At 41.0% G+C, this 57,671-nt stretch carries 45 protein-coding genes (2 of these 45 cut by a window edge); 18 read left to right on the forward strand and 27 right to left on the reverse strand.

Annotated features, from left to right (window positions below; genetic code table 11):
* Both PR834_RS12245 and PR834_RS12250 read left to right on the forward strand, forming a co-directional pair.
* Positions 1-259, forward strand: the 3' portion of a protein-coding gene (locus tag PR834_RS12245; RefSeq protein WP_272536678.1) for a carbon-nitrogen hydrolase family protein. It extends 533 nt beyond the left edge of the window; the window shows 259 of its 792 coding nt (coding positions 534-792); the start codon falls outside the window, past its left edge; the stop codon is at positions 257-259.
* A gap of 160 nt (positions 260-419) precedes the next feature.
* Complete coding sequence (locus PR834_RS12250; protein WP_004906170.1) at positions 420-1,043, forward strand: GntR family transcriptional regulator; 624 nt, start codon at positions 420-422, stop codon at positions 1,041-1,043.
* Positions 1,044-1,120: 77 nt separating this feature from the next.
* Here the strand turns inward: PR834_RS12250 and PR834_RS12255 are convergent, their stop codons facing one another.
* The 3 genes from PR834_RS12255 to PR834_RS12265 form a co-directional block, all read right to left on the reverse strand.
* Positions 1,121-2,377, reverse strand: a complete 1,257-nt coding sequence (locus PR834_RS12255) for a nucleoside permease (RefSeq protein WP_272536679.1) — start codon at positions 2,375-2,377, stop codon at positions 1,121-1,123.
* On the reverse strand, positions 2,374-3,291 hold the full coding sequence (locus PR834_RS12260; protein ID WP_187710682.1) for a DMT family transporter: 918 nt from the start codon (positions 3,289-3,291) through the stop codon (positions 2,374-2,376). Before PR834_RS12260 ends, PR834_RS12255 begins: the two co-directional genes overlap by 4 nt.
* Before the next feature lie 66 nt (positions 3,292-3,357).
* Positions 3,358-4,176: a purine-nucleoside phosphorylase gene (locus tag PR834_RS12265; RefSeq protein ID WP_094962905.1), complete on the reverse strand. Its 819-nt coding sequence runs from the start codon at positions 4,174-4,176 to the stop codon at positions 3,358-3,360.
* A 189-nt stretch (positions 4,177-4,365) separates the two neighbouring features.
* On the opposite strand from PR834_RS12265, the gene PR834_RS12270 reads away from it, so the two are divergent.
* On the forward strand, positions 4,366-5,568 hold the full coding sequence (locus PR834_RS12270; RefSeq protein ID WP_036959170.1) for an ROK family protein: 1,203 nt from the start codon (positions 4,366-4,368) through the stop codon (positions 5,566-5,568).
* Between the two features lie 77 nt (positions 5,569-5,645).
* Complete coding sequence (thiM, locus tag PR834_RS12275; protein WP_004906177.1) at positions 5,646-6,416, forward strand: hydroxyethylthiazole kinase; 771 nt, start codon at positions 5,646-5,648, stop codon at positions 6,414-6,416.
* 67 nt (positions 6,417-6,483) lie between these two features.
* Here the strand turns inward: thiM and PR834_RS12280 are convergent, their stop codons facing one another.
* The 7 genes from PR834_RS12280 to fdhE all read right to left on the reverse strand — a co-directional run bounded on the left by PR834_RS12280 (position 6,484) and on the right by fdhE (position 15,762).
* Positions 6,484-7,188 carry a lipopolysaccharide core heptose(II) kinase RfaY gene (locus PR834_RS12280; RefSeq protein ID WP_272525156.1) on the reverse strand — a complete coding sequence of 235 codons (705 nt, stop codon included), beginning with the start codon at positions 7,186-7,188 and terminating at the stop codon, positions 6,484-6,486.
* A gap of 189 nt (positions 7,189-7,377) precedes the next feature.
* Positions 7,378-8,544 (reverse strand): nucleotide sugar dehydrogenase, encoded by a 1,167-nt coding sequence (locus PR834_RS12285; protein WP_272536680.1) that lies wholly within the window; start codon positions 8,542-8,544, stop codon positions 7,378-7,380.
* A 44-nt stretch (positions 8,545-8,588) separates the two neighbouring features.
* The gene (locus PR834_RS12290) at positions 8,589-9,590 is read right to left on the reverse strand and encodes an NAD-dependent epimerase (RefSeq protein ID WP_036959200.1); all 1,002 of its coding nucleotides are present in this window, start codon (positions 9,588-9,590) and stop codon (positions 8,589-8,591) included.
* Between the two features lie 226 nt (positions 9,591-9,816).
* Positions 9,817-11,478, reverse strand: a complete 1,662-nt coding sequence (locus PR834_RS12295; protein WP_094961963.1) for an LTA synthase family protein — start codon at positions 11,476-11,478, stop codon at positions 9,817-9,819.
* 69 nt (positions 11,479-11,547) lie between these two features.
* Positions 11,548-13,416 carry a selenocysteine-specific translation elongation factor gene (selB, locus tag PR834_RS12300; protein WP_272536681.1) on the reverse strand — a complete coding sequence of 623 codons (1,869 nt, stop codon included), beginning with the start codon at positions 13,414-13,416 and terminating at the stop codon, positions 11,548-11,550.
* The gene (gene selA, locus PR834_RS12305; protein ID WP_196724841.1) at positions 13,413-14,804 is read right to left on the reverse strand and encodes an L-seryl-tRNA(Sec) selenium transferase; all 1,392 of its coding nucleotides are present in this window, start codon (positions 14,802-14,804) and stop codon (positions 13,413-13,415) included. Before selA ends, selB begins: the two co-directional genes overlap by 4 nt.
* A 22-nt stretch (positions 14,805-14,826) precedes the next feature.
* Complete coding sequence (gene fdhE, locus PR834_RS12310; protein WP_112308441.1) at positions 14,827-15,762, reverse strand: formate dehydrogenase accessory protein FdhE; 936 nt, start codon at positions 15,760-15,762, stop codon at positions 14,827-14,829.
* A gap of 750 nt (positions 15,763-16,512) precedes the next feature.
* Here fdhE and PR834_RS12315 point away from each other — a divergent pair.
* The 3 genes from PR834_RS12315 (at position 16,513) to PR834_RS12325 (ending at position 19,157) form a co-directional block, all read left to right on the forward strand.
* Positions 16,513-16,683, forward strand: coding sequence for a helix-turn-helix domain-containing protein (locus PR834_RS12315; RefSeq protein ID WP_112308442.1), 171 nt, complete (start codon positions 16,513-16,515; stop codon positions 16,681-16,683).
* Between the two features lie 14 nt (positions 16,684-16,697).
* Positions 16,698-17,342: a hypothetical protein gene (locus tag PR834_RS12320; RefSeq protein WP_094961968.1), complete on the forward strand. Its 645-nt coding sequence runs from the start codon at positions 16,698-16,700 to the stop codon at positions 17,340-17,342.
* Between the two features lie 210 nt (positions 17,343-17,552).
* A complete protein-coding gene (locus tag PR834_RS12325; protein WP_094961969.1) occupies positions 17,553-19,157 on the forward strand; it encodes a metallophosphoesterase in 1,605 nt (534 codons plus the stop codon).
* A 121-nt stretch (positions 19,158-19,278) separates the two neighbouring features.
* Here the strand turns inward: PR834_RS12325 and uxuA are convergent, their stop codons facing one another.
* A complete protein-coding gene (gene uxuA / locus PR834_RS12330) occupies positions 19,279-20,472 on the reverse strand; it encodes a mannonate dehydratase (protein ID WP_094961970.1) in 1,194 nt (397 codons plus the stop codon).
* Between the two features lie 17 nt (positions 20,473-20,489).
* On the reverse strand, positions 20,490-21,236 hold the full coding sequence (locus PR834_RS12335) for an FCD domain-containing protein (RefSeq protein ID WP_004906196.1): 747 nt from the start codon (positions 21,234-21,236) through the stop codon (positions 20,490-20,492).
* 282 nt (positions 21,237-21,518) lie between these two features.
* Here PR834_RS12335 and manD point away from each other — a divergent pair, with 282 nt between their 5' ends.
* The 4 genes from manD (at position 21,519) to PR834_RS12355 (ending at position 26,720) form a co-directional block, all read left to right on the forward strand.
* Complete coding sequence (gene manD, locus PR834_RS12340; RefSeq protein WP_164456242.1) at positions 21,519-22,733, forward strand: D-mannonate dehydratase ManD; 1,215 nt, start codon at positions 21,519-21,521, stop codon at positions 22,731-22,733.
* Between the two features lie 24 nt (positions 22,734-22,757).
* Positions 22,758-23,780 (forward strand): Zn-dependent oxidoreductase, encoded by a 1,023-nt coding sequence (locus PR834_RS12345; RefSeq protein ID WP_094961972.1) that lies wholly within the window; start codon positions 22,758-22,760, stop codon positions 23,778-23,780.
* A 62-nt stretch (positions 23,781-23,842) separates the two neighbouring features.
* Entirely contained in the window at positions 23,843-25,252 is a 1,410-nt protein-coding gene (locus PR834_RS12350; RefSeq protein ID WP_004906200.1) for an MFS transporter, read from the forward strand.
* Positions 25,233-26,720: a mannitol dehydrogenase family protein gene (locus PR834_RS12355; RefSeq protein WP_272536682.1), complete on the forward strand. Its 1,488-nt coding sequence runs from the start codon at positions 25,233-25,235 to the stop codon at positions 26,718-26,720. The genes PR834_RS12350 and PR834_RS12355 overlap by 20 nt, the downstream gene beginning before the upstream one ends.
* Before the next feature lie 61 nt (positions 26,721-26,781).
* Here the strand turns inward: PR834_RS12355 and PR834_RS12360 are convergent, their stop codons facing one another.
* The 8 genes from PR834_RS12360 to fdnG form a co-directional block, all read right to left on the reverse strand.
* On the reverse strand, positions 26,782-28,515 hold the full coding sequence (locus PR834_RS12360) for a nitrilase-related carbon-nitrogen hydrolase (protein WP_144140284.1): 1,734 nt from the start codon (positions 28,513-28,515) through the stop codon (positions 26,782-26,784).
* Positions 28,516-28,717: 202 nt separating this feature from the next.
* Complete coding sequence (gene frc, locus PR834_RS12365) at positions 28,718-29,974, reverse strand: formyl-CoA transferase (RefSeq protein WP_110592769.1); 1,257 nt, start codon at positions 29,972-29,974, stop codon at positions 28,718-28,720.
* Between the two features lie 75 nt (positions 29,975-30,049).
* Complete coding sequence (yfdV, locus tag PR834_RS12370; protein ID WP_004906833.1) at positions 30,050-30,994, reverse strand: transporter YfdV; 945 nt, start codon at positions 30,992-30,994, stop codon at positions 30,050-30,052.
* 105 nt (positions 30,995-31,099) lie between these two features.
* Positions 31,100-32,803: an oxalyl-CoA decarboxylase gene (oxc, locus tag PR834_RS12375; RefSeq protein ID WP_094961976.1), complete on the reverse strand. Its 1,704-nt coding sequence runs from the start codon at positions 32,801-32,803 to the stop codon at positions 31,100-31,102.
* A gap of 64 nt (positions 32,804-32,867) precedes the next feature.
* Positions 32,868-34,118 carry a formyl-CoA transferase gene (gene frc / locus PR834_RS12380; protein ID WP_004906213.1) on the reverse strand — a complete coding sequence of 417 codons (1,251 nt, stop codon included), beginning with the start codon at positions 34,116-34,118 and terminating at the stop codon, positions 32,868-32,870.
* Positions 34,119-34,774: 656 nt separating this feature from the next.
* Positions 34,775-35,431: a formate dehydrogenase cytochrome b556 subunit gene (gene fdoI / locus PR834_RS12385; RefSeq protein WP_094961977.1), complete on the reverse strand. Its 657-nt coding sequence runs from the start codon at positions 35,429-35,431 to the stop codon at positions 34,775-34,777.
* On the reverse strand, positions 35,428-36,372 hold the full coding sequence (fdxH, locus tag PR834_RS12390) for a formate dehydrogenase subunit beta (protein WP_004906826.1): 945 nt from the start codon (positions 36,370-36,372) through the stop codon (positions 35,428-35,430). Before fdxH ends, fdoI begins: the two co-directional genes overlap by 4 nt.
* A gap of 11 nt (positions 36,373-36,383) precedes the next feature.
* Positions 36,384-39,431 (reverse strand): formate dehydrogenase-N subunit alpha, encoded by a 3,048-nt coding sequence (gene fdnG / locus PR834_RS12395; RefSeq protein WP_094961978.1) that lies wholly within the window; start codon positions 39,429-39,431, stop codon positions 36,384-36,386.
* A gap of 174 nt (positions 39,432-39,605) precedes the next feature.
* Between fdnG and fdhD the strand changes: the two genes are divergently transcribed.
* Complete coding sequence (fdhD, locus tag PR834_RS12400) at positions 39,606-40,436, forward strand: formate dehydrogenase accessory sulfurtransferase FdhD (protein WP_272536683.1); 831 nt, start codon at positions 39,606-39,608, stop codon at positions 40,434-40,436.
* Positions 40,437-40,446: 10 nt separating this feature from the next.
* Here the strand turns inward: fdhD and PR834_RS12405 are convergent, their stop codons facing one another.
* The 7 genes from PR834_RS12405 to rpmH all read right to left on the reverse strand — a co-directional run bounded on the left by PR834_RS12405 (position 40,447) and on the right by rpmH (position 46,211).
* The gene (locus tag PR834_RS12405) at positions 40,447-41,766 is read right to left on the reverse strand and encodes a type II toxin-antitoxin system HipA family toxin (RefSeq protein WP_094961980.1); all 1,320 of its coding nucleotides are present in this window, start codon (positions 41,764-41,766) and stop codon (positions 40,447-40,449) included.
* Entirely contained in the window at positions 41,766-42,023 is a 258-nt protein-coding gene (locus tag PR834_RS12410) for a helix-turn-helix domain-containing protein (protein WP_036959176.1), read from the reverse strand. The genes PR834_RS12405 and PR834_RS12410 overlap by 1 nt, the downstream gene beginning before the upstream one ends.
* 322 nt (positions 42,024-42,345) lie before the next feature.
* Positions 42,346-43,710, reverse strand: a complete 1,365-nt coding sequence (mnmE, locus tag PR834_RS12415; protein WP_004906223.1) for a tRNA uridine-5-carboxymethylaminomethyl(34) synthesis GTPase MnmE — start codon at positions 43,708-43,710, stop codon at positions 42,346-42,348.
* Positions 43,711-43,810: 100 nt separating this feature from the next.
* Positions 43,811-45,460, reverse strand: a complete 1,650-nt coding sequence (gene yidC / locus PR834_RS12420) for a membrane protein insertase YidC (RefSeq protein WP_004906225.1) — start codon at positions 45,458-45,460, stop codon at positions 43,811-43,813.
* Positions 45,461-45,462: 2 nt separating this feature from the next.
* Positions 45,463-45,723, reverse strand: coding sequence for a membrane protein insertion efficiency factor YidD (gene yidD / locus PR834_RS12425; RefSeq protein ID WP_036959180.1), 261 nt, complete (start codon positions 45,721-45,723; stop codon positions 45,463-45,465).
* Entirely contained in the window at positions 45,687-46,046 is a 360-nt protein-coding gene (rnpA, locus tag PR834_RS12430; protein WP_004906229.1) for a ribonuclease P protein component, read from the reverse strand. Before rnpA ends, yidD begins: the two co-directional genes overlap by 37 nt.
* A 21-nt stretch (positions 46,047-46,067) precedes the next feature.
* Positions 46,068-46,211, reverse strand: a complete 144-nt coding sequence (gene rpmH, locus PR834_RS12435; RefSeq protein WP_004906236.1) for a 50S ribosomal protein L34 — start codon at positions 46,209-46,211, stop codon at positions 46,068-46,070.
* 785 nt (positions 46,212-46,996) lie between these two features.
* On the opposite strand from rpmH, the gene dnaA reads away from it, so the two are divergent.
* The 6 genes from dnaA to PR834_RS12465 all read left to right on the forward strand — a co-directional run.
* Positions 46,997-48,388 (forward strand): chromosomal replication initiator protein DnaA, encoded by a 1,392-nt coding sequence (gene dnaA / locus PR834_RS12440; protein WP_004906241.1) that lies wholly within the window; start codon positions 46,997-46,999, stop codon positions 48,386-48,388.
* A gap of 5 nt (positions 48,389-48,393) precedes the next feature.
* On the forward strand, positions 48,394-49,494 hold the full coding sequence (gene dnaN / locus PR834_RS12445; protein WP_004906243.1) for a DNA polymerase III subunit beta: 1,101 nt from the start codon (positions 48,394-48,396) through the stop codon (positions 49,492-49,494).
* 9 nt (positions 49,495-49,503) lie between these two features.
* Positions 49,504-50,598, forward strand: coding sequence for a DNA replication/repair protein RecF (gene recF, locus PR834_RS12450; protein WP_096863652.1), 1,095 nt, complete (start codon positions 49,504-49,506; stop codon positions 50,596-50,598).
* 18 nt (positions 50,599-50,616) lie between these two features.
* Positions 50,617-53,031 (forward strand): DNA topoisomerase (ATP-hydrolyzing) subunit B, encoded by a 2,415-nt coding sequence (gene gyrB, locus PR834_RS12455; protein ID WP_004906247.1) that lies wholly within the window; start codon positions 50,617-50,619, stop codon positions 53,029-53,031.
* A 298-nt stretch (positions 53,032-53,329) separates the two neighbouring features.
* Positions 53,330-56,227: an autotransporter domain-containing protein gene (locus tag PR834_RS12460; RefSeq protein WP_272536684.1), complete on the forward strand. Its 2,898-nt coding sequence runs from the start codon at positions 53,330-53,332 to the stop codon at positions 56,225-56,227.
* A gap of 210 nt (positions 56,228-56,437) precedes the next feature.
* Positions 56,438-57,671, forward strand: partial view of a phosphoethanolamine transferase gene (locus PR834_RS12465; protein ID WP_110592765.1) — the 5' portion only. The gene runs 350 nt beyond the window's last position; 1,234 of the gene's 1,584 nt are visible here — the first part of the coding sequence; its start codon is at positions 56,438-56,440; its stop codon lies off the right edge, out of view.

The raw sequence follows: 57,671 nt of genomic DNA on the forward strand, positions 1-57,671 counted from the left end.
TAGCGGGCCACTAAAAGAGGAGCATTACCAAACATTAGTTAAAGCACGTGCTTTGGAGAACACGATCCCTGTCTGCGCATGTGACCAAACGGGTAATATTTTTATTGGTCGCAGCCTTGTTTGTGATGCACTTGGAGTAACTATCGCATCTGCTGGCTACGATGAAACACTATTTTTTGCTGAAATATCAACACAGCATACCGCAGAGACACGAGAAAAATTACCTTGTATGCAAAACCGACGCCCTGAGCTGTATTAGTCTAGAACTGGCAAGGATGCCGGTTTATTCAACAAGTTAAGTTCAATTACCCACCAAAATTTAACAGCATCCTAAATAATATAAAACTAGTGTATTACTTGTATACCAATCTATTCCTTTCTATACTCACTAAAATTTCTATTGTTAACACAAGATCCTGATGAAAGATAAACCACTAAGCCAACAGGCCTATACTGCAATTAAACATAAAATTCTCAGCAAGCAATTTGGAGAGGAAAGTTACACCTCTGAAAATAGCTTAGTTGAGGAACTCGGTATGAGTCGTACTCCAATTCGTGAAGCCTTATATCAATTACAAAATGAAGGCTTAGTCAAAATTATCCCTCGTAAAGGTGTTTTTATTCAGAAACTATCGTTAAAAGAAACCAGAGATAATTATGATTTACGCTTAGCAATTGAGTCCCATGCAATTAAATTAGTTCGTGAATATTTAACTGATGAACATTTTTCTATCTTAAAGACGATTATTGAGCGGCAAGATGAATTATTGAAGAAAAATGACTATCAAGGTTGGATAAAAGAAGATGAACGCTTCCACCGTTTCTTCTTGGAATTACTGGATAACTCGGTTTTCTTAGATTTAGCGGATAATATTCGCCAGCGAGTCTATTTCCAACCTGACCCTATTTATCGCAATGAATATTATCATGAGTCTACACGCCAACATCAGCAATTAGTTGAACAACTCAAAGCAAAAGAATTTACCCTTGCGGAAGAAACGCTAACTGAGCATATATTGCGCGGCAAGCGTAATTATGTTTAGTGTTAAAACCAACAAAAAAAGAGAAAACCAAATTGATGGTTTTCCCTTAGATTAAATGTTATTTCTAACAACTTATCTTAGCTAGACTTAGCCTCTTTCAGTGCGGCGTCTTTATCGTGATGATAATGGAAGGTAAATTGGAAGATTATTGCTAATACAACAGTATAAGAAGCAAAAACTAACCAGATCATTTGCCAATCTTTAATACCATCCACCGTGTAATAGTCGACAACCAATCCACTTAATATCGCACCAAAATAGGCACCAACACCATTAACCATCGTCATAAATAAGCCCTGAGCACTCGAGCGCATACGCGTATCCACTTCTCTTTCAATAAAAATAGAGCCTGAAATATTGAAGAAGTCGAATGCACAGCCATATACGATCATCGACATTATTAAGAACATCAAGCCAATTGCTGATGGGTCACCAAAGGCAAAGAATCCAAAGCGTAATGTCCACGCAAACATGCTTAATAGCATGACAGTTTTAATGCCATAGCGTTTCAAGAAAAATGGAATTGCTAAGATAAAGCACACTTCTGCCATCTGAGAGATCGATAATAATATCGATGGATACTGAACCACCAAACTATCTTGGTATAACGGATTCAGACCGAAGTCATGCAAGAATGGATTACCAAACGTATTGGTAATTTGTAAAACCGCACCAAGTAACATAGCGAATAAGAAAAATACCGCCATAATAGGTTTTTTAAATAACACCAGAGCATCTAAACCTAGCTTACTGATCCAGCTACTTGAAATCGCTTTTTTATTAACATCAATTTTTGGCAAAGTTAATGAATAAAGCGCTAAAAGTAATGAACAGCCACCTGCAATATAAAGCTGCATACTACTTAGCTCAAATTTCATTAAGCTAATACTCCACATAGCAACAATAAAACCTACCGTACCAAATACACGAATAGGTGGGAAGTTACTCACTGAATCGAGCTGATATTGGCTTAATGATGAATAACTGATGCTATTTGAAAGTGCAATAGTTGGCATAAAGGCCATTGCATTAATTAACATCACCCAGAACATCACTGTTGAACTCGTGACTGTTGCAGCATAAAACAATGCGGCAGCCCCAATCAAATGACAAATCATATATAAACGATTTGCTGGAATATATTTATCTGCAATGATTCCGATAAGCCCGGGCATTAGAATGGCAGCAATACCCTTTGAGCTATACACCATACCGACTTCTGCACCTGAAAAACTCAATGTTTTCATCATGTAGGAACCGAGTGTAACTAACCAACTTCCCCAAACAAAATATTGCAGGAAAAGCATGATTTTCAAGCGGGATTTAATATTCATACAAGGCTCCGTTTGGAGTTATATTTATTTGTTTTTATTTTCAACTCAGCAATGGCGACACCCATAAGGATGACAGCAACGCCAATAAACTGAATGAACTCAAGAGGTAACTGCAATACAGTCACAGATAATAAAATCGTGACGGGCAACTGCATTGAGCTAACAATGGTCGCTAAACTGGTACCGATCAGTGGAGTACCTTTGGCAAACATCCACATACCAAAGAAAGAACCAAAGAAAGCTAGGGGTAAGCCATAAGAGAAAAATAGAGAATGAAACGTTGATGCACTCAATAAGAATGTTGGAGGAACGACAATCGATGTCAAAATTGCGCCCCCTGTTACCATAATTGCAGAACGCATCATAGGATCTGTTTTAACCGCTAATGCACCACTGACATAAACACGAATAGCATTCGATAATGCCGCACATAGTCCTAATAGCACACCAAGCCAGTGAAATACGATCCCTGAACTATTTAACAAACCTGTCGCTAATACTGTCCCAATTAATATCACCACAACCGACACCATGGTCATTATGGGAGGAGCTTGACGGCTGACAACCGCATTAATGGCAACCCCCATCCATGTAAATTGCAAAAATAAGACGACACCAAGCGCCGGAGACAAATATTGCAATGATGCATAATATAAGAGTCCGGTTAGCCCTGTTGTCGTCCCAGTGAGTAACATTAATAGGCCTTGTTGTCGTGTTGGCCATACTAGACGTGCTTTTTTAATTAATGCGCCTGCGGCAACAAAAAACCACAGTAAAATCGCACCTAATACCGTTTGGCTACCGATGACATCATTCAAGGAATATCCTGCGCGGTAGGCCAACACGACGAGTGTTGAAAGAATGCCATAACTGCAAGCGCCTAAAGAAACTAAAATTAGACCTTTAAATTTCATTTCAATATTCACCTTATTTAGCGTTATGAACATCTTTATATTGTTTTGAGAAAAAGAACCTAAAAACTAGAAGCGAGCGATCACACCCGTCACCAATTTCAAGAAGGTGGCTTTAACTTTCTCTGCAGTTTCAATAACTTCGTCATGGCTAAGAGGTTGTTCTAAAATACCGCAAGCCATATTAGTTAAACAGGAGATGCCCACTGTCTTAATTTGTGAATGATGAGCGACCAGAGCTTCTGGTACAGTAGACATACCAACAGCATCAGCGCCTAAGGTTCTGATCATGCGAATTTCGGCAGGTGTTTCATAAGTTGGACCAGTCCACCATGCATAAACACCTTCACGAACAGAAACACCTTGTTCGGCCGCTACATCCTTGATTGTTTGGCGTAATTCTTTGTTATACACCTCACTAACATCCAAGAAACGCACCCCTAATTCAGGGTTATTTGGCCCCATCAATGGGTTATTTGCAGTTAAATTAATATGATCGGTAATAATCATCAGGTCACCTGGGTTGAAATCGGTATTTACTGCACCGCAGGCGTTGGTAATAATCAATTTTTCGACGCCCAATGCTTTCATCAAACGCACAGGGAAAGTGACTTGGTCGAGGGTAAAGCCTTCGTAGTAGTGGAAACGGCCTTTCATCGCAACCACATTTTTACCTGCGATGGTGCCAATCACCAATTCATTGGCATGCCCTACGGCTTCAGATTTGGCAAAATGTGGAATTTCGCTATAAGGAATATGTACTGCATTTTCTAATGTGTCCGCAAACGGGCCTAATCCTGAACCCAGAATAATGCCCACTGTTGGTTTAATATCTGTGCGAGACTGAATAAAGCTTAAGCTTTCTAGAATATCTTTTGTATGATGCATAGTTGTCTCCAAATTGACATCGACTAAAAATTGTTAAAATCGATCATAAAGCAATTTAGAAACAGAACAGCGATCTTAATCTCATTTTAAGAAAAAGAATTTAGATATGATGTGTCACATGAAGCAGAATCTTATGCGTATATTTGCTAATCTTTAGCGCAAGAGTCGGAATGAAAAGGAGTGAGGCGCTTGTTACATACACTATTAAATGAATTTCGCACCTCAAAAAATTCAAAAACACAAAAACTCAAAACGCTTTACCGGTTAATTTTAAACCATGGTCCCATTAGGGCAGAGACGTTGACATCACTGGCTAGCATGAAACCAGCAACTTGTGCTCGGTTACTCGACGAACTGGGGAGAAATCACTTAATTTCGACTTCTGAGCTCGGAGAGTCGACCGGTGGCCGCAAACCTATCCTCTATAATATCAATGCCGCTGATGGCTACCTAGTTGGCATTGAAATGAGTGATATATATTCGACGATAGTTTTACAGAACCTAAAGTTGGATATTTTAGGGATGGTAAAAGTCAAATATGAGCACCTAGAAACCGCAGAAAATATGGTGGATCATCTGCTCAATAAATTAGATATTTTATTAGCTGAACATGGACTTAACGTAAAAAGTTTGTTGGGTATAGGCATCGCCATCGACCATATATTAGAACGCGATAAACTGCCATATCATCAATATAACTCACGAATAAAAGAACTTCACGACTATATATCCAGTAAAGTCCCTTGCTTCGTATTACTCGGAAGTGGGATCAGTTTTGCGGCTTTTGCTGAGTATCGTTTACGCTATACCTCTGATAGCCAAAGGTTTTTATTTACAACCTGTGATACCGATATTCGCAGCTGTACCATCATCAACAATCAATACGCTCCAGCACCCATTAGCACCGCTCAAGCCTTTGGTCATACGACAATTGATATTAATGGTCAACGCTGCGAATGCGGGTCATTTGGCTGTTTAAAGCAATATAGTTCACTGTCTGCGATTAAGTCACGGGTGATCCAGCAACTCAGGTTGGGTAAAAGCTCAATAATCAATGAATTAGTTAATAATGAGTCTGAAATTAGCTACCATACTATTTTCCAAGCTCTCACATTGGACGATGCCCTGTGTCTCGAAGCACTTGGCGAGGCAGCCTATTATTATGGTATTGCCATCGCTAATGCGATTTTAACGACTCAAGCAGATGTGGTGGTGTGCGGCGGAACCCTAACACCTAAAAATCACTTTTTTGAGATGACCAAAAAGTCTATTGAAGAAAAACTCTCTATTTTTCCTCATATTAAGACACGTATTTACCCCGCCAATGATTCATACGAAATTGTTGCTCAAGGCGCTGGTGGAATGGTCATGGAGAAATACCTTGCTGATTAAGCGGTTCTTTCATTAAAACAGATAGAGTGTAGAATAAATCAACGAACCTATGCTCTATCACTATTAATGAGGGGATCATGTTAGAATTTGAACACATCAGCAACACGACAAAATCATTGGTACTACAACAGCTTACTTCTCAATCCCCTCTTGTTCATTGCATGACAAACGATGTTGTTCAGACCTTCACTGCCAATGTCCTGTTAGCGCTCGGCTGCTCTCCCGCCATGGTCATTGAACCCGAAGAAGCAGAGCAGTTTGCCGCTATCGCACATGGCTTGCTGATTAATGTAGGCACATTAACCACTGAGCGCCGACATGCAATGAAATGTGCGGTTAACAGTGCGAATCAGGCGAAAAAGCCTTGGGTACTTGACCCTGTTGCCGCAGGTGCGCTTAGCTTTCGCACCCATTTTTGCCATGAATTGCTGACTCTCAAGCCTGCCGCTATTCGCGGTAATGCCTCTGAAATTATGGCATTGGTAGGAAGCAGTGCTGGCGGCAGAGGCGTTGATTCCCTTAACACCACTGATGACGCTCTTCCCGCAGCACAATTATTAGCGAGACAAGCTAAGACAATTGTTGCGATAAGCGGGGAAGTGGATTACATCACTGATGGAATACGCACCTTTGCAGTTACTGGCGGCCATATTTTAATGACTCGTGTGGTCGGTACGGGATGCGCTCTTTCCGCGGTGGTTGCTGCATGTTGCGCTCTACCTGGTGATAGGCTACAAAATGTTGCCGCTGCTTGCGCTATCATGAAACAAGCTGGAGAAACCGCAACCCAGCGTTGCCATGGGACAGGCAGTTTTATCCCTGAATTTTTAGATGCGCTTTATCAATAGTTTTGTTGTGATCGATAACTTTGTTTTTTTCGGTAGTTTTGTGGTAATGAAAACTTGGCATAGCGAACTAGAGCCGAGTTTTCTTCCCTCTTATCTTTCTTGACCAATGACGAAAGTTATCTCTAAAACGAATAAAGCGATAAACAAAATTTTTGCTATCGGGTTCGATACCGTAAAAACGCTGTAATGCAATTAAATCATTTGCTTTGCAAATAGCAAAATTACCATAGTCTGATAAATCAATAACCTTTAGCCCCTCATTGGTTATAACAAAGTTCCCTGCATGGATATCATTAGAAGATAAACCATACCAATGCAATTGGTTTATAATGGCTTTCATCTCTGCATAGTAAGGTTTGATATCATCAACTTCAGATAAAACAGTTCCTTCCACATACTCCGCAATAATCCATGTTTCTACTGACTCACGACCCACCATTTTTTCTGCGACAAAGTAAATATCATTCGTTACGGTACAACCGTTATTTTGTGCAGTCACTAAACGTTTCAATAAACGTGAATAAAAAGGGCCAGAAATAATACGCATCAGCCGTTTTTCAATACGCTTATCGCGTTCTTTTTCGCATTTAATAATATAACTTTGTCCATTTACATGAATACGAGCAACACTTCTTTCAATATTTCCGCTACTTAAATTCTTACCCGCGATCTTCCCATCAATATAATCATTAACAATTTGCCAAAAATCTATCTCACCTTCTTTTTGAAAGGTGATAAAACCGTCTCTTTGTTTTTTTATTATTTTCTGCATAACAAAATAGCCAATTTTTAATCAATTGACGGATGCTAGCAAATGGCAAACAACATTTCTTAGCGATTGTTGCAGAGTAGCGTTTAAAAATAGGTAACTTGTGCACTATGGCACAAAATAGATAGGGTTATTAGGTCTTAATATACAGAGATAGGTTAGCACGATACCAACCTACCCCATAAACGCGTTTTAATCGTTACCAAATAAATCTCGGGTATAGACTTTCTCTGCCACATCTTCCAGCTCAGGCACCATACGGTTGGCTAGAATAATGTCGCTTTCTGCTTTGAAAGTGTCGAGATCACGGATAACCTTCGAACGGAAAAATTCTTCTTCTTTTAAAACCGGCTCATACACCACCACTTCAATGCCCTTGGCTTTGATGCGTTTCATCACACCTTGTACCGCAGAGGCACGGAAATTATCAGAGCCCGCTTTCATGACTAAGCGATAAACACCGACTTTACGTGGTGCTTTAGCAATAATTGCATCGGAAATAAAGTCTTTACGGGTGCGGTTTGATTCCACAATGGCGTTAATCAGGTTATTTGGCACATCATCGTAGTTAGCTAACAACTGCTTGGTATCTTTCGGTAAACAATAACCGCCGTAACCAAATGATGGGTTGTTATAATGGCTGCCAATACGTGGGTCTAAAGAGACCCCTTCAATAATTTGGCGTGCATTTAAACCGCGGCTTTCTGCGTAGGTATCGAGCTCATTAAAGTACGCCACACGCATGGCTAAATAAGTGTTGGCAAACAGTTTAATGGCTTCGGCTTCTGTTCCATCGGTAAATAGCACGGGCACATCTTTCTTAATTGCGCCTTCCAGTAGCAAATCAGCAAAAATTTTCGCACGCTCTGAACGCTCTCCCACCACGATACGGGAAGGATGTAAGTTATCCCACAAAGCACGCCCCTCACGTAAAAATTCAGGAGAGAAAATCACGTTGGTATAACCAAACTCTTCACGTAAGCGCGCGGTAAAGCCCACAGGGATAGTGGATTTCACGATAATCGTCGCTTCTGAGTTAATTTCATTCACATCATGAATAACAGACTCAACCGATCTTGTATTGAAGTAATTGGTTTTTGGGTCATAGTCGGTTGGCGTTGCGACAATGACGTATTGTGCACCGGTGTAAGCTTCAGTTTTATCTTCTGTGGCACGGAAATTGAGGGTCTTTTCCGTTAAAAACTGTTCAATTTCTGCATCAACAATCGGTGATTGATGGTTGTTTAGCATCGCCACTTTTTCAGGGATGATGTCCACCGCAACCACTTCGTGGTTTTGTGACAGCAACATGGCGTTAGATAGGCCGACGTAGCCGGTTCCTGCGATTGCTATTTTCAAACTTGCCTCTCAAATCCTGCTAAAGATGTTACAGCTTATTGATATTATTGGTGGTAATAAGAACGGTACCAATCCACAAATGCCTGAACACCCTGCTCAATAGAAACTTGTGGGCGATAACCTGTCACATTAAACAAGTCTTCCGTATCCGCCCAAGTGGTGTACACATCACCCGCTTGCATAGGTAAAAAGTTTTTAATCGCTTCTTTACCCAGTGCCTTTTCCAGTGCAGAAATAAATTCAATCAACTTAACAGGCTGCCCATTACCAATATTATAGATTCGATATGGCGCGCTGCTTTCTGCAGGTGATGCCGAATGATTATTCGGGTTCGCTTGTGGAATTATATCTGAAATACGGATCACACCTTCGACAATATCATCAACAAAAGTGAAATCACGACTGAGATTGCCGTTATTATAGACATCGATAGGCTCGCCCGCCAAAATAGCTTTCGTAAACTTAAATAAAGCCATATCTGGGCGCCCCCAAGGGCCATAAACCGTAAAGAACCGCAGCCCTGTGGTCGGTAGCTGGTATAAATGTGAATAGGAGTGCGCCATTAATTCATTGGCTTTCTTTGTTGCCGCATAGAGTGAAATCGGGTGATCGGTTGCCATGTCAGTGGTAAATGGCGTCTTATCGGTTACGCCGTACACCGAACTTGAAGAGGCATAGACTAAATGCTTCACTTTTGCTTGGCGACAACCTTCTAAAATGGCGAGGTGGCCAGTTAAATTACTATCTGCGTAAGCAAATGGGTTTTCCAACGAGTAACGAACACCCGCTTGTGCCGCTAAGTGAATGACTCGGTCAAATTGTTCTTGTGTACACAATACACGGACAGTCTCACGGTCTGTGATATCAAGATGAATAAAACGAAATAACGGAAACTGTTCCAATAAATGTAAACGGGATTGTTTAAGCCCCTGATCGTAATACGCATTTAAGTTATCAATCCCGACAACTTCATGCCCACTCTCTAATAAACGTTGGCAAAGCGTGAAACCAATAAAGCCCGCACTTCCCGTGACCAAATATTTCATATTCATTGTCTTCTAGCGTTAAACCATTCTAAAGCTCGAAATGAGCACCTAATTTCACAGAAAAATTAACTAAAATTAAGACAAAAAAAATAACGAATGGTTTTGTTATTAAAACAAGAAAGCGTAAAAAAATAATAAATTTTAAGAAAATATTAATATTTTAGGCAGGAAATAACAAAAAAGAGGGGATCAGCCGTAAATATCTACGGCTGATAATAACATACTATTACATATCACCTTTATTGGCATTAGCTGCTTCTAAAGTTCCATAGACATAGTTGCGATAGCTATCAAGTAACTTTTGGTCTTCACAATCATTGAGTTTGCCACCACATAAGTGACGCATTTTGATGTTGGCTTCATAAAATGGGGAAATGTTTAAATTTGCCCTTTCTAATAAGATTCCGCCTAAGAAGGAAATATCTGTTAACTGGCCCGTTGTTATTGCAGTTCCTGATTTCAAGTTATCCCGCAAAGTAAATTGTGTTAGGTAAGCGGGTGATGAAAATGAAGAATTATACTGATTTAAGCTAATTCCTGGTTGATGGTCACCAAAATATAAAAACATCAACGGACGCTCACGTTTTTCAATGAATTCTGCGAAATCACGTATTGATGCATCTGAGGTTACGATTTTGTCCATATAATGGCTAAATTCACCTGCAGCATCTGAGTTTTTAATTTTGTCTTTTATACCGTAGTCATCACTATGGCTCTCTTTGTAAGGACCATGCTCATACATTGTAAGAGAGAAAATAAATACGGGTTTATCTGTTTCTTTCGCTAAGATTTCTTTTACATATTTCAGCATATCATCGGTGCTGATTGTCCATAAGTTATCTTGCAGTTTTCCTGGATAGCCAAGTTCTTGTGGTTGAATAATTCTATCAACCCCAAGCGTTTCATAGGCATGCCCTGAATGGTATGCGCCTTTATTAAAGGGGGTAAGTACCACAGTATAATAACCGTTGGCCTTCATTTCTTTGAATAAGCTATTTTTAAGGTGGTCAACGATAAAATAAAAGACACCGCTTTTTTGCGCACCAAAATCATCACTATTTAAGCCAGTTAGCGCTGAGAATTCAGATAACCAAGTTCCTCCCCCAAAAGTTTGTACCCGCATCTGACTATGCGCACTTACGCCACTATCTTGCTGGAACATAAATAAATCAGGAAGCTTAGTTCCTTCAGGTAAGTCATAAATATGTGGGTCAACAGTAGACTCTTGCAGTAATAAAACGATGTCTGGTTTTTCTGAGACTGCATTATTTTCTAGGGATATTGCTGCTGCTTTTTCCATAAAATAATCAGCTGAGCCTGCAAATTCAGGGGATTGATAACTCGCATTTTGTGCCGACATAATAATATTGGTCACTGTCCCTCGGCCTTTTGGCAACGTCTGAGACCATCTGTCATAATAATGTGAGCTTGTGAAGTTAATACCAAAGTAACCCGCAACAATAAGAACAACACCAATAACGCGAGTCATTTTTGATTTACTCGGCTTGAGCAATCGCCAGCTAATAACCCCATTAATGACTAATAATATAAGCAACCCAACCAGTGCGACACCTGCTAACCAATAATGGCCCAAGGTCCCCATATTGGAAGTGTCTGTCATAATATTGATATCACTAAAGAAGAGTTGTTCTTTGTAATAATGAACTTTTAACTGATTCAGGAATTTTATGATGATAAATAATGTACTGGTAATAATAGCGGAAAATAACCAGCGAGCTGTTAGCACCATTAAAATACCGAATAAAACGGCATATACACTGACCGATATGAGAGCAGGATAAATTACGCTACCTTTTTCAAAGACTAAGAAAAGGGAGCCAATAAAGATCAATGCCAGATAAAAGCCTGCAAATAACTTTTTCTTCATCAGTTTTACCACAAGTTTAATATTGGAGGTTGCTATGAGGCACTACTATAACGGATTAAAACACTCAATTTATTCAACGAAAATGCCTTTATCTCGTAAATGGTGACCATCGCCTTTACGACGAGTAAAACCGCTTTTATCAAAAAACTCAAGAATTTGAATCGCAAGTTTCCGACCAATCCCTAATTCGTTACGGAAATCAGCCGCAAAAATGACTTCATTTTCCATGCAATAACGGTGAATAAGTGACGCAAAATAATTAATTTGCTCATGGCTATAATAGCGGTCACGAACTATCGCCGTAATTAATCCCATTTGCGCCGCCTTTTTTAGAACGCGACGCATCGTATCTTCTTCATAGCCACTTTCTAATGCTAAATCACGTACCCACCACGCTTCATTACGTGAAAATAATGGGTGTATTTGCTGCCAAATCAATTGCTGTTGGGCATCAAACACCAGCCCATGTTGGGGCATATGCAACCAACCGCGAGTTTGCTTAATAACATTTTCACCAATGAGATCATCAATGAATTTAAATGCTAATGCCTCGCTCATTGAAGGCAGAGCCATACGTTTTAAACGTGCTTTGCCTACACCGATTTGGTCACTGTGTATTTCATTGAATTCTTCAAGGGTTTGAACGATACGTTCTTTCGCTATTTGCGCTTTAAATGTGGATAAAACATGGTTGCCAACACGCTCCACATCCATTTGAGCAAATAAATTATCTAACACATCATGGGTGAGTTGCCGCGCCCAACTGTAATCCCGTAAATTAAGTTCACCTTGAGGAAGCTGTAGCTTAAAGTGAGCCAGTTCATCTTGTTCTCGGCAAAGCTTAGATAACCAATCCAAAAACTCCGGAAGCCTTTTACCTCGCCGTGGGGAAACCAAACGTATCACTCGAGCCCCACCTAACGTTTGGCGAGCGCTAATATCACGGATAATTAACCGGTCATTTTCTACTAACCATAATGGGGTATCTAAAATTAACTCAGCAAGCACGGGGGTTTCCCCTTGCTCCACTAATAATGACACTCGCCCAGTGATGTGGCTTGCACCATGGTAAAGATGCACAGGTTGCCAGTGCTTAATTAATGCATCGCATTCCAATTCAACAATAACCCGTGTTGCAATAAACGCAGGTTGCTCTGCAAGTAACCAATCCCCTCGGGTAATATTTTCTTTATCAATATCGCCCACCAAGTTTAAGGCCACGCGATCACCTGCAACAGCGAATTCAGATATTTGGTTTTGCCGATGAATACCTCTGACGCGAACTTGCTTATCCGCTCCTGTCACCCATAGTGACTCACCAACTTGAATTTTTCCCGCTAATGCAGTGCCAGTCACCACTACCCCTGCACCTTTAACCAAAAAAACGCGGTCAATGGCTAAACGAAAACGACGTTGGATATTGGGATGTGAACCACTTTGCTGATGAAGTTGTTGCAGATATAAACGCAGCGCATCAATGCCGCGCCCATCTTCAATAGACGTAATGAATAGTTTTGCATCTGGCCAACCTTGTTTAGCCAGCTCGGAGGTGACTTGCTCCGTAACCTGTTCAATTCGCGAATGATCGACTCGGTCAGCCTTCGTCAGTATAACACTGATATTTTCACAACCCGCTAGCCTTAAAATCGAAAGGTGTTCAAGGGTTTGCGCCATCACGCCATCATCACAAGCTACTACCAAAAGCGCATGGTTTATACCACCAATCCCAGCCAACATATTGGCTAAGAATTTTTCATGTCCTGGAACGTCGATAAAACCAATAGAGCTCCCATCTGGCTGTGGCCAGTAGGCATACCCTAGGTCAATGGTCATTCCGCGCTTTTTCTCCTCAGGGAGGTGTGCGGTATTTACGCCAGTAATGGCTTGAATTAAAGAAGTTTTACCATGGTCAACATGGCCTGCTGTCGCAAAAATCATGAAAGTAAAACCTGTAATAACGCGTGTTCATCATCAAGACAGCGCAGGTCAAGCCACAATTTACCGTCTTTCATGCGCCCAATCACTGGTTGAGGTAGCTGGCGCCACTGCGTAGCGAGTTGCTCTAATGTACTACCTTTTCCATTTAGCGGTGTGAATGTTACCGCAAAGCTAGGAAGACGGTCGACAGGAAGTGAACCGCTCCCTATTTGTGAGAGACAAGGCTCAACTTCAACAATAAATTTGTCCCCATAAAAGGCTTGTAGAGCAACAACTATGCTTTCTGCGCTATCACGAATAGTTTCAGGATCTCGTGTTAGCCAACGTAATGTGGGTAATTCTGTTGTGAGTTTTTCGGGAGTTAAATACAGTTTTAGCGTTGCTTCAAGTGCAGCTAAAACCATTTTATCAACGCGTAAAGCACGTTTTAATGGATGTTTTTGAATTGCATCAATCCATTTTTTCTTCCCTAAGATAATCCCTGCTTGTGGGCCACCAAGAAGTTTATCTCCAGAAATCGAAACCAAATCAATACCTTGAGAAAGGTAACTTTGTGGCATAGGCTCTGCAGGTAGCCCATAAGCCGTCATATCAATCATCGAACCACTGCCTAAATCAATTGCCGTTGGTAATTGATACTTTCTACCTAGCTCTGCAAGCTCTTCGCCTTCAACTTCAGCAGTAAATCCTTCAATACTGTAATTGCTGGTATGCACTTTCATTAATAGTGCAGTTTGATCATTAATCGCATTCTCATAGTCACGTAAGTGAGTCCGATTCGTTGTACCCACTTCAACTAATTGGCAGCCAGCCTGCGCCATCACATCTGGCACACGGAAAGCCCCACCAATCTCAACCAATTCACCACGAGAAACAATAACTTGCTGGCCATTTGCAACCGTTGCTAGCAATAATAAAACTGCGGCAGCATTATTATTAACAATACAGGCATCTTCGGCGCCAGTGAGCACACACAGTAAATCAGCAATCGCACGGTCACGATGCCCACGCATCGCACCATCTAGAGAATATTCTAATGTGACAGGCGAACTCATCACTTGGCTAACTGCATTCACCGCCGTGGTTGACATGACCGCACGGCCTAAATTGGTATGTAGCACCGTACCCGTCAAGTTAAACACGTTTTTTAGGGCGCTTTGCCCTAAAGCTTGATGGCGTTGTGCTAACTCTTTTACCCAATCTTCCTGCCAAGCAGGTAATTTCCCTGCCTGTGCAATACTGGCTCGAGCTTGCTCTTGCATCTCACGTAAACATGCAGTGACCCAATGAGCCCCTGATTGTTCAACCAATATTTGCACTTCATCGAGCTGCAATAATTTATCAATAGCAGGAAGTTGGCGATATAAAGCCAAGTCTGATTCAGCCATAGTCACGATTCTCTTTTACCGCTTATTTTTCACCAGGGAACAAGAACGGATTAATACTACTACGCGCAAAGCCTTCTTCTTCCATGCGTGCATCTAAAATAATTGAGGCTAAATCATCCGCGACAGCTTCAACTTTAGCTTCTTTTTCTTGATAAAGGATTTTCAAGTAGCTACCGCAATCACCGCAGCTTTCTGCTTTAACTGCCGCATTTTCATCATCTAATGACCAATAATTCAATTTACCTGTTTGCTCACAGTTACTGCATTTAACGCGCACCATATGCCATTCAGTTTCACATAAATTACAGTGTAAATAACGTAAACCTTGTGATGTACCAATTTGCACAATACTCGACACTGGCATGCTATTACATACAGGACAGAAATGGCGATGGTCTCCATGTTCTGCACGCGCTTTACCTGGGATATTTGCTGCCATTTGTGCCCAATACACCGATAATGCAGCCCAAATAAACATCGATTTATCCGCAGGAACTTTTTCAAACTCTTCATTTAGCAACGCAGTTGCCATGGCTTCGAGTTCTGTTTCAGACGCTTTATTCAGATTTTCTAACGCCGGACGTACAGACTCAGGCACGACTGGCATTAATTCGGCAATAATTGCCGTTAATAATTTGTGCCAATGCATTGTCCGTGGAAATGCTTTTGCATCCAATGGCGAATTATTGGTATTTGTTGAGCGCTCAAGGATAGATGCCATATCCATTTCTAATGGATTATCATGCTGTGCATTATGTTGTGCGGTTGCCACTTCAGCAGCAAAATTCAGATAATCTGCAAAAGGATGTTCTCCCGCACCAAGTTCTTTGAGCCGCTCAGCACGGCGTTGATATAAACTTTTTAAGTTAGGAAACAGAACTGGTGGAATAAAACCAATTCCCTTTTCTTTCAATCTTTCTTGTCCTAACTCTTCTTTAGGAACGATACGAATACCCATTGCGTTCTCACTTTTCTATTTTCTATTTTCTATTTTCTATTTTCTGAACAATTTTTTGAGCATAGGGTAAACCTATACTCAAATTAATCATTCCTATTTTATGCCATCGGCGGAAATTGCTACCACTTACTGCTCAGGATAAAACAAAAACGGTTAGGTCGCTACCTTGATGCCCTTGTATCAAGACGGGTATTTGATCTGATAAGGGTTTTGTAGGCAACAAAGGAAAAAATGCAGACAAATTTACCTTAAGCAAAGAACAATTATGATACAAAATCACCGATGATAAAGGCATTTTCAAAGGTGTAAATCAATCTATTTCAAGATCATAAATGACCGATTGTGGTGGCCTTAAAATCATCTATTCTTGTTAAAATATGTGGGGTTAATCAAACTTTAACGATATAAGAATAATTAATAAGCTAATAGATACAGCTAAATAAAGTTTTTATTGAAACATTAGCAAGGATATTTAAATTACTGCATTAATTTTCTTTGATATAGTTTTAAAACTAAATTATAGCGGAGACCGTAGAAATGAGAGAGTTATTAATCACACTAATAATTATACTTCCTATTTATTCAATTTTATTTATTAGCGAATTATAGATAAATGTTTAATTAGAATTCTAATAGCTGTATTTTATATTAATTTAACTTATAAAAACAACTTTTAGATTAAACTACCGTAATAGATTATTAATGGATTGAGATCCTAATTTAGAGTTTTCCAACCGACTAAGGACAGTTATGTTTTTCTCGAAACAATTAAACCAGTTTATTGCTTTGGCTAAAAATGGTTCGCTAAATCAAGCGGCAGAGTCTACCAATGTCACGTCTTCAGCGATATCACAAGGTTTGATTCTTCTCGAAAAAAAGCTAGGAAAGAATATTTTAGTTAAAAAAAAAATAAAATACTAATTTCCGATTATGGCATGGAGCTATTTAATAAAATAAACCCTCACTATGAAAGTATAAATAAAATATTAAACAACTTAACTGTGCCAAACAATGAAAAAAAAATTAAAATTCTTATTGATGGATTTCCATTCTATGGGATACATTCGATAATAAACAACCTATTGAAAAACAAGAGTATTAGCATTGAAGTTGAATGCAAGATCTCAAATGATATTTTGTATGAAATAAAAAACCACCACTATGACATCATAATATCACCTGTAGATATCGACGTTGACCATAAAAGTATACAAAAAATAAATTTAAAAACTGAAATATTAGGTTTAGTTTTTCATAAAGAATTAATGAAAAAAAGTATGAGCGTTGAGAAAATGATGAGTAATGAAATTCTTATTCAAACAAAATCATCATTCGAACATTGTACCATGATAGAATTTTTAAAAGAAATAAAAAAAATCGGTATAAACTTTAAAACACTTACAATAAACGAACTGGATTTATTACATTCATTAGAAAATAAAACTGGCTATTCATTCATGACTGAGGAATACTTTAATAAAAAATCGAATCCTGACTTGGTGTTTAAAAAAGAACCCTTTAATTTTTTTCTTAATAGGAGAGCTTATCTACTAAAAGAAAGTAATATTGAAATTTATTAATGAATAATTTTACTTTAAATAAAAATCAATTTAAATAATTCGAGACTAACAATGAAAATCATTTCTTTTTTTATGTTTTCTTTATTTTTATCTTCTTGCCAAAACAGTTTTATTAATGAAATTCAAGACAGTACAATTGAAATAAAAAACCCCAATCAGACAAAAAACAATGGACTATAATTTTCAACTCATTTTAAAAGGAAATTTCGTATGATAATTGGTGTAATTAGTGATATTCATATAGGCTCAGATCATGATAAAGAAGTATTGGCAACGTCTATTAAAAATATTAATCACTGTGGAGCCGAAGGGTTATTAATGGCTGGGGATATTGGTGATTATCATCAACATAGAAAAGATTCTTTTGATATTTTCCTAGAACAATTTCCAAAAAAATATCATCAAAATTTATTATTGATGTTAGGCAACCATGATGTCCGAACTGGGGCCGAACCCCATGAGCCATTAGACCCCGATTTAGTCGGATTATATGACTCTTACTTAGAAAAATGCAATATTGACCGGCAAGAAGATACAATGTGCATTGATGCATGGATTGATGGTTATCATTTTATTTGTTTGAACACAGATGTTCCTTTAAAAAATCAAATGGAATTAAATGAAGCATCACTTCTCTGGTTAGAAAAAAAACTGGCTGAAGGCGCTGATGCGAATAAACCGATTTTTGTGATGACACATCAAGCATTCAATTGTTCACATTGGCGGTCATACTTATATGGCGGATTTGGACCGCAAGATGAAAGACTAAAAAGTCTATTTTCTCGTTATCCCCAAATAATTATGTTAAGTGGTCACATTCATAATGGCTTTGGGATTATTGAAGCTATTCAACGTCCATTTGGAACATTAATTGATATTCCAAGTTTAACATTAGGTGAAAACGGGGTTACAGATAAAGGCACTGGCTATTTATTAAAAATAGAAGATGATAAACTAACCTTTGAAGCTTGGAATTTTTATCAAAATATTCATTTATCTGAATATGATACGATAATATTATTACCTACTTTATCAAGTTTAGCCGCTGAGCTACCAGATTATGCTGACGAAGAAACTGATTCATTAATTTCAGAATCAAATCTCTTAATGAATAAAGAATACAAAGATGAATACATAAAAATCTATGACGAGAAAACATGGAAAGAAATTAATACCCTAAGAAATAAAATTATTAAATACAAATCTAAACCTAAATCTAATGAAATTAATTACCATAAATTAAAATTTAATAATGACGATAATATCACCATTGAGGTATTGAATGCAGCACTAAATCAGCACAACCATATTCTTATTGAATCAAAAAATGGTCACTGGGCTGACCAAATTACAATACCGCCACTAAAAAATAATCAATCCATTACCATTGATCCTACTGCGGCCTATTGTAGTACACTGATCGTGAATAAAGAGAAGCATAGGATTTCAACAGGTGAAAAATGTACGGTTTCCTGTAAGTCTTATTGGCAGTTTGAAATGAAAAATGACGTAGATTCGTTGGAGCAAAAATCAGCTTATCAGCTTACGTTTAAGAATGAAGATTCTATTACACAAAAAATGATAAAGGATATTTTTAAAACCAACGATAGTATATATATTGAAATTAAAAATGACAAATGGCTAAATAAAATTTCTATTCCCAAACTGCCCCTCAGTAATAAAAAGATTAAAGTTAAATCAACAGCGGATCGTAATAGTTCAATAGTTGGTGGCTACTATACGTATATTATTAAGTCAGGCGACTTATTGACTATTTCTGCAAAACAGGATTGGAGTATTGATAAAAAAAATTAAAATAACTTAACAACTAGTTCAATACGCGACTAATTATAATTTAGTCGCGTATTTTTATGCATACTCAACCCTTTGATATCACATAAATACCAAATAATAAAAGCCAATATTGAAAAGAAAATTATACTTTTAATAATTCTGGATAATACATCCGTTTCAGCGCTAATTCTAACCCTCTCACCTCTGCTAAGCCTTTTAAGCGGCCAATAGCGGAATAACCAGGGTTAGTCACTTTCTTCAAATCATCCAAAATTTGGTGACCATGATCTGGTCTCATTGGAATTGGTGCAAGCCCCGCAGCATGGCGTTTTTGTTCAACCGCTAAAATGGCTTTGACCACTTCAAACATATCGACATCACCTGCAATATGATTTCCTTCATGGAAAGTATTTGGGTTGTTTTCTCTCACCGTTGAACGTAAATGTGTGAAATGAATACGATCACCAAATTCATTAATCATTTTTACTAGGTCGTTATCGGCTCGCACACCATAAGAACCTGTGCACATAGTAAACCCATTATGAATGCTATCGCAGCTTTGCTTAATAAACCGCATATCTTCAATGGTAGAAACAATACGTGGCAAGCCTAAAATTGGGCGCGGAGGGTCATCGGGGTGAATAGCTAAAACCACATTTTCTTCTTCACATACAGGAACGATTTTCTGCAAGAAATAACGTAAGTTCTCACGTAACTGATTTTCATCAATATTATTATACAGCGCCAAGCGCTCACGGAATTGGTCTAATGTATAACCTTCTTCTGCGCCCGGTAGCCCTGCAATGATGGTTTTAATCAGGTTTTCGATATCATCAGATGACATATTGGCATAATACTCAGCCGCTTCTTTAACTTCTTGTTCTGAATAACTCGCCGCCGCATTTTCACGTTTTAAAATATGAATTTCAAACGCGGCAAAGGCAATATTGTCGAACCGTAACGCTTTGGAGCCATCTGGTAGCGTATAAGCAAGGTCAGTACGCGTCCAATCTAGAATTGGCATAAAATTATAGCAAATGGTCTTAATACCACAGGATGCTAAATTACGAATACTTTGTTGGTAATTTTGAATATAGAGATCAAAATTACCTTGTTGAGTTTTAATATCTTCGTGAACAGGAATACTTTCCACGACAGACCAAACTAACCCAGCATCTTCAATGATAGCTTTACGCTTTAAAATCTCCTCAACACTCCAAACTTCACCGTTAGGAATATGGTGGAGCGCAGAGACGATTCCCGTCGCCTCTGCTTGCCTAGCATCACTTAAAGAAACAGGGTCATTAGGACCGTACCAACGCCACGTATGCTCCATAAGTACTTCTCCTGCGATTATTCAAAAATAGTCTGATAAGGAATTGTTTCAAATAAGTAACCATCAAAATTGGGGTCATCAAAATCAGAAAGCTGCATTAGCGTATTTTTGACATTCTCTAAATGCTGCCACATCTCTTTTTTAGCCAATTCAGGATCACGTTTTTGTAGTGCATTTAAAATATTTTCATGATCAATCAACCACTTCTTCCGGTAAGTCGTATTGTCGATATGCTCATGTAGCTTATCCCACATAGGGCTTTGTAACCGCACAGCCCAGATATCATCAATAATCTTCGCCATCATGTCGTTCTTGCTTGCGCGAGCAATTAACACATGAAACTTATGATCATTCGCATCGTCACTTTCATTATTCGCAACTTTGATTCGCTCATCCTCTAGTAATGCGCGGATCTCTTGGATATCGGCTTTTGTTGCTGACAAGGCCGCACATGCAGCTATCGCACTTTCAATCACTTGGCGAGCTTGCAGTATTTCAAAAGGGCCATGGTCTAAGCTTTTGACTTCATCAATTAATAGATCTGGGTGATTGATGACATAAACACCAGAACCTTTCTTGATAGAAACCAATTTTTCAATTTCTAACATGATGAGTGCTTCACGTACCAATGAGCGACTAACATCATATTTTTTAGCGATCTCACGCTCTGGCATTAAACGACTTCCTATCGGATATTCACCAGATGCAATGAGCTCTTTTAACTGCTGACCTAGGTATTGGTACGAGCGGTATTGAGTTTTCATATATATGTACAACGCGTTGTCGAATTAAATTTAGTTCTTCCATTGTAGATTATCGTCCCTCACCACAATGGTCAACCAATTTATCCACTATTTCCACAAAATTAGTTAACCAATTTGTGATCAGATTCACTTATTGTCGTCTTTTTAGTCATTGTTTTTTAATTTACCGATTGATAGAGTGAAAAAAAGAAAATTTGGTTAACCAATAAATAAACCAGTTTGAGTAATTCGGGGTGATTTGGTTGATCAGTTGGTTAACAAGTAATAGGGATTTAGGCCAAAATGAAAATCATAAAAGCAGAAGTCTTTATATGTAGCCCCGGTCGTAATTTTGTCACATTAAAAATTACCACCGATGAAGGCATATATGGACTAGGTGATGCCACCCTTAACGGGAGAGAACTCTCAGTGGCATCCTATCTTCAAGATCACCTCTGTCCTCAGTTGATAGGCCGTGACCCACATAAAATTGAAGATATTTATCAGTTCTTCTATAAGGGAGCTTACTGGCGTAGAGGCCCAGTTACGATGTCCGCCATTTCTGCGATTGATATGGCACTGTGGGATATTAAAGGCAAAATTGCCAACCTTCCAGTCTATCAATTACTCGGTGGCGCTTCTCGTGAAGGAGTGATGGTTTATTGCCATACCACGGGTACCGATATTGCCGAAACACTAGATAACTACGCGAAATATAAAGAAAAAGGTTTTAAAGCGATCCGTGTGCAGTGCGGCATACCAGGAATGGCAACCACCTATGGGCAGAGTAAAGGAAAAAACCTTGCTTATGAACCTGCCACAAAAGGCCATCACCCTGAAGAGCAATTTTGGTCAACCGAAAAATACCTCGATTTTATGCCCAAACTGTTTGAAGCCGTTCGGGACAAATATGGCTTCAATGAGCACCTTCTACACGATATGCACCATCGCTTGACCCCTATTGAAGCAGCTCGCTTCGGTAAAAGTATTGAAGATTATCGATTATTTTGGATGGAAGACCCAACACCAGCGGAAAACCAAGCTTGTTTTAGATTAATTCGTCAACATACCGTCACCCCAATCGCTGTAGGTGAAGTTTTTAATAGCATTTGGGATTGTAAACAATTGATTGAAGAGCAACTCATCGATTATATCCGCACCACAATCACGCATGCTGGAGGGATCACGGGTATGCGCCGGATTGCTGATTTCGCTTCACTTTACCAAGTTAGAACCGGTTCTCATGGTCCATCTGACCTATCCCCAATTTGCCATGCTGCCGCCTTACACTTTGATCTATGGGTACCAAATTTCGGCGTTCAAGAGTTTATGGGCTACTCCGAAGAAATGTTGTCCGTATTTACGACCAACTGGACGTTCAACGATGGTTATATGCACCCAAGTGATAAGCCCGGTTTAGGTATCGATTTTGATGAAAAACTGGCAGCGAAATACCCGTACAACCCAGCTTATCTTCCAGTTGCTCGTCTCGAAGACGGCACGTTGTGGAACTGGTAATTTTTATTTTATTCGGAGTTAAATATGAAAGCTGTAAAATCGGTAGTAATTAAAGAACCTAATACATTATTGATTGAAGAGCGTTCAGTTCCTGAACCAACTGAAAATCAAGTACAAATAAAAGTCCGATTAGCCGGTATTTGTGGTTCTGACAGCCATATCTACCGTGGCCATAACCCATTTGCAAAATATCCACGAGTGATTGGTCATGAATTTTTCGGTGTCATTGAAAAAGTCGGTTCCAGCGTAGACAGTAAACGCATTGGTGAACGTGTCTCTATCGACCCTGTTCTCAGTTGTGGTCATTGCTACCCATGTTCAATTGGTAAACCAAATGTTTGCGAGACACTAGAAGTATTAGGCGTTCATACTGATGGCGGATTCACTGAATATGTTAATGTCCCTGCAGCAAACGCTTATACCATTCCTGATTCAATCAGCGATGAATGTGCCGTTACCGTTGAACCATACTCTATTGCCGCCAACGTGACTTCGCATGTTCATCCAACTCAAGATGATGTCGCATTAGTCTATGGTGCGGGTACGATTGGGTTAACCTGCGCACAGGTTCTTAAAGGCGTTTATCAGGTCAAAACCTTAATTGTAGTTGACCGCGTGACTGAACGCTTAGCAAGAGCAAAAGATTGTGGTGCTGATATTGTCATTGATAATTCACAAACCCCACTACCAGAGCAACTCAAAGCACTGGGGCTCCGCCCAACGTTAGTACTTGATGCAGCTTGCCATCCCGCTATCTTACAAGAAGCCATCTTGATTGCTTCCCCTGCGGCAAGAGTTTCTATTATGGGCTTTTCAAGTGAAGCAAGTGCCGTTACACAGCAAAGTATTACCAGCAAAGAGATTTCATTGTTTTCTTCGCGCCTGAATGCCAAAAAATTCCCAGAAGTGATTAGCTGGATAGAATCTAAAAAAATTGACCCAACAAAAATCTTAACCCATCAGTTCCCATTCACTGAAGCGCAAGAGGCAATATTAACCTTTGAAAAAGACCAGAAGACCTGCTGTAAAATTCTTTTAACCTTTTAATTTAATTAAAAAAACTAAATCCGATTTTGGATACTACTCTACGTGATTAATAGGATAATAATATGAATACTCAGTCAATTGATCCATCAGGGAAAGTGGAACGCAGCTCTGGCGATCTGACCAAAGCTGCAGTTTCAGGCTGGCTAGGAACCGCTCTGGAGTTTATGGATTTCCAGCTTTACTCGTTAGGCGCAGCACTTGTTTTCCATGAAATATTTTTCCCTGAACAATCCGCTTCAATGGCATTAATTCTTGCTATGGGAACTTACGGTGCCGGATATGTCGCACGTATTGTTGGTGCGATTTTCTTTGGTCAAATGGGCGACCGAATCGGTCGTAAAAAAGTACTCTTTATCACCATCACCATGATGGGGGTGTGTACTACATTAATCGGGGTATTACCAACCTACGCACAGGTAGGTATCCTCGCACCGCTATTATTAGTTCTTTTGCGAATTATTCAAGGCCTAGGGGCAGGCGCTGAAATTTCAGGCGCAGGTACCATGCTGGCAGAATATGCACCAAAAGGCCGTCGCGGTATTGTGGCTTCACTCGTGGGTCTGGGGACAAACTGCGGCACATTAAGCGCCACTGCGATTTGGGCGGTTATGTTCTTCTGGTTAGACAAATCAGACTTGCTGGCGTGGGGCTGGCGTGTACCTTTCTTGGCAAGCTTCGTTGTGATGCTGTTTGCCGTGTGGTTACGACTGAATCTGAAAGAAAGCCCTGTATTTGAGAAAGTACAAAATACGGAAGAGCAAGAAGCTAAAGTTGCGGTACAAACGCCACCGAAAGAAAGTTTCTTTGCCATGTTTAAATCTAAAGCATTTTGGTTAGCAACTGGTATTCGTTTCGGTCAAGCGGGTAACTCTGGGTTAATTCAAACTTTCTTAGCGGGATATTTAGTTCAAAGCTTATTATTTGATAAAAGTATTCCAACTGATGCGATCATGATCAGCTCTGTTGTCGGTTTCCTAACCATTCCTGTGATTGGTCTGCTATCTGATAAATTCGGGCGCCGTATTCCTTATATTATTCTTAGCTTATCTGCCATGTTGCTCGCCTATCCGATGTTATCTGTCATCGTCGATGGTGCGAACAGCGTTAGCTTAATTACCATCTGTATTATTATCGTTCATAACTGTTCAGTACTCGGATTATTTGCCTTAGAAAATATTACGATGGCTGAAATGTTCAACTCACGTAACCGTTTTACTGGTATGGCTGTGGCCAAAGAAATTGGTGGCTTAATTGCCTCTGGTTTAGGCCCAGTTCTAGCGGGTATTTTCTGTAGCATCACCGGAAGCTGGTGGCCAATTGCAATCATGATCATCATTTACTCTGCCATTTCATTAATCAGTGCCATTATCATGCCTGAAGTGAAAGATCGTGATTTAACCAGCACGTTGGATGCGGTTGAAGAGGCTGAACAACAAAAAGGTAAAGTGAAATATGCAACTGTCAACCAATAACCTAAACCAATTACCCGCCACAATCAAAGTACCAAGCTATGATAGGGAGCAGGTAAAGGTAAAAATGCTTCACTTAGGTTTCGGCGCGTTCCACCGCGCCCACCAAGCCATCTTTGCGGATATTTTAGCTACGGAACAGCAGAGTGATTGGGGCTTTTGTGAGGTCAATTTAATCGGTGGCGAGCAACAAATTGAAGATTTACTCGCTCAAGACTGCCTTTATAACGTAGTTGAAATGCAAGGCGATAATTGGCAAACCCGTACTGTCGGTGTGGTAAAAGAAGCATTACACCCAACCATTCACGGAATTGATGCCGTTATCAATCGCATGTTAGACCCTAATATTGCCATCGTTTCCATGACGGTTACTGAAAAAGGTTATTGCTATGTGCCCGCGACAGGTTCGATTGATTTTGCGAACCCCGCTATCGCACATGATTTAGCCTCACCAAATACCCCGAAATCACTGCCGGGTCTGATTGTTGAAGCCTTAAAACGCCGTAAGGTACTGGGTATTGCACCATTTACAGTCATGTCCTGTGACAATATGCCTGAAAATGGTCATATCACGAAAAATGTCATTTTAGCGATGGCTGCAAAACAGGATATTGCATTGGCCAATTGGATTGAAGCCAATGTCACCTTTCCATCTACCATGGTGGATAGAATTGTGCCTGCCATGACACCAGACACAGCGGAGAAAATTCAATCCCAGCTAGGCCCTGTCGTTGACAAAGTCGCCATTGCCTGTGAGCCATTTCGCCAATGGGTGATTGAAGACAATTTCGTCGCAGGTCGCCCTGAGTGGGAAAAAGCGGGCGCTCAGTTAGTCACGGATGTCGTTCCATTTGAAGAAATGAAGCTGCGCATGTTAAATGGTAGCCACTCTTTCCTTGCTTATTTAGGTTATTTGGCTGGTTACCAATATATTAATGAGTGCATGCAGGATAGCGCTTATGAAAAAGCCGCTTATCACTTGATGGTCAATGAGCAAGCACCAACGTTATCCATAAAAAATGTGGATTTACCCGCCTATGCTAATGCCCTGATTGAGCGTTTTAAAAATACGGGGTTGAAACATCGCACTTGGCAAATCGCGATGGATGGAACGTTGAAATTATCCCAACGTTTACTCGATTCTATCCAAATTCACCTGAAAAATGGCCAATCATTTGATTATTTAGCCTTAGCCGTCGCGGGATGGATGCGTTATGTCAGCGGAAAAGATGATCATGGCGCAGAAATTCAAGTCAGCGACCCACAGGCTGTAAAATTGGCTGAGCTGGTTGCAAACAGCACTGATGATGAAAGCCGTGTTCGCGCATTGCTGTCCCTCAACAGTTTGTTTACCGAAGAACTGGTTAATAATTCACTATTTACTGAAAAGGTGACTGCATTTTACCTTTCACTACGTGATAACGGTGCCAAGAAAACCATTGAAGCACTCAACCACCAGCACACCCTGTAATAACATATTAGTAGGCGGGTTTCCCCCGCCTTTTTCACTCAAACTTCGCTTAAACTATAATCTACTGTGTTAGCGGCGGAAACCAAATAGCTTGCTGACCACTCACCAACCGTTCTTGGTTAATCCAAGTAAAAGGTGCGGGTACCTGAGCTTGCAAACGCACATCTTCAGCCCCTCTTTGTGCTGTCAATGTGGGAGTAAGGACAACAGGCTCTGGCCCATAAATAGCCGCTGACGTAGAATCACGCTCGTTTCGCCCGCCACAAACCACCCATAACTGGTTTAATGTAGCAATTGCATAAGGGATAAAATCGACACGCCCTGTTGGCGGCTCTTCAACCGAAAAAAGATGGCTATCAATTTCCACTTTTAAATCACATGGGATGCCCGCTGGTGCAGCAAGAATATCAGCACGTAACATACTGTATAATCCCCCTAATTCAGGAACGTCTAATTCATGTGCCGCCGCCAGTGCAATACGCCCAATTGGCGTTGCTGTCACACTCACAGCGCTACCCGCTGTTGCCCAGCCGCTATCCCGTTCATTAAGATGTGTAACACGATAGCGGGCTAATATTTCCCCTGATGGGCCCGCAAGAATGACGGTGTGGAACACTTTATCAATCTCAATTTCAGGATAACTTCCAACAATATAGCCTTTTCCTTGATGAGCAGCCTGACACAGTGTTTGTTCAAATGCTCCCCCTTGCTTTTCAGCATGGGACAAAATAAGGTTCGGGTCATTCGTATAAGGAAGCGCAGAGAGCTCGGGTAAAACCAGCAATTCATTTTCTCCCACTTGAATTGCATCTAACTTAGAAATAGATTTTTCCCACTGAGCAGCAATAAGTGTCGTTTGTATTACTGTTTCTGTCGCATTGATATCTGTTGGGCTGCGGTGAAAAGCCAGTGTTGGGAAATATAATTCAGGGCGGCGCTTCGCGAGTAATGCATCGCGTTGCTTATCTGCTTCGTCTAAATCAATCGTCGCACAGTATATGCCATTTAGCCCGGGTTCTAGCTCTAGCGGGCTAAGCACGGGAGATTGAGCCACTTTATGCCCTGAAGGCGACCACACACTTGAGCCCCCATTATAGTAAAGCTGCCCTTTAGTAATTGGGTTAGTTTCAATTCCACTTCGGGTGGCACAAATAACCCACAACCCATTGAATGCGCTCATATGTTGTACATGCGCAACCGTTGAGTGGTCGCCCAACATTTCAGCAGGGGTGGCATTTGGCATCATTCGGTCGGATACTGAATGCCAACCAACGATTTGCGCCCCTTCTAATGCAGCTAATCGAACGTATTGCCAGTAGGTATCATCATAACAAATCAATAATGCGATACGGCCAATCGGTGTTTCAAAAGTTTTGACACCAGTATTGCCCGGTGCAAATACTTTTTGATCTTGAGAATTCAGGCCTATTTTACGATATTTACCAATAATACCTTCCGGCCCCATCAAAACGGCTGAATTATAGGCGAGCCCTGTTTCGCTATCTCGCTCCGCGATACCGACACTCATATACATTCCTGTTCGAGCCAATACAGGCAGTATTGCAGCAGTCGTTTTGCCAGGGATAGTATCTAAATAAGGTGCTAATTCCGTAGAGTCCGAAAATAAATAACCACTCACTGCCGTTTCTGGAAATACGGCATAATTTACCCCTTGAGTAGCCACTTTTTCTGTCGCTTCGACTAAACGTTGAATATTCCCATTTAAGTCTCCCCATGCAGGAATAAAATCAACGGCTGCGACCTTACTGCTTTTTTTTATTTCAGCAATACTCATACAATAATCCTTATTCAAAGAATTTATTAATAAAAAAATAAAAACTAAATAGGGAAAAATATTTCTATAATTCCAATTGATTGAGGTAGTAATCGCCTGAATTTAGCGGCTATATTTGAATATATCTAATATCTGAATATAGCCGCTAATATTAATTAGCTTTTTTAGAAAATCATATTAAGAGCGGGTTTAATATTATTAATTAAATAACATTATTTTTTTTCATTTCCATAATTTGTTCATCACTATAACCAAGCTCTTTTAATACTTCGCTATTATGTTCCCCAAGCAATGGAGCACTTTTAATTTCAGGGATAAACGCTGAAAATTTCATTGGGCAACCCACCGTTAAATATGAGCCTCGTTTTGGTTGTTGAACTTCGACAATCGAACCACTACGACGCAAAGAAGGGTCATCCATAATTTCTTTCATACTTAATACTGCAGAACATGGCACATCAAACTGATCAAAATAATCAGTTAGTGCATGTTTATCTTTGTCTTTAGCGATTTCTTCAATTGCATCCCATACATCTTGGATATGACTTGCACGTGCCTGTGTAGTGGCAAAAGCAGGATCGGTTTTCCATTCTGGGCGCCCAATAGCATCACAGGTATTTTCCCAATTATGGTCTTGATTAATAAAATAAATATAGGCATTTGGGTCAACATCGCTGCCTTTACATTTGAGCATCGTTCCCGGCTGGCCACCACCACTCGCATTCCCGCCACGAGGAACCGCATCACCAAATGTGCCATTTGGGTATTGAGGGTATTCCTCTAAGAAACCGAGTTTTTCTAAACGTTGTTGGTCACGTAATTTCACACGACATAAATTAAGCACCGCATCTTGCATTGACATGGTAACGCGTTGCCCTTTACCTGTTTTTTCACGGTGTAATAATGCCGTCAGTATGCCTATCAATAAATGCATACCCGTATTACTATCCCCCAATGCCGCAGCACTTACGGTCGGAGGGCCATCAGGAAAACCCGTCGTTGATGCTGAACCACCAGCAGATTGAGCAACATTTTCATAGGCTTTCACATTCGCATAGGGCGAATTTTCATTAAACCCTTTGATTGAGCCAAAAATTAATCGAGGATTGAGTTCTTGGATGTGCTCCCACGTAAACCCCATATGGTCGATAGCCCCCGGATGAAAATTTTCAACTAATACATCAGATTGACGTATTAGTTTCTCCATCACGGCTTTTCCCTCTGGCGTTTTGGTGTTGAGCTCTAAAGAGCGTTTGTTACTGTTTAACATCGTAAAATACAGCGCATCCACATCAGGGATATCTCGCAATTGATTACGTGTCACATCCCCAACGCCTGGGCGTTCAATTTTGATCACATCAGCACCGAACCAAGCAAGCATTTGTGTACATGACGGGCCTGACTGAACCCCAGTAAAATCAAGAACGCGTATCCCATCAAGCGGTTTTGAAGAAGTCATAATTCACCTTTTTACAAAACTGCCATGGCGTCATTTCTCACGCCATGGCAACTCATTTTGCCCTATTGACTCTTTCTATGAAACGAGTCGAGAGATGTAGATCCACGCTGGAGCTGCGATGATAAAACCAAGTACACTCACCGCCAGCGACGCAGTTCCTGTCCGGGTATACAGGTTAAAGCGACTTGCAATAATTATTCCAGAGAACGCAGGTGGCAATGCCCCAGCTAATACCATCATTTGCAGTTGCTCTGTTCCCATATTAAACATCATACCCGCCAGTAGCATTAACCCTGGCATTAAAACTAGCTTTAATAACGTGTTATAAACAATCTCACCATCGAACTCGAACTTATTAGCGGCTAATGTCAGACCGGCAGCAAATACCGCAACACCGGAGTTTGCTTTCGCAATTAAATCAAATGTTGGGTCCCAAACGGTAGGAATTTTCACACCAACCAATACCAGTGCGGTCGCAAGTACCGGAGCCCATACGACGGGTTCTTTAAAGGCGGATATTAATGCATCCATACCGCCACCACCCTTTTTCCCTTCCGCATCAGATGGGTTCAGTAGGAATAGGCCAATAGGGATTGTAATGGCATTAACGATGATGGAAATAATAGCGACAACTAACCCAGTTGAAACAGTTTCACCATAAATAGGGTCTAGAACCGCAAACCCTAAGAAACCAATTGTCGGTGAACCTGCAATTAATGCACATACCGCAGCTTCGCCACGACTATGTTTAAAAATATATTTACAGCTAAAGAAAGAGAAAAAGAAACAAACGAGCAAGACCACAAATGAAATAATAGTCAATTTAGCGTCTGCAAATATCATTTCTCGATTAGCGCGTGCGATAGAAACAAATAATGCAGCAGGTAATGCGTAATTTAATACCAACTTATTAAATGCTTTCGCTTGGTCACTGGTAAACACATTTCGTTTACCACTCACATAACCTAATACCATAATAATAATGATAGGTAATAGGTCGCTCATAAAAATCTTATACATAAAATCAGCCATAAGACCCACCTATTTTTGGCAATAAGACCCCGTACGCCACTCATTAAAAATGAGCCGCGTAGGGTTATCTTTGTTAGTTAACGTTATGCTGCGTTAATTTTTTACGACAGACTTCGGATTTAAATTACCAATATGGCCACTTTCCGTTCCAACTGCAGGGTCAATAACAACATTTATCAAAGTTGGATGACCCGATGCTAAACCGGCCCTCAAGGCTTCTTGTACCTCAGCAGGTGTTGTTGCTTGGTAGCCGATGCCACCAAAAGCCTCAATCATTTTGTCATAACGCGCTCCGCCCATTAAAACGGTAGGAGAAGGATCTTGATCACCATGGAGGTTTACTCCATCACCACGGTAAATCCCACCATTATTGAAAATCAAAATAGTGACAGGCAATTTGTAGCGACAAATCGTTTCGATTTCCATACCACTAAAGCCAAAAGCACTATCGCCTTCAATCGCCACAACAGGCTTACCACTTGTTACAGCGGCTCCCACTGCATAACCCATTCCGACCCCCATAACGCCCCAGGTTCCACAATCTAAGCGTTTACGTGGTTGGTACATATCAATAATATTTCGCCCATTATCAAGCGTGTTAGCGCCTTCATTGACGACATAAACATCTTGGTGATCGACCAGCACATCACGGATTGCACGTAATGCGTTGAAGTAATTCATCGGGGAAGTGTCAGTGTTTAACTTAACTGCCATTTTCTCGACATTGATTTTCTTGTGCTCATCAATACTGACAATCCATTCTGTTGGTGATTTAACAGGGGTTGATTTAAGTCCTGCCAATAATGACTCAATACTGGAGTAAATATCACCAACAACTGGGGCCGCTATTGGGCGGTTACTATCAATTTCGGAAGGTTCAATATCTAACTGAATAAATTGCGTTTCTGGTGACCAATGCTTACCTTTACCATGGTCAAGTAACCAGTTAAGACGTGCTCCCATTAATACCACAACATCTGCACTGGATAAGGCATATGAGCGAGCTGATGCGGCTGATAGGGGATGTGTATCTGGCAGCAGCCCCTTAGCCATTGACATCGGTAAATAAGGGATACCGGTTGTTTCAATAAATTGACGAATATTGTCATCCGCTTGGGCATAAGCTGCACCTTTACCCAAAATAATTAATGGTCGCTTAGCCGAGGCGAGCAACTTAAGGGCTTTATTCACTGAATCTGGTGATGGAATTTGTCTTGGTGCAGGGTCTTCAACTGTAAAAATGGTTTTATCCGCTGCGTCCTTGTCCATCACGGCAGACAACACTTCCGTTGTTAAATCAAGATAAACCCCACCAGGACGACCTGATACCGAAGCTCGGATTGCCCGGGCTAGTGCGATACCAAGATCCTCAGGTTTATTCACACGATAAGACGCTTTTACAAAGGGTTTTGCCGTGTTCATTTGGTCTAACTCTTCGTAATCACCCTGCTGCAAATCAATTATCGCTCTGTCGCTTGAGCCACTGATTTGAATCATTGGAAAACCATTGGTCGTTGCATTAGCAAGAGCAACCATACCATTCAAGAAACCCGGCGCCGAAACCGTTAAACAGATACCCGGTTTTTGGGTAATAAAACCACTGATTGCAGCTGCGTTACCCGCAGATTGCTCATGGCGGAAACCAATATAGCGAATACCTTCAGCTTGCGCATGCCTTGCCATGTCAGTCACTGGAATTCCAACAACACCGTAGATTGTATCAATGCCATTTTTTTTAAGTGCATCGACAATAATATGCATACCATCAGTCAGGTTTTGGGTTTGATCAGCAGACATGTCTACCTCATAAATAACTGATTAAAAGATTAAATGGAGTGATTTCTCACCCCAATATTTAAAATTAGATCGCTTTGTTCGCTCGCATAGTCGCAATTTCATCTGCGCTATAACCTAACTCAGTTAGGACTTGCTCTGTATGCTCACCCAACAATGGTGCGCTTTTGATATCGGGTGTAAATGAGGAGAATTTCATCGGGCAACCCACCGTCAAGTAAGTCCCTCGTTTTGGCTGCTCAACTTCAACAATACTTCCGCTCTTACGCAGAGATTGGTCTCGTGCTATTTCACGCATACTGAGTACAGGAGCACAAGGTACACCGTATTTACTTAAGTACTCGACCGCTTCATGTTTATCTTTATCCGCTAAGAATTTTTCAATTTCAGCAAAAATATCAAAGATATGAGGTTGACGAGCCTTTGGTGTATTGTAAGCGGGGTCAGTTGCCCATTCAGGCTTACCAATAGCGATACAGGTTTGCTCCCAGTCCTGCTCTTGGATAGTAAAATAAATATAAGCATTTGGGTCAGTTTCCCAGCCTTTACATTTTAAGATCCAGCCAGGCTGGCCACCACCGCCAGCATTACCGCCACGAGGAACTGCATCACCAAATGTGCCATTTGGGTATTGTGGATATTCTTCAAGGTAGCCAATTTTCTCTAAACGTTGCTGGTCACGAAGTTTGACACGGCACAAGTTGAGTACGGCATCTTGCATCGACATAGTCACTCGCTGGCCTTTTCCTGTTTTCTCGCGATGTAATAACGCTGCGAGTAAGCCAATGAGCAAGTGCATACCTGTATTACTATCACCTAATGCTGCGGCGCTCACTAATGGCGGGCCGTCCCAAAACCCTGTGGTTGATGCGGCACCACCTGCGGCTTGGGCAACGTTTTCATAAGCTTTAACATCTGCATAAGGAGAGTCTTCATCAAAACCTTTGATGGAACCGAAAATCAAACGAGGATTTAATTCTTGAATGTGCTCCCAAGTGAAACCCATATGGTCAATTGCACCTGGATGGAAGTTCTCAACGAGGACGTCGGCTTGCTTAATCAGCCGCTCCATAACCTCTTTACCTTCTGGAGTTTTTGTATTTAATTCCACTGATCGCTTATTACTATTAAGCATCGTGAAATACAGCGCATCCACATCAGGTATATCCCTTAATTGGTTACGCGTGACATCTCCAACTCCAGGGCGCTCAATCTTAATAACATCTGCGCCGAACCACGCTAACATTTGAGTACAAGATGGTCCTGATTGTACACCGGTGAAATCCAGTACTTTAATACCTTGTAAAGGAAGATCCATGTGGTACCTCTTTATTTAGCTATCGTAAATGGAATGAATTAGGGTTCTATTATTTAGCTGTGTTAAAAAGATATTTGAATATATGACTATTTTTATATTTATTAATAATTACATTACTATTTTTATTAAATAATATCACCAATGTCCAGCAATTAATTCTTTTAATATATATGCATTATAACATTCTTAAAAAAAACAAATATCAGAACATTAGTTTACTTTTAAATTAAAATAAAAAACAAAGTCTCGAATTAATCAGCAGTGACCATTTAAGATAGACCTTTATTGATCTAATATCAATATTCAATAGCTATTCACAAAAAAACAACAATCACAAAAATAGTTTATTATCAATAAATTAAAGGGTTGATGTCTTTTTTTTACATAACATAAAAACGAATAAATGTTTATTTGTTTATTATTGGTTTAAAAAAATTGTAAATCATACGCGAAATAAGAGCATCTTTATTTGATGTGTATTTTTTTATTAATCTTATTTTGATTAACTATAATGATAATAAATCGCAAACAGGTCATCAAATAAATATATCTAATTTTATTTCTTTCAAATAAATTGAATATTTATATTTTTTAGATATAAAAAACCCACAAATAACATTAGTCATTTGTGGGTTTGATAACAACAATAATAAAACTTAGTTTTTCTCTTGTTGCTGTTTTTGCTGTTTTTCTTTTTCCAAAAGCTGGCGGTACCACAATGGATGGTGTTTTCTAGCCCAACCACGAGTCACCCAACCTTCAACCATCGCACGTACTGAACCTTTCACCCAAATCGCTGCATAAGCGTGAACCACAATCATGATGATCAACGCAATCGCAGAGAGTGAGTGAATAAGAATCGCTGCACGATAAACAGGGATTGGGAAGTAATCTGCAAAATAAGGGCGCCACATAATCACTCCCGTGACCACCAGCGCTAATAAGCAGATAGTGACAACCCAATACACCCCTTTCTGACCGAGGTTATATTGGCCGACATCGCCCGCCTCTTCGTTTTTCAGTACTTTGCCGATATTTTTTGCCCACTTGATATCTTCTTTATTAATGAAGTTATGGTGGAAATAGCGGAAGAACATAAATACGAACAGCAAGAACATCGCCGTACCCACAAATGGATGCAAAATTCGCGACAGTTGTGGTGTGCCTAAAATATTCATAAACCAGTTTAGTGAAGGGAAAAAGAACCCTAACCCACTGATTGCCGTGAACAAAAAGCAAATCACAACCGCCCAGTGATTGATCCTTTCAATCGGCTTGTGGCGGATAATTTTGTCGTTATCATCTGGCATCATTTCTGATCCTCCCCTTCTTTTGATTTCGAAGTGTCAGATGACATTGCATTATGCAAATCTTCTAAAGCCTCTTCTTCATCTTTTTTGGAGACGCGGTTTGGACCAATACCCACATAGTGGAAGATGGCCGCCGCAAATGTTGCAGCAAAACCAACCGCTGCTAACGGTTTCCAGATACCTTTCCAGAAAGTCACTGTTGGGCTGATTGTCGGGTTTTCTGGTAATCCGTGATACAACTGAGGTTTATCTGCATGGTGCAGAACGTACATCACGTGCGTACCACCAACGCCCTCTGGGTCATATAAACCTGCATTCGCATAACCACGGGTTTTCAGCTCTTCAACACGCTCACCAGCCATGTTAATCATGTCTTCTTTGCTACCGAAGTGGATAGCACCCGTTGGACATGTTTTCACACATGCAGGTTCTTGACCGACTTCAACACGGTCAACGCACAGCGTACATTTGTATGCACGGTTATCTTCTGGGTTAATACGTGGTACATCAAACGGGCAACCCGCAATACAATAACCACAACCAATACAGTGTTCCGATTGGAAGTCAACGATACCGTTTTTGTACTGTACTATCGCGCCTTCCGAAGGGCACGCCTTCAGACAGCCCGGGTCAGCACAGTGCATACAACCATCTTTACGGATCAGCCATTCAAATTTATCGTTCTCTTCCACTTCAGAGAAGCGCATTACCGTCCATGACTTAGCGGTTAAATCTGTTGGGTTATCATATACACCAACGTTAGTCCCGATCTTGTCACGGATATCGTTCCATTCGGAACAGGCGACCTGACAAGCTTTACAGCCGATACAGGTCGTCACATCGATAAGCTTTGCAACTTCTTCCTTATAATCCCGCACCTGAGGTGCGGGAGTCAGGGAATTGGTGGCAGAGCGACGAATAATGTCCTGAGATTGCATTGACATAATTTATCTCCTTACACCTTTTCCACATTGACAAGGAACGATTTAAATTCCGGTGTCTGAGTATTCGCATCACCGACAAACGGCGTTAACGTGTTCGCGATAAAGCCTTTCACAGCCAAACCTTCAAAGCCCCAGTGAATAGGAATACCGATTGTATCGATATCTTTACCTGCCACTTTCAGCGTATGAATACGTTTGGTGACCACGGCTTTCGCTTTGATATAACCCCGTTTAGAGCTGACTTTCACCGTATCGCCTTGTTTAATACCTTTTTCATTCGCCAGACGCTCACCAATTTCAATGAACTGCTGTGGCTGAATGATGGCATTTAGCAAAGCATGTTTTGTCCAATAGTGGAAATGTTCAGTCAAGCGATAAGTGGTTCCCACATAAGGGAATTCTGTCGCTTTACCCATTTGGGCCCAGTCGTCTTTAAACACACGAGCCGCAGGGTTTGACACAACTTTCGGGTGCAGTGGATTGGTATCCAATGGCGTTTCAATTGGTTCATAGTGCTCTGGGAATGGGCCTTCGGCCATTTTATCCAGTGCGAATAGACGCCCCATACCTTCCGGTTGCATGATAAACGGACCAACACCACTTCCCGGCGCGGCATTGCTATAGTCAGGAATATCCATTCCTATCCATTTGCTACCATTCCACTCGAGGATTTGGCGTTTTGGATCCCATGGTTTACCCATTGGGTCTGCTGATGCACGGTTATAAATCACACGGCGGTTCAGAGGCCACGCCCATGCCCAACCTAATGTATTCCCCAGACCTGTTGGGTCAGAGTTATCACGGTTAGCCATTTGGTTGCCTTTTGGCGTCCAGCTACCTGTAAATATCCAGCAGCCACTCGCGGTGGTACCGTCATCACGTAACTGTGCAAACGAGCTCAGCAACTCACCTTTTTTCGCAATAACGTTGCCATCAGCATCTTTCAAGTCAACTAAAGCATAGCCATTGTTTTCTTGAGCAACTTCTTCTGGTGTTGGGTTATCGCGGTCGAAGTAATTCCAAGTCATACTTAGAACTTGTTCAGGTACCGCACCGCCTTCAGAGGCATACAGTTGGCGTAAACGGTGGAAAATACCAGACAGGATTTCACCATCACTGATAGCTTCACCTGGGGCATCCGCACCTTTCCAGTGCCACTGTAACCAACGTGCCGAGTTCACAATCGAACCATTTTCTTCAGCAAAACAGCAAGATGGCAGACGGAATACGGTAGTTTGAATTTCTGCCGGGTTCACATCATTCATTTCGCCGTGGTTTTGCCAGAAATTCGACGTTTCGGTGTTCAGCGGGTCAACGGTGATTAAATATTTCAGCTTAGAAAGTGATTTAATGACTTTATTTTTATTCGGGAATGAGGCTACTGGGTTAAAGCCTTGGCAGATATAGCCATTCACTTCCCCTTTATCCATCATTTCGAAATAACGCAGTACATCGTAGCCTTGATCCCATTTCGGTAATAAATCAAAGCCCCAATTATTTTCTTTCTGCGCTTTATCGCCATAGAACGTCTTCATCAAACTAACAAAGAATTTCGGGTAGTTACCCCAATAGTTTACCTGGCCTTCAACCGTCGCTTTTGGCGTGTTTGCAGCTAAGTAACTTTCTAATGTCGTTTGTTTTTCTGATGGTAAGGTCAAATAACCCGGCAAGCTTTGTGACAATAAGCCTAAGTCAGTCAAGCCTTGGATATTGGAGTGTCCACGCAGGGCATTTACACCACCGCCTAACATCCCCATATTACCCAGCAGTAATTGGATCATCGCCATGGTACGGATATTTTGCGCACCCACAGTATGTTGAGTCCAACCTAATGCGTATAAGAACGAGGCTGTTTTATCTTTAGCACTGGTTTCAGCCAAATACTCACAAACTTGTAGGAAGTCTTTAATTGGCGTCCCACAGATGTTATTCACCACTTCAGGTGTATAACGGCTGACGTGCTCTTTTAATAGGTTTAACACACAGCGTGGATGTTTCAGAGTCGGATCACGCAGCGCAAGGCCGTTTTCATCCATCTCATAGTTCCACGTGGTTTTGTCATATTGACGTTTTTCTTCGTCATAACCTGTGAACAAACCATCATCAAAACCATAATCTTCACGGATAACTAAACTGGCGTTGGTATACGCTTCCACGTATTCACGCTGAATTTTTTCATTATCCAGTAAGTATTTGATAACACCTGATAAGAACGCGATATCTGTACCAGAACGGATAGGCGTGTAAAAATCCGCCACTGCCGCAGTACGGGTAAAGCGTGGGTCAATCACAATTAATTTGGCTTTATTATGGATTTTAGCTTCCATCGCCCAGCGGAAACCGACTGGATGCGCTTCTGCCGCATTACCACCCATAACGACAACTAGGTTTGCATTTTTAATGTCAACCCAGTGGTTGGTCATCGCACCGCGACCAAATGTTGGAGCAAGACTTGCTACCGTTGGTCCGTGTCAGACACGCGCTTGGTTATCGACGGCAAGCATGCCGAGAGCGCGGGTAAATTTTTGTGTTACAAATCCACTTTCGTTACTACCCGCCGATGCGCACAGCATACCAGTGGTCAGCCAACGGTTAACGGTGACACCCTCTTTATTTTTCTCAATAAAGTTCGCATCACGGTCTTCTTTCATTAACTTAGCGATACGGTCAAACGCGTCGTTCCACGTGATACGTTTCCACTCATTGGTACCCGGCTCACGCACTTCTGGGTATTTCAAGCGGCTTTCACTGTGGATGAAATCGATAAGTCCAGCACCTTTCGGACAAAGTGCACCACGGTTTACCGGATGATCCGGGTCCCCTTCAATATGGAAAATGCTCTCTTTTGCATTTTTCGCGCCATCACCGAGGCTGTACATTAACAGCCCACAGCCGACAGAACAGTAGGTACAGGTATTTCTGGTTTCCTTCGCACGCAGTAATTTATACTGGCGCGTTGACGCTAACGCGGTAGCGGGTGCAAAACCCAAAGCCGCTGCAGTCGTACCTGCCATACCGCCAGCGCAGATCTTAAAGAACTGCCTTCTGCTGACTTGCATGGGGATCTCCTCATTTACATTGCTCATGTTTACCTAACGTCAATCGCGATAATCAGGTAAACTGTTCTTATTCAACGTCTTCCTTACGTATCCAGGTTCATTGCCTGGCAAATGGTGTAAATTCTTTTTACCCATAATTAATATTATGTATCATTAATGCTAGGAATTCATCTAATGTATGAAACAAATACTACAAATGACTCCAAATTAATCAAAATGATTGGCTTAAACCAAACAACCGTGCAACAAAAAGGCAACCTTAATTTACCCGTTAATGATTATGTTGCGGAGGAATATCCTGTTGCTTTAGTCTTCAATGGCATATCTCACGTAGTGATGATGGCGACGCCAAAAGATTTGGCGGATTTTGCTATCGGGTTCTCCCTTTCGGAAGGAATAATACAGTCAGGTGATGAAATTCGTGGAATTGATATCGTTGAAGGCTGCAACCGCGGAATTGAAGTACAAGTTGAATTATCTAGCCGCCGGTTTATGGAGTTAAAAGAACGTCGTCGTAATCTAGCGGGGCGTACGGGCTGTGGTATTTGTGGAACAGAACAACTTGAAGAAATTTTCAAACTGATCGCCCCGCTACCTTTCACCCAAACCTTTTCTCTCTCGCACCTTGATAATGCATTACATGAATTGAAAAAAGTGCAAGAGATTGGTGCGCTGACAGGTTGTACCCATGCGGCCGCATGGATTTCACCAGAAGGGCAATTAGTCGGTGGATGCGAAGATGTCGGTCGCCATGTTGCACTCGATAAACTTTTGGGTATGAAACATCGCAACCAATGGCAACAAGGTGCAGTACTGGTTTCCAGCCGTGCCAGCTATGAAATGGTGCAAAAGGCAGCCAGTTGTGGCGCTGAAATTTTATTTGCCGTTTCTGCTGCCACCGCGCTTGCTATTGAGGTAGCAGAGAAAGCCAACTTAACGTTAGTTGGATTTTGTCGTCAGGGGAAAGCGACAGTGTTTACGCATGGGAGTCGAATTAAAGATTAAAGGGGCATAATTAGTCCCAGCCTTTATTTAATCTCGCTGCTTTGTGATGTAATCCGGATAGAATTGAGTCTGCGATATGCTCAGGGAAATCTGTGGGTAATTGTTCTCTCACTTTCTTAATAACACTTTCCATTTGCTCACCAAATTCAATTAAGATTTTTTCCATCTCAGCACGATCAAATCCAACGGCTTTGGCCGTTGAAAAAAAATGTCTTGGGAAAATTTGCTCTATATTGTATTTCATCCCCCTTGTTCCCTTCAGCCCCATAGCCAATTTGGCATCTCTAGGGTTAATTCCCCTCCCCCCATAACTAGGATACATGGACAAAATATCGTAAAAAGGTGTTAACTGATAACGGCCTTCAGGTTCAATAAATAATGAAAAATTTTTAGCATGGCCATCCGTCGCTGCAAGTAACCAAAACAAAACCTGGCTCTTCATAAACTGATATCTATCTTTCTCCGCATTTATTGAACCTAATAAGTAATTCATAATTTCAGAAATACCCGGTCCACCATGATTTTGATATTTTCTTGCCGGTGAAATATTCAATGTTTGACAAAAATCTTCTTGTGGTAAACGCATAATCCACGAGGAATCAGAAGAATATTTACGGTCAAAACGTTCAACCGCTAACGCCTTTATTTCACCTACATTTAAAATAAAGCTACGAGGCACATCTAGGCCAAACTCTTTTGCTATCAATAAACATAAATACTCATTTTCTACACTATCCGACATATCTATCGAATAAGAATGGCTTTCTATTTTACCAATGGGAAGTTTAATAATATGGGTAGTTGGAGTCGCATTCTGAGGTAAGCACCAATGCCCATCTAAATAGAGTAATGCGGTTTTCTCTTGAGCGCCCGCAAGTGAGATCCTAAAGTCATCTTCATCTTCAATCATGCCTAAAGGAGCATTCGCTTTATACCCTGTTAATATTTTTTCTAGTTGCTTATTAGATAAGGGTTTATATTCAATTTTTCTGATATTACTGACTCTTTGCCCATCTAGAATGAGTTGTAAAGCCCCCACACTATCCTGACCAATCTTAGATAATAAATCGAAAGGTTGATTTGAATCCGCTTGATAACGACTAACAATTCGATTTCGTATCTCAATATTGTCCGGTAGGAGATTATCAAAAAAATTATAAACTTCGTCTCCTCGATATTCTTGGTGCCTAAGTGGCATTGATAAAGAAATAGGTCGAGCACCTGATGTTTCCAACCAGTGACTATTATATGTAAATTGGTGAGCACCAGTACTTGAACGAATCAAATCCCCAACCAAGTAACCATTCATGTATACATGCAAAGTCGCCATCACCACTCCTCCTTCCATCCGGAGTCTGAATTTGATGAGCCACTTTCATTTCGCGGTTTAATATCGAGTTCTAAATTGAGGGCAGATAAAATCTTAAAAAAGGTTTCTAATTTGGTAGAGTCAGGAGAGAGTTCAAAGCTAGAAACAGTATCTTGCCGAATACCTACTTTACTAGCGACTTTGCTTTGAGATAACTTTTTCGTCTCTCTGACATCCTTCATATAAGCACTAAGTTGTCGGGTATTCGTCACTTTCATTTTAAAACCTACCTTATTTTTCACCCTAACAATATTTACACGCTATAACCGGTAAACATTATATTACACGCTATAGCCGGTAATATCAAGATTACACGCTATAGGAGGTAAACCATAAATTACACGCTACAGCGTGTGAAAAATATATTAATAAGTATGGCCCACAAAACAGCCAGTGCCATACCTTAGCAAGGTAAAGCTTATATATTACTTGGTTGCTAGAACTTAATAGAGAATTAAGACAGGAAAAATGGAGGGGAGTACCGATAAAGCAAACCTACACGTAATACCGTGTAGGTTATAGACGATAGATGATACCGTATCACTTCCCAATACAAAAACTTGAGAAAATACGGCCTAATAAATCATCAGAAGTAAATTCACCAGTGATTTCGCTAAGTTCCTGCTGAGCTAAACGTAATTCCTCCGCCAGTAACTCACCGGAGCGAGCATTCACTAACTGGTCATAGCCCTGTTCAAGGTGAACGGCTGCTGCATTCAGTGCTTGTAAATGACGACTACGAGCAAGGAAACCACCTTCTGTATTACTGTTAAAGCCAATGGCTTCTTTTAGGTGATCGCGCAACAAATCAATGCCTTTTTCTTCGCGTGCGGACAAACGAATTAACGGATAACGAGTATTATCAATAAACTCAACCGGTTCGCCTGTCATATCTGCTTTATTACGAATGACGGTGACCGGAAGTTCATCAGGTAAACGCGCCATAAATTCAGGCCAAATCTCTTGCGGCTCTGTAGCATTGGTTGTGGTGCTATCTACCATAAACAGCACATGGTCCGCTTGTTCGATTTCTTTCCAAGCACGCTCAATACCAATTCGTTCCACTTCATCACTGGCTTCACGTAAGCCTGCGGTATCAATGATATGCAATGGCATACCATCAATATGAATATGTTCACGTAACACATCACGCGTCGTTCCCGCAATATCCGTCACAATCGCAGCTTCACGGCCCGCCAATGCATTTAGCAAGCTCGATTTTCCTGCATTTGGGCGCCCAGCAATAACCACCTTCATGCCTTCACGCAATAAACTGCCTTGGCGTGCTTGGGAGCGAACTTGTTCTAAATCTGCCACGACTTCGTTGAGTTTAGCTTCAATTTTACCGTCAGACAGGAAATCAATTTCTTCATCTGGGAAATCGATAGCGGCTTCCACATAGATGCGCAAGTGAGTGAGTGCTTCCACCAATTGGTGAATATGGGAAGAAAAAGCCCCTTGTAACGAATTCATCGCTGAACGTGCCGCTTGCTCTGAACTCGCATCAATCAAGTCAGCAATCGCCTCAGCTTGCGCTAAATCGAGCTTATCATTTAAAAATGCACGTTCAGAAAACTCACCTGGATTCGCAATACGAATGCCATCAATCGTTAATATTCTTCTTAACAATAAATCAAGAATAACAGGGCCACCGTGTCCTTGTAGCTCAAGGACATCTTCTCCCGTAAATGAATTTGGCCCAGGGAAGTAAAGCGCAATACCTTGGTCAAGAACAGAGCCTTCCTCATCACGAAATGGCAGGTAGTCCGCATAACGTGGTTTAGGGAGTTTTCCTAGCACGATTTCAGCAACTTGTGCCGCTTTCGGGCCAGATACACGTAAAATACCGACACCACCACGACCGGGAGGTGTTGCCTGTGCGACGATAGTATCGTTGATTTGCATGATGTTTCTCTGTCATTCCTATAAAAAATTAAGGCGGTCATTAAATGGCCGCCTTAATATTATATCGATAGCTGAGCAGAAGGCTCACCTAAAATTCAATTTATTTCTTTTCTTTCTTATCGCGACTATGCAGACCACGTTTTTCCAGACCACGGTAAATCACTTGTTGCTGGATGATGGTTACTAAGTTACTCACGATATAATACAGAACCAGACCTGATGGGAACCACAGGAAGAAGATAGTGAACACGACTGGCATGTACGTCATAATCTTCTGCTGCATTGGATCAGTCACAGCGGTCGGTGACATTTTCTGAATCACAAACATTGTCACACCCATCAATACAGGCAGGATGTAGTACGGGTCTTGTGCAGACAAGTCTTGAATCCAACCAAAGAACGGTGCGTGGCGCAGTTCAACAGAACCCATCAACATATAGTAAAGTGCAAGGAAGATAGGCATTTGAATCAGCAGAGGTAAACAGCCACCCAGTGGGTTTACTTTTTCTGCTTTATACATCGCCATCATTTCTTGGCTCATACGTTGTTTGTCATCACCAATACGCTCACGCATTGCAGCCAGTTTTGGTTGCAGTAAACGCATTTTCGCCATCGAGGTGTACTGTGCTTTAGTCAGCGGGTACATAATACCACGAACGATAAAGGTAATAACGATGATGGCAATACCCCAGTTACCCACAAAACCGTGAATGAATTTCAGCAGTTTAAACAGTGGCTGAGAGATAAACCATAACCAACCATAATCAACGGTTAAGTCTAAATGTGGTGCAACTGCGGCCATTTCAGACTGAATTTCAGGACCAACCCATAATGTTGATGAATAAGTACCTGCACCATTAGCTGCGATAGTCATTGGTTCACTCTTATAACCAATGATGGCAGACTTTTTATCTAGGTCGATGGTATAGAAAGTGCTCTTTTCTGCACTTGCAGGGATCCACGCCGTTGCAAAATATTGTTGCAACATTGCCACCCAGCCACCTTTAGTGGTCAAGTCGAGGTTTTTATCTTCGATGTCACCAAAGCTATATTTTTTATAGTTGTTTTCATCAGAAGAATACGCCGCACCACGATAAGTATGCAGAGCAAAGTTACTGCTACCGGTATCACGCTCTTTTGGTAACTCGATAGTTTGTTTTAACTGACCGAAGAAAGCGAGGCTCAGTGGTTGAGCTGTTGGGTTTTGAATACTGTATTCAACTTCAACAGTATATTGGCCACGTTTTACAATGTACGTTTTCTGATACACAACACCGTTGTTATCAGTAAATGTCATTGGTACGCGCAAGACGTCTTGGCCTTTCTCTAATGTGAAAGTTGTAGAATCTGCGCTATACAGCGGACGTTCGCCATTATTATTTGCTGGGTTGTCTGGGCCATGAAGACCAATCAAACCACTTTGTGCCTGGTAGACAAAACCTGGGTTAGTTTCCAGTAAACGGAAAGGGCTTTCCGAATGAAGGGTCGCAGGATAGGCTAACAGGTCAGCCTCATCGATATCACCACCACGAGTATTGATGCGAATATCCAGTACATCAGTCTTGACTGTGATGAGCTTACCTTGCCCACTGCCAGTTACGGCTTGAGCATCACTGCTTGGCATATCCGCTTGTTGCGAAGTTTGAACAGTTTTAACGTCCTGAGCAACTTTATCGCTCTCCCAGGCCTGCCAAACTAAGAACGACACGAACAACAAAGCGATGAGTAGAAGATTGCGTTGCGAATCCATCGTTATAATTCTCTATTATCATCAGTTTTTCTAGGTGGGACAGGATCATCTCCACCAGCGTGTAAAGGGTGGCATTTTAATACGCGTTTCGCCGTTAACCAACTCCCTTTTAGCATACCAAACCTGCGCAATGCCTCAATTCCGTAATTTGAACAAGTAGGATTGAAGCGACAACGAGGCCCTAACAACGGGCTAATTGCCAGTTGGTAGCCTCTAATCAGCATGATCAGGATTTTTGAGCCAAGCGACGGTGACGACGCCATAACTTATCCAATGCTTCCGTGATCTGTTGATTGTCCAGATTAGCGACCCCTTTCCTTACCAATACCACAAAATCCATTGAAGGCAACTCATGTTGATGCAGACGAAAATATTCACGCGCTAACCGTTTAATACGATTTCGCTCATGAGCTCGTTTAACATTTTTTTTGGCGATGGTAAGACCGATGCGGGGATGCCCCAGCTCGTTTAGGCGACCAAGGATTGTTATCTCTGGGGAACTCGCCCTCTGCGGCTGCTTAAAGACATTATCGAAATGCCTGGGAGTTAACAAACGTAACTCCCGGGTAAAAGCGAGCGTAACCACTTGAATAGAGGGCTAGCTTTATTACTTAGATGAAACGGTCAGACGAGCGCGGCCTTTAGCACGACGGCGAGCCAGAACCTGACGACCATTTTTAGTGGCCATACGAGCACGGAAACCGTGTGAACGGTTGCGCTTCAGTACGGACGGTTGAAAAGTGCGTTTCATAACGATTTCTACCTAACTTTTAAATTTATTACTGATTCAGTAAACGCGTTGGCAACCAGTGGAAACTGATTTACACCTGTGCCTCTATCGCAACAATATAGAAAGAGGCAGGATTGTAATAAAACATAGGGGGTCACGTCAATGAAATGACGCAATCAAACCACTTTTATTTATAGCCTGGCTGACCGGTTTGCCGACATATGTTGTGACAGCCGACGAATGATTACATCCGCATACTGGCTGAAAACCTGCTTTTGCCCCCGCCCTGCCTAACATTAACGTTAAAATAGAGCGATATAGCCCAACAAGTTTACCTCAGTTTCGTGTAAAAATCACATCAGTACTGTACACAGGGAGGAAGATTATACGGACTCCGCCCCAAAGCGCAAGGATCTTCAAGAGATCTAAAAATATTTTTTGATCATACAGAATATTTACCGTAAATCGTCTAAAGTTATCCCCAGCATGTGGAAAAATGACAGCAAATTAAGATAACCCGGTCTATTTCTTCTTTATAACGGATGCCTTATCACATTTACCTGTGGATAAAAAGCATAAAAACTGTGTAAAAGAATGGAGATCTCTGACTAATTTTGCGGTATGATCGCAGGTCTATTTCTGATCTAACGATCGGCAATATGCAGTAAGTAAGAGTTAATCTAAAACATTTTTGGGTCATGCTACTACATGCTATTAAACTACATGCGATTAAAAGTAAGCCCGAGAAATTTCTTTGTTTACATCCGTACTTCTTGTTCCATTGACCTTGTTTAGGGGAGTCCAACGTGTCACTTTCGCTTTGGCAGCAATGTCTTGCCCGATTGCAGGATGAACTACCTGCCACAGAATTCAGTATGTGGATACGCCCCCTTCAAGCTGAATTAAACGACAATACACTGGCACTTTATGCCCCAAATCGTTTCGTTCTCGACTGGGTTAGAGACAAGTACATCAATAATATCAATGAATTATTGAATGACTTTTGTGGAACTGACGCGCCTGCACTACACTTTGAGGTAGGCAACAAACCGATTACAGTCGCACCGGCAGCAACACAAGCTCGTACTGCTCAACAAGTACCTGCGTTTGCCGTTCCGTCAGCCCCAATTAAACCGAGTTGGGACAACTCAGCCAAAGTACAACCAGAAGTTGCTTATCGTTCAAATGTAAACCCTAAGCACACTTTTGATAACTTTGTTGAAGGTAAATCGAATCAATTGGCTCGCGCCGCAGCGAGGCAAGTGGCAGAAAATCCAGGTGGGGCCTACAACCCATTATTTCTTTATGGTGGGACTGGTTTAGGTAAAACCCACTTATTACATGCTGTCGGCAATAGTATTATGCAGCATAAAGCCAACGCTCGCGTGGTTTATATGCATTCAGAACGTTTTGTTCAAGATATGGTCAAAGCTCTACAGAACAACGCAATTGAAGAATTTAAACGTTATTACCGTTCTGTAGATGCATTGCTTATTGACGATATCCAGTTTTTTGCTAACAAAGAGCGCTCGCAAGAAGAGTTTTTCCATACTTTTAATGCGCTACTTGAAGGTAATCAACAAATTATTTTGACCTCCGACCGTTACCCAAAAGAAATTAACGGTGTGGAAGATCGCTTAAAATCGCGTTTTGGCTGGGGTTTAACCGTGGCAATCGAGCCTCCTGAGTTAGAGACTCGCGTGGCGATTTTAATGAAAAAAGCAGATGAAAATGAGATTCAACTTCCGGGTGAAGTGGCCTTTTTCATCGCCAAGCGCCTTCGTTCGAACGTTCGTGAGTTAGAAGGGGCGTTAAATCGTGTCATTGCCAACGCAAACTTTACTGGTCGCGCGATTACTATCGATTTTGTCAGAGAAGCACTGCGTGACCTATTAGCACTACAAGAAAAACTGGTAACTATTGATAATATTCAAAAAACAGTTGCTGAATATTATAAAATTAAAGTAGCAGATTTACTGTCTAAACGCCGTTCCCGTTCTGTCGCACGTCCGCGTCAAATGGCAATGGCACTGGCGAAAGAGCTGACTAACCATAGTTTACCTGAAATCGGGGATGCCTTTGGCGGCCGTGACCATACCACGGTGTTACATGCTTGTCGTAAAATTGAACAATTACGGGAAGAAAGCCATGACATCAAAGAAGATTTTTCTAATTTAATCAGAACATTATCATCTTAATTGCTATGAAATTTACAATAGAACGCGAGCAGTTATTAAAACCGTTACAACAGGTTAGTGGTCCTTTAGGTGGGCGTCCAACTCTGCCTATTTTAGGTAACCTTTTATTACAGGTAAAAGAAGGCACCCTCCAACTCACTGGAACCGACCTTGAAATGGAGATGATGGCCAATGTTGCCCTAACTGGGGAACATGAAATTGGCGCAACGACCGTGCCCGCACGCAAGTTTTTTGATATCTGGCGTGGGTTACCTGAAGGTTCTGAAATTCATGTAGAGCTGAATGATGACAGACTGCTCGTCCGTTCTGGGCGTAGCCGCTTTTCATTATCCACATTGCCGGCCGCTGACTTTCCAAACTTGGATGACTGGCAAAGCGAAGTGGAATTTTCTCTTCCGCAATCAATACTGAAACGTTTAATTGAAGCCACTCAGTTTTCAATGGCGCACCAAGATGTCCGCTATTACCTCAACGGCATGCTATTTGAAACCGAAGATCAAATGCTCAGAACCGTTTCAACCGATGGGCACAGGCTTGCCGTGTGTGCGATGGATATTGGCCAATCGCTACCCTCTCATTCAGTGATAGTACCTCGTAAAGGGGTTATTGAGCTAATGCGTTTGTTAGATGGTGGTGACACCCCTCTACAACTGCAAATCGGCAGTAATAATATTCGCGCTCACGTGGGGGACTTTATCTTTACCTCTAAATTGGTTGATGGCCGTTTTCCTGATTACCGCCGAGTACTACCAAAAAACCCAGATAAAACCTTAGAAGCACGCTGTGATTTACTTAAACAAGCATTTTCGCGCGCGGCTATTTTATCGAATGAAAAATTCCGTGGTGTCCGTCTGTATTTCAGTGAAAACCAATTACGCATCACTGCCAATAACCCAGAGCAAGAAGAAGCTGAAGAAATTGTTGATGTAAGCTACCAAGGTACTGAGATGGAAATTGGCTTTAACGTCAGCTACATCTTAGATGTCTTAAATGCGCTAAAAAGTGAAAATGTGCAACTTCTGTTAACCGACGCCGTTTCCAGTGTGCAGATTGAAGACGCTGATAGTAAAGCAGCCGTGTATGTTGTCATGCCAATGCGCTTGTAATCGGTATTTATGATCCTTTCGCGTTTATTGATCCGTGATTTTCGAAATATTGAAAACGCGGATCTCTCCCTTGCTAATGGGTTCAATTTTTTAATTGGCCCCAATGGGAGCGGAAAAACTAGCATATTGGAAGCCATATATACACTCGGTCATGGTCGTGCATTTCGCAGCATTCAAGCGAACCGGGTTATTCGTCATGAGCAAGAACAATTCATTCTTCATGGTAAACTTAGCCATTTAGATGAACAGCGAAAAGACCTTTCATTAGGTTTAAGCAAAAACCGTGATGGTGACAGTAAAGTTCGAATAGACGGTACTGATGGCCATAAAATTGCAGAACTAGCAAAATTATTGCCAATGCAATTGATTACCCCAGAAGGGTTTACCTTGCTAAACGGTGGCCCTAAATATCGACGGGCTTTTATTGATTGGGGTTGTTTTCACAATGACCCACTGTTTTTTTCAGTATGGTCAGATTTAAAACGGTTATTAAAGCAACGTAATGCCGCTTTACGACAAGTTACCCGTTATGAGCAAATTCGTCATTGGGATAAACAACTGGCACCGCTTTCTGAGCAAATAAGCCAATGGCGCCATGACTATATTGCAGGTATTGCCGAAAATATTGAGCAAACTTGCCAACAATTTTTACCCGAATTTTCACTCTCGGTATCCTTCCAACGTGGTTGGGATAAAGAAATTGATTATTCAGAACAATTAGAGCGCCAATTTGAGCGTGATAGAGCGCTAACCTATACCGCTTCAGGGCCACATAAAGCGGATTTGCGTATACGAGCAAATGGAACCCCTGTTGAAGATATGCTTTCGCGGGGGCAATTGAAGCTACTTATGTGTGCATTAAGGTTAGCGCAGGGTGAATTTTTCACCCATCAGAGCGGGCAACGATGCCTGTATCTACTGGATGATTTTGCTTCTGAACTTGATGCAGGCCGTCGCCAATTGCTGGCAGCCCGCCTCAAAGCTACACAAGCGCAAGTGTTTGTCAGTGCCATTACACCTGAGCAAGTTAATGATATGATAGATGCAAATAGCAAGATGTTTAGTGTAGAACATGGCAAAATAGAAGTTCAACCTCAGGAATAGAAAGAGCAGGAAACGTTGATGTCGAATACATATGACTCCTCAAGTATCAAGGTATTAAAAGGACTGGATGCGGTGCGTAAGCGCCCGGGCATGTATATCGGTGATACAGACGATGGAACAGGTCTTCATCACATGGTTTTCGAGGTTGTCGACAACGCTATCGACGAAGCCCTCGCAGGCTTTTGTGATGATATCGTGATCACTATCCATGCCGATAACTCTATCTCCGTACAGGATGATGGACGTGGTATCCCTACAGGTATCCACGAAGAAGAAGGCGTCTCCGCCGCAGAGGTTATCATGACCGTTCTGCACGCTGGCGGAAAATTTGATGACAACTCCTATAAAGTCTCCGGCGGTTTGCACGGTGTTGGGGTTTCCGTTGTTAACGCCTTATCTGAAAAATTAGAATTAGTTATCCGCCGTGATGGCAAAGTTCATGAGCAAATCTACAAACACGGTGAGCCTCAAGGGCCTCTGACTGTAGTCGGCGAAACCGACCAAACAGGAACACGCGTTCGTTTTTGGCCAAGCATGGACACCTTCAAAGGTGTGACTGAATTTGAATACGACGTCTTAGCAAAACGCTTACGTGAGTTATCGTTCCTAAACTCAGGTGTTTCTATTAAGCTCGTCGATAAACGCGATGGCAAAGAAGACCATTTCCATTATGAAGGCGGTATTAAAGCCTTTGTTGAGTATTTAAGCCGTAACAAAACCCCTATCCACCCTTCTGTCTTTTATTTTTCAACTGAAAAAGACGGTATTGGCGTCGAAGTTTCAATGCAGTGGAATGATGGTTTCCAAGAAAACGTATACTGCTTCACCAATAACATTCCTCAGCGTGATGGGGGAACTCACCTCGCTGGTTTCCGTGCAGCAATGACGCGTACATTGAATAACTACATGGAAAAAGAAGGCTACCAGAAGAAAAGCAAAGTCAACGCAACTGGTGACGATGCACGTGAAGGCCTGATTGCCGTTATTTCAGTGAAAGTTCCAGACCCTAAATTCTCATCACAAACCAAAGAAAAATTAGTCTCTTCCGAAGTGAAAACTGCGGTTGAAACGATGATGAATGAGAAATTAGTTGAGTATTTACTGGAAAACCCAAACGACGCGAAAATCGTTGTGGGTAAAATCATCGATGCAGCACGCGCACGTGAAGCAGCACGTAAAGCCCGCGAAATGACTCGCCGTAAAGGCGCGTTAGACTTAGCTGGCTTGCCAGGTAAACTGGCTGACTGCCAAGAACGTGACCCTGCGCTATCTGAACTGTACCTTGTGGAAGGGGACTCCGCGGGCGGCTCTGCAAAACAAGGCCGTAACCGTAAGAACCAAGCCATTTTGCCACTGAAAGGTAAAATTCTAAACGTAGAGAAAGCGCGTTTCGATAAAATGCTTTCTTCACAAGAGGTTGCAACCCTGATTACGGCATTAGGTTGTGGTATTGGTCGCGATGAATATAACCCAGACAAACTGCGTTATCACAGCATCATTATCATGACGGATGCGGACGTCGATGGTTCGCACATTCGTACGTTACTGTTGACCTTCTTCTACCGCCAAATGCCTGAAATTGTTGAACGTGGTCATATCTTTATCGCTCAACCACCACTGTATAAAGTGAAACGTGGTAAACAAGAGCAATACATTAAAGATGACGATGCGATGGACGATTACCTGATTTCTATCGCACTTGATGGTGCTGAACTTCATTTAAGTGCCGAAGCTCCAGCAATGAAAGGCGAAGAACTGGAAAAACTGGTTGTCGAATATAATGCCGCACACCGTATTATTCGTCGTCTTGAGCGCCTTTACCCTCAAGCCCTACTTAACAGCTTGGTTTATCAGTCAACCTTGACTGAAGATGATTTAAAAGTCAGCGAAAAAGTGGAAGAATGGGCTAAAACTCTGGTTAAGCGCTTAGAAGATAACGAGCAATTCGGTAGCACATATAGTTATACCATTAACGAAAACCGTGAACGTCAATTATTCGAACCAACTATTCGTATTCGCACCCATGGTGTTGATACCGACTATAATCTCGATTTTGATTTTGTTCATGGCAGTGAATACCGCCGTATCACTCATTTAGGTGACTTAATCAGTGGCTTAATTGAAGAAGGTGCTTACATCAAGCGTGGTGAACGCCGTCAAGATATCAGTAACTTCGAAGAAGCTTTGGCTTGGTTAACACGTGAGTCACGTCGCGGCCTATACGTACAGCGTTATAAAGGTCTTGGTGAAATGAACCCTGAGCAACTTTGGGAAACCACCATGAACCCTGAGACGCGCCGTATGATGCGTGTAACGGTGAAAGATGCAATTGCAACCGACTTACTATTCACCACATTAATGGGTGATGCTGTTGAGCCGCGCCGTGCATTTATCGAAGAGAATGCATTAAAAGCAGCAAATATTGATATTTAACTATTCTGCTAATTAAACGTTATTCAATAACCCCATACGAAAGTTTGGGGTTATTTTTTATGATTTTTTTTATAGCTATTATTTTATTTTTACCATTTAATCCAACCAATAATAAAATAATAAAAAAACAAAACCAATCAATAAAAAGCCTCTTCGTAAAAAACAAAACAATTAAAAATAAAACTTATCACTTTAATTAATAACGGTTTTTTATTTTTAAAACTGTCATAAAAGATAAATATATTATAAATAAACTCCGCCAAATGAAGTTTTTACCAATAGCATCGGCGGAGTTATAATGAGAAAAATTTTTATTTCAGCATCAATGACCTTATTGCCATTCATATTCACCAATACTCTAACAGCAAAAACGAATCTTTTAGAATTAGAGAAAAATATTATCGATACAAGAAATGCATGGCTTGAAGATATAAAGCACAATATTATTAATGATACACCTAAAGAAGGTAGCGAAGTTGCTGAGCAAGATAGGCTGATTAGTAACGAATACATCAATATTACAGGTGAAAGGAAAAATTTAGCACTCGCGGATAAATCCCAAAACTCAGGTTATTTATTTAATAGTTATCAAACCATCCTGTTTGGCGAACATGATATTAACCTAAGAAACCATAGCCAATACAAAGAAATCAATTTATTACATGACACAAGTACTCGTGCTTATGATGAAAAAAAGCAGCGTACTCGGTCAGTCGATTTTATTCTTAAAGACCATTTTAAACGCGGTCGCCCTTATCAAGTGTTGAATGATGAAGGCCATTATATTGCGGGCTACTCACAAATACAGGGCTCATCTTACCCTAGTGGCCATACATGGAATGGTTTTAAACAAGCTGCCGTATTAGCGATGATTTTCCCTGAAAAAGGCAGTGAAACGTTCAACCGAGCGATTGAATACGGTGAAAGCCGCGTGATTGTTGGCGCACACTTCGCCACCGATACCATCGCTTCCCGTGTAGGTAATTATTATTTATTATCACAGCTACTATCCGATGAAAAAAACACCAAATTCATTGTTGAATCGGCAAAAAATATTCGTAATGACATTTCATCATCATGTTCAAATAACATACAAAATTGCCTAACCGTTTCTTCCCCTATTACCAATGACCGCATTGGTTATTATGGAAAAAAAGAAATACAAGATACACCAATGATCGCCCCTAAAAATATCCCTAAAACGGCGGGTTATTTACTTCGATTACGTTTCCCTTACTTGAATAATGCACAATGGAATAATATTTTAGCCAGCACGGCATATCCAAGCCAGTCAATTGCGGGTTGGAATATCAAAGAAAATGATCCGAACTCTTATTGGGGATTAATTAACCTACCTACGGCTTATCATGGCCCCGCTTATTTATATGAAAACTTTATCGTCAACCAAAACACTAATGACTTTGATATTGCTAATTTTGGAAAGTTAGATGAATGGACAAACAATATACAAGGCACAGGAAAGTTAACGAAACAGGGCCAAGGAACATTAGTATTATCTGGTAACAATACCTTCGCAGGCTTTACAGTAAACCAAGGCCATTTAGTCTTAACGGGTGAAAATAAATACTCGCAAAAATCCTATATTAATGGCGGAATCGTCACCCTGAAAAAAACCTTAAACTCTTCATTAGATATTAATAAAGGCGCGCTGGTCCTAGATAACGGCAAAATCGGAGCTTCCGTTAATATTAACCACCACGGTTTACTAACGGGCAATGGAAGCATTCATCAATTAACCGCCAACCAAGGCGCTGTTGTTGCACCAGGCCATTCAGTTGGCACAATTAATATTGTTGATTCCGTGAGTTTTGCACCAGATAGCCATTATTTGGTTGAAATCAATCCAGCAGGTAAAAACGATAAGATCATCAGCCAAGGCTCAGCTTCATTAAAGGGAGGGACCGTCAGTGTCACTCTTGAAAATCAAAATAGCCCGCTTTCTAAGCAAGATATCAACCAACTATTTGATACACAATATACGATATTAACTGCTCAAAAAGGGATTGATGGCCAATTTGATGCCGTTGTACCTAATTACCAGTTTATTGGAACGACGCTAAATTACTCCCCCAAAGAAGTCACACTTAAAATAGGGCGTAATAACACGGCATTTTCCAGCACGGCAGCAACACAAAACCAAATCGCAGTGGCTGAAGCCATTGAAACACTTCCTACGCACCATGCGCTTTATGAACAAACGTTGAAAAGCCAAACAAAACAACAAGCTCAAACGATATTTAGCAATGTCACAGGCCAAATATACGCTGACGTATTATCCAATCAAATAAATAATAGCCGTCAGATTAAAGAAACACTACTTGAGCAAGCTCGCTTATCTGAATCATGGGGTAGCGAAAACAAAAGCAATGTGTGGGTCAAAATGCTCTATGATTGGGATAAAACGACCGACGATAACAATGCCACTGGGTATAAATCATCAAATTATGGTTTATTGCTTGGGGCAAATCGACGTTTTATTAATGAAAAAATGACATTAGGTATCGCCGCAGGTTTTAGCCAAAGTGACTTATCTAACCACTTTGACCACGCTAACAGTAATAACTACCATGCCGCCATTTATGGTAGCGCTTTATGGCAACCTATCGCGGTTCGTGCAGGGCTCGGTCACACTTCACATCTCATTCATACCGAACGCTCAATCAGTGATGGTACAAGTCACTCATCGAGCTATTATACCAATACACATCAAGCATTTATGGAGCTGGCCTATCCAATTAACTCAAAAGGGATAAATATTGAGCCATTTACCAATCTCACTTATATCAGCGCAATGAATCATGCTATTAATGAGAACATCAACAGCACATCACTACAGGCACGTAAACAGCGCATCAATACGGTGTTATCAACCCTTGGGCTACGCCTTGATAACCAATGGAAATTGAGTAAAACATCAAATATCGGTTTACACGGTGAGCTTAACTGGCAATATCAATACGGGAATTTAAATAGAGGACTAAAATTGAATTTTACCGATACCGCGAGCTCATTTACAACACATAGTGTTCCTGCATCACGCCATGGTGTCGCATTAAAAGTCGGTACCGATATCAATATAAAAGAAAATACTAAGCTATCAATTAATTATAATAAATTTTTATCAAAAAATTATCACGATAACAATATTGATGCCAAAATTGCGGTAACTTTCTAACTCAATACTTTACCTCCCCTCGCAACTTGTGGGGGGCAGGTCATGACTAAACATCACGAGATTTTACAGTTTTTTACGCCACTATTTTGATTATCTTATCTTTTTTTATGTTATAAACAAACAACGCCCTAAGTTAATTAGATGTTAATTAACTATTTTTTAATTGTCTCTATAACCTCAGGTAAGGTCAAAAATACGTAAAATAACACTATGATACGCCAACTTATTATTTCAATTTATGCATTATTGATATCTATCACCCCTGTATTTTTCAGTGGAGATGCCAGCATTATGGCTGACATTGCCATCGTCATTTCAGGAGCGCTGATAATACTGTTATGTGCCGGTATTTATCGCTTTTTGCTTGGCAAAATTTTCACTGTGTTTGTTTCACTCCTGTGGGCTCTCAATTTATCTGTTTCATTCTTCTTTTATCAAAAACACGATATCCGCTTTTCTTCTTCGATTGCAGAAACTTTTATCAATACCAATAGCAGTGAAACCGTAGGAATGCTTTCCTATAACATTGGTTATGTTATTTTTTATTTATTTGTTTTTTCTGCTTATTTAGCATGTATTCATCAATGTGCAAAATACATGAATCGTCGTATAACAACGACAAGTATGGCTCTACTTTGTGGCTATCTATTAGCTATTCCAACCTATTACGCCTCATTACTAAGCAAGCCTGATAGCGCGTTATTGATCACAGAAAAATACTTCTTAAATACCCCTTTCTACAATGCGGCGGCTTTAGTCAAAAATTTATATGAAAACAGAGGCATAAAAAAAATATCATCACAAAAGGTCGCATTTAACTACCAGAAAAAAGCGTCTGAAACTGAAATCTATGTGCTTGTCATTGGTGAGTCATTGCGCCGTGATCATATGGGTTTTTACGGCTATCAGTATGATACAACGCCTAACTTAAATAAGCGCAAATCACAAATATTGGCGTTTCAACAAGCTTATTCCCCTGCACCTGTGACTATCTTGTCAGTCCCTATTTCACTGTCTAATATTCGCTTTGAGCAAATGCAGGATAAATCACACTATTCGGACAATATCATTTCATTAGCCAATCATGCGGGCTTTAAAACCTATTGGGTCAGCAACCAGGGAAAAACCAATAAACGTACCAGTATCATTTCTGCTATTGCTTCTATGTCACAAAAGAAAACGTGGAACGAATTTGTCGGCTACGATGAAGAGCTGCAAGATGACTTCAATAACGCGATCAATGACCCTACTGATAAGAAAAAACTCATTGTGTTACATACTTATGGCAGCCATGAACCTGCCTGTAACCGCTTTCCTGAAGATGAGCTAAAAACATTTAGTGGCCAAGACGATGACGATTGCTATGACAGTTCAATTGCTTATACCGATAAATTTATCGAAAGCCTAATGCAACAACTCGAAGGGAAACCTGCGACTTTGATGT

The organism is Providencia sp. PROV182, from assembly GCF_028480325.1.
Classification (GTDB): Bacteria; Pseudomonadota; Gammaproteobacteria; order Enterobacterales; family Enterobacteriaceae; genus Providencia; species Providencia hangzhouensis.

Coding starts and splice junctions, on each gene's coding strand:
- PR834_RS12250 (WP_004906170.1), top strand. CDS start 420: ATGAAAGATAAACCACTAAGCCAACAGGCCTATACTGCAATTAAACAT.
- PR834_RS12255 (WP_272536679.1), bottom strand. CDS start 2,377: ATGAATATTAAATCCCGCTTGAAAATCATGCTTTTCCTGCAATATTTT.
- PR834_RS12260 (WP_187710682.1), bottom strand. CDS start 3,291: ATGAAATTTAAAGGTCTAATTTTAGTTTCTTTAGGCGCTTGCAGTTAT.
- PR834_RS12265 (WP_094962905.1), bottom strand. CDS start 4,176: ATGCATCATACAAAAGATATTCTAGAAAGCTTAAGCTTTATTCAGTCT.
- thiM (WP_004906177.1), top strand. CDS start 5,646: ATGTTAGAATTTGAACACATCAGCAACACGACAAAATCATTGGTACTA.
- PR834_RS12280 (WP_272525156.1), bottom strand. CDS start 7,188: ATGCAGAAAATAATAAAAAAACAAAGAGACGGTTTTATCACCTTTCAA.
- PR834_RS12290 (WP_036959200.1), bottom strand. CDS start 9,590: ATGAAATATTTGGTCACGGGAAGTGCGGGCTTTATTGGTTTCACGCTT.
- PR834_RS12295 (WP_094961963.1), bottom strand. CDS start 11,478: ATGAAGAAAAAGTTATTTGCAGGCTTTTATCTGGCATTGATCTTTATT.
- selB (WP_272536681.1), bottom strand. CDS start 13,416: ATGATTTTTGCGACAGCAGGCCATGTTGACCATGGTAAAACTTCTTTA.
- selA (WP_196724841.1), bottom strand. CDS start 14,804: ATGGCTGAATCAGACTTGGCTTTATATCGCCAACTTCCTGCTATTGAT.
- fdhE (WP_112308441.1), bottom strand. CDS start 15,762: ATGGGTATTCGTATCGTTCCTAAAGAAGAGTTAGGACAAGAAAGATTG.
- PR834_RS12315 (WP_112308442.1), top strand. CDS start 16,513: ATGTTTTTCTCGAAACAATTAAACCAGTTTATTGCTTTGGCTAAAAAT.
- PR834_RS12320 (WP_094961968.1), top strand. CDS start 16,698: ATGGAGCTATTTAATAAAATAAACCCTCACTATGAAAGTATAAATAAA.
- PR834_RS12325 (WP_094961969.1), top strand. CDS start 17,553: ATGATAATTGGTGTAATTAGTGATATTCATATAGGCTCAGATCATGAT.
- uxuA (WP_094961970.1), bottom strand. CDS start 20,472: ATGGAGCATACGTGGCGTTGGTACGGTCCTAATGACCCTGTTTCTTTA.
- PR834_RS12335 (WP_004906196.1), bottom strand. CDS start 21,236: ATGAAAACTCAATACCGCTCGTACCAATACCTAGGTCAGCAGTTAAAA.
- manD (WP_164456242.1), top strand. CDS start 21,519: ATGAAAATCATAAAAGCAGAAGTCTTTATATGTAGCCCCGGTCGTAAT.
- PR834_RS12345 (WP_094961972.1), top strand. CDS start 22,758: ATGAAAGCTGTAAAATCGGTAGTAATTAAAGAACCTAATACATTATTG.
- PR834_RS12350 (WP_004906200.1), top strand. CDS start 23,843: ATGAATACTCAGTCAATTGATCCATCAGGGAAAGTGGAACGCAGCTCT.
- PR834_RS12355 (WP_272536682.1), top strand. CDS start 25,233: ATGCAACTGTCAACCAATAACCTAAACCAATTACCCGCCACAATCAAA.
- PR834_RS12360 (WP_144140284.1), bottom strand. CDS start 28,515: ATGAGTATTGCTGAAATAAAAAAAAGCAGTAAGGTCGCAGCCGTTGAT.
- frc (WP_110592769.1), bottom strand. CDS start 29,974: ATGACTTCTTCAAAACCGCTTGATGGGATACGCGTTCTTGATTTTACT.
- yfdV (WP_004906833.1), bottom strand. CDS start 30,994: ATGTATAAGATTTTTATGAGCGACCTATTACCTATCATTATTATTATG.
- oxc (WP_094961976.1), bottom strand. CDS start 32,803: ATGTCTGCTGATCAAACCCAAAACCTGACTGATGGTATGCATATTATT.
- frc (WP_004906213.1), bottom strand. CDS start 34,118: ATGGATCTTCCTTTACAAGGTATTAAAGTACTGGATTTCACCGGTGTA.
- fdoI (WP_094961977.1), bottom strand. CDS start 35,431: ATGATGCCAGATGATAACGACAAAATTATCCGCCACAAGCCGATTGAA.
- fdxH (WP_004906826.1), bottom strand. CDS start 36,372: ATGTCAATGCAATCTCAGGACATTATTCGTCGCTCTGCCACCAATTCC.
- fdhD (WP_272536683.1), top strand. CDS start 39,606: ATGTATGAAACAAATACTACAAATGACTCCAAATTAATCAAAATGATT.
- PR834_RS12405 (WP_094961980.1), bottom strand. CDS start 41,766: ATGGCGACTTTGCATGTATACATGAATGGTTACTTGGTTGGGGATTTG.
- PR834_RS12410 (WP_036959176.1), bottom strand. CDS start 42,023: ATGAAAGTGACGAATACCCGACAACTTAGTGCTTATATGAAGGATGTC.
- mnmE (WP_004906223.1), bottom strand. CDS start 43,710: ATGCAAATCAACGATACTATCGTCGCACAGGCAACACCTCCCGGTCGT.
- yidC (WP_004906225.1), bottom strand. CDS start 45,460: ATGGATTCGCAACGCAATCTTCTACTCATCGCTTTGTTGTTCGTGTCG.
- yidD (WP_036959180.1), bottom strand. CDS start 45,723: ATGGCGTCGTCACCGTCGCTTGGCTCAAAAATCCTGATCATGCTGATT.
- rpmH (WP_004906236.1), bottom strand. CDS start 46,211: ATGAAACGCACTTTTCAACCGTCCGTACTGAAGCGCAACCGTTCACAC.
- dnaN (WP_004906243.1), top strand. CDS start 48,394: ATGAAATTTACAATAGAACGCGAGCAGTTATTAAAACCGTTACAACAG.
- recF (WP_096863652.1), top strand. CDS start 49,504: ATGATCCTTTCGCGTTTATTGATCCGTGATTTTCGAAATATTGAAAAC.
- gyrB (WP_004906247.1), top strand. CDS start 50,617: ATGTCGAATACATATGACTCCTCAAGTATCAAGGTATTAAAAGGACTG.
- PR834_RS12460 (WP_272536684.1), top strand. CDS start 53,330: ATGAGAAAAATTTTTATTTCAGCATCAATGACCTTATTGCCATTCATA.